This is a genomic window from Iningainema tapete BLCC-T55, assembly GCF_014698965.1.
Lineage (GTDB): Bacteria > Cyanobacteriota > Cyanobacteriia > Cyanobacteriales > Nostocaceae > Iningainema > Iningainema tapete.
On sequence record NZ_JACXAE010000034.1, the window covers coordinates 73,455 to 131,125 of the forward strand.

The 57,671-nt window shown below is 41.1% G+C and carries 46 protein-coding genes and 5 pseudogenes (2 of these 51 cut by a window edge); 16 read left to right on the forward strand and 35 right to left on the reverse strand.

The window, feature by feature from the left end:
• Window positions 1–934, forward strand: partial view of a YpsA SLOG family protein gene (locus tag ICL16_RS45445; protein ID WP_238360665.1) — the end only. It extends 8,993 nt beyond the left edge of the window; 934 of the gene's 9,927 nt are visible here — the last part of the coding sequence; the start codon falls outside the window, past its left edge; its stop codon occupies window positions 932–934.
• A 1-nt stretch (window position 935) separates the two neighbouring features.
• Entirely contained in the window at window positions 936–1,676 is a 741-nt protein-coding gene (locus ICL16_RS08170; RefSeq protein WP_190826351.1) for a C2H2-type zinc finger family protein, read from the forward strand.
• Between the two features lie 12 nt (window positions 1,677–1,688).
• Here ICL16_RS08170 and ICL16_RS08175 read toward each other — a convergent pair whose 3' ends face one another.
• Window positions 1,689–1,952 carry a hypothetical protein gene (locus ICL16_RS08175; RefSeq protein WP_190826352.1) on the reverse strand — a complete coding sequence of 88 codons (264 nt, stop codon included), beginning with the start codon at window positions 1,950–1,952 and terminating at the stop codon, window positions 1,689–1,691.
• Window positions 1,953–2,290: 338 nt separating this feature from the next.
• Here ICL16_RS08175 and ICL16_RS08180 point away from each other — a divergent pair.
• Window positions 2,291–3,361 (forward strand): annotated as a pseudogene (locus ICL16_RS08180) (ISKra4 family transposase).
• A 104-nt stretch (window positions 3,362–3,465) separates the two neighbouring features.
• Window positions 3,466–4,182, forward strand: coding sequence for a response regulator transcription factor (locus ICL16_RS08185; RefSeq protein ID WP_190826353.1), 717 nt, complete (start codon window positions 3,466–3,468; stop codon window positions 4,180–4,182).
• Window positions 4,183–4,339: 157 nt separating this feature from the next.
• Here the strand turns inward: ICL16_RS08185 and ICL16_RS08190 are convergent, their stop codons facing one another.
• The 6 genes from ICL16_RS08190 to ICL16_RS08215 all read right to left on the reverse strand — a co-directional run bounded on the left by ICL16_RS08190 (window position 4,340) and on the right by ICL16_RS08215 (window position 14,022).
• Window positions 4,340–4,945 carry a DUF6753 family protein gene (locus ICL16_RS08190; protein ID WP_190826354.1) on the reverse strand — a complete coding sequence of 202 codons (606 nt, stop codon included), beginning with the start codon at window positions 4,943–4,945 and terminating at the stop codon, window positions 4,340–4,342.
• Window positions 4,946–4,970: 25 nt separating this feature from the next.
• Window positions 4,971–5,726, reverse strand: coding sequence for a hypothetical protein (locus ICL16_RS08195; RefSeq protein WP_202895456.1), 756 nt, complete (start codon window positions 5,724–5,726; stop codon window positions 4,971–4,973).
• 273 nt (window positions 5,727–5,999) lie between these two features.
• Window positions 6,000–6,854, reverse strand: a complete 855-nt coding sequence (locus ICL16_RS08200) for a nucleotide-binding protein (protein WP_190826355.1) — start codon at window positions 6,852–6,854, stop codon at window positions 6,000–6,002.
• Window positions 6,855–6,952: 98 nt separating this feature from the next.
• Entirely contained in the window at window positions 6,953–7,936 is a 984-nt protein-coding gene (locus ICL16_RS08205; protein WP_190826356.1) for a hypothetical protein, read from the reverse strand.
• Window positions 7,937–9,224: 1,288 nt separating this feature from the next.
• On the reverse strand, window positions 9,225–12,842 hold the full coding sequence (locus ICL16_RS08210) for a hypothetical protein (RefSeq protein ID WP_238360666.1): 3,618 nt from the start codon (window positions 12,840–12,842) through the stop codon (window positions 9,225–9,227).
• A 4-nt stretch (window positions 12,843–12,846) separates the two neighbouring features.
• A complete protein-coding gene (locus ICL16_RS08215; protein ID WP_190826357.1) occupies window positions 12,847–14,022 on the reverse strand; it encodes a ParB N-terminal domain-containing protein in 1,176 nt (391 codons plus the stop codon).
• 613 nt (window positions 14,023–14,635) lie between these two features.
• Between ICL16_RS08215 and ICL16_RS08220 the strand changes: the two genes are divergently transcribed.
• Entirely contained in the window at window positions 14,636–15,145 is a 510-nt protein-coding gene (locus ICL16_RS08220) for a helix-turn-helix domain-containing protein (protein WP_190826358.1), read from the forward strand.
• Between the two features lie 136 nt (window positions 15,146–15,281).
• Here the strand turns inward: ICL16_RS08220 and rppB are convergent, their stop codons facing one another.
• From rppB to ICL16_RS08235, 3 genes and pseudogenes are all read right to left on the reverse strand, one after another.
• Window positions 15,282–16,688 carry a two-component system sensor histidine kinase RppB gene (gene rppB, locus ICL16_RS08225; RefSeq protein WP_190826359.1) on the reverse strand — a complete coding sequence of 469 codons (1,407 nt, stop codon included), beginning with the start codon at window positions 16,686–16,688 and terminating at the stop codon, window positions 15,282–15,284.
• Window positions 16,675–17,382 (reverse strand): two-component system response regulator RppA, encoded by a 708-nt coding sequence (rppA, locus tag ICL16_RS08230; protein WP_190826443.1) that lies wholly within the window; start codon window positions 17,380–17,382, stop codon window positions 16,675–16,677. The genes rppB and rppA overlap by 14 nt, the downstream gene beginning before the upstream one ends.
• A gap of 360 nt (window positions 17,383–17,742) precedes the next feature.
• Window positions 17,743–17,930: pseudogene (locus ICL16_RS08235) on the reverse strand (hypothetical protein); the annotation flags it as partial.
• A 164-nt stretch (window positions 17,931–18,094) separates the two neighbouring features.
• Here ICL16_RS08235 and ICL16_RS08240 point away from each other — a divergent pair.
• Entirely contained in the window at window positions 18,095–18,766 is a 672-nt protein-coding gene (locus tag ICL16_RS08240; RefSeq protein WP_190826360.1) for a L,D-transpeptidase, read from the forward strand.
• Window positions 18,767–19,019: 253 nt separating this feature from the next.
• Here ICL16_RS08240 and ICL16_RS08245 read toward each other — a convergent pair whose 3' ends face one another.
• From ICL16_RS08245 to ICL16_RS08330, 19 genes and pseudogenes are all read right to left on the reverse strand, one after another.
• A complete protein-coding gene (locus ICL16_RS08245) occupies window positions 19,020–19,493 on the reverse strand; it encodes a DUF2808 domain-containing protein (protein WP_190826361.1) in 474 nt (157 codons plus the stop codon).
• Between the two features lie 334 nt (window positions 19,494–19,827).
• Window positions 19,828–20,313 carry a DUF2808 domain-containing protein gene (locus tag ICL16_RS08250; protein WP_190826362.1) on the reverse strand — a complete coding sequence of 162 codons (486 nt, stop codon included), beginning with the start codon at window positions 20,311–20,313 and terminating at the stop codon, window positions 19,828–19,830.
• Between the two features lie 142 nt (window positions 20,314–20,455).
• Window positions 20,456–20,935, reverse strand: a complete 480-nt coding sequence (locus ICL16_RS08255; protein WP_190826363.1) for a DUF2808 domain-containing protein — start codon at window positions 20,933–20,935, stop codon at window positions 20,456–20,458.
• A 255-nt stretch (window positions 20,936–21,190) separates the two neighbouring features.
• A complete protein-coding gene (locus tag ICL16_RS08260) occupies window positions 21,191–22,006 on the reverse strand; it encodes a CemA family protein (RefSeq protein ID WP_190826364.1) in 816 nt (271 codons plus the stop codon).
• Between the two features lie 289 nt (window positions 22,007–22,295).
• Window positions 22,296–23,219 (reverse strand): cation diffusion facilitator family transporter, encoded by a 924-nt coding sequence (locus ICL16_RS08265; protein ID WP_190826365.1) that lies wholly within the window; start codon window positions 23,217–23,219, stop codon window positions 22,296–22,298.
• Between the two features lie 32 nt (window positions 23,220–23,251).
• Entirely contained in the window at window positions 23,252–23,815 is a 564-nt protein-coding gene (locus tag ICL16_RS08270; RefSeq protein ID WP_190826366.1) for a hypothetical protein, read from the reverse strand.
• Between the two features lie 191 nt (window positions 23,816–24,006).
• Window positions 24,007–27,126, reverse strand: coding sequence for an efflux RND transporter permease subunit (locus ICL16_RS08275; protein ID WP_190826367.1), 3,120 nt, complete (start codon window positions 27,124–27,126; stop codon window positions 24,007–24,009).
• Window positions 27,127–27,447: 321 nt separating this feature from the next.
• Window positions 27,448–28,380, reverse strand: coding sequence for a vitamin K epoxide reductase family protein (locus ICL16_RS08280; RefSeq protein WP_190826368.1), 933 nt, complete (start codon window positions 28,378–28,380; stop codon window positions 27,448–27,450).
• A 105-nt stretch (window positions 28,381–28,485) separates the two neighbouring features.
• The gene (locus tag ICL16_RS08285; protein WP_190826369.1) at window positions 28,486–30,480 is read right to left on the reverse strand and encodes a heavy metal translocating P-type ATPase; all 1,995 of its coding nucleotides are present in this window, start codon (window positions 30,478–30,480) and stop codon (window positions 28,486–28,488) included.
• A 468-nt stretch (window positions 30,481–30,948) separates the two neighbouring features.
• Window positions 30,949–31,947 carry an RpoD/SigA family RNA polymerase sigma factor gene (locus tag ICL16_RS08290; RefSeq protein ID WP_190826370.1) on the reverse strand — a complete coding sequence of 333 codons (999 nt, stop codon included), beginning with the start codon at window positions 31,945–31,947 and terminating at the stop codon, window positions 30,949–30,951.
• A gap of 181 nt (window positions 31,948–32,128) precedes the next feature.
• Window positions 32,129–35,281: an efflux RND transporter permease subunit gene (locus ICL16_RS08295; protein ID WP_190826371.1), complete on the reverse strand. Its 3,153-nt coding sequence runs from the start codon at window positions 35,279–35,281 to the stop codon at window positions 32,129–32,131.
• 161 nt (window positions 35,282–35,442) lie between these two features.
• Window positions 35,443–37,122: an efflux RND transporter periplasmic adaptor subunit gene (locus ICL16_RS08300; protein WP_190826372.1), complete on the reverse strand. Its 1,680-nt coding sequence runs from the start codon at window positions 37,120–37,122 to the stop codon at window positions 35,443–35,445.
• Window positions 37,123–37,355: 233 nt separating this feature from the next.
• Window positions 37,356–37,526: a hypothetical protein gene (locus ICL16_RS45450; RefSeq protein WP_238360668.1), complete on the reverse strand. Its 171-nt coding sequence runs from the start codon at window positions 37,524–37,526 to the stop codon at window positions 37,356–37,358.
• On the reverse strand, window positions 37,510–38,364 hold the full coding sequence (locus tag ICL16_RS08305; RefSeq protein ID WP_238360669.1) for a SulP family inorganic anion transporter: 855 nt from the start codon (window positions 38,362–38,364) through the stop codon (window positions 37,510–37,512). The genes ICL16_RS45450 and ICL16_RS08305 overlap by 17 nt, the downstream gene beginning before the upstream one ends.
• Before the next feature lie 631 nt (window positions 38,365–38,995).
• Window positions 38,996–40,990: an efflux RND transporter periplasmic adaptor subunit gene (locus ICL16_RS08310; RefSeq protein ID WP_190826373.1), complete on the reverse strand. Its 1,995-nt coding sequence runs from the start codon at window positions 40,988–40,990 to the stop codon at window positions 38,996–38,998.
• Between the two features lie 643 nt (window positions 40,991–41,633).
• On the reverse strand, window positions 41,634–42,377 hold the full coding sequence (locus ICL16_RS08315) for a hypothetical protein (RefSeq protein ID WP_190826374.1): 744 nt from the start codon (window positions 42,375–42,377) through the stop codon (window positions 41,634–41,636).
• Between the two features lie 34 nt (window positions 42,378–42,411).
• Window positions 42,412–42,594 carry a hypothetical protein gene (locus ICL16_RS08320; RefSeq protein WP_190826375.1) on the reverse strand — a complete coding sequence of 61 codons (183 nt, stop codon included), beginning with the start codon at window positions 42,592–42,594 and terminating at the stop codon, window positions 42,412–42,414.
• 59 nt (window positions 42,595–42,653) lie between these two features.
• The gene (locus ICL16_RS08325) at window positions 42,654–44,627 is read right to left on the reverse strand and encodes a DUF4082 domain-containing protein (protein ID WP_190826376.1); all 1,974 of its coding nucleotides are present in this window, start codon (window positions 44,625–44,627) and stop codon (window positions 42,654–42,656) included.
• Between the two features lie 424 nt (window positions 44,628–45,051).
• A pseudogene (locus ICL16_RS08330) lies at window positions 45,052–45,342 on the reverse strand (S-layer homology domain-containing protein); the annotation flags it as partial.
• Window positions 45,343–46,086: 744 nt separating this feature from the next.
• Here ICL16_RS08330 and ICL16_RS47640 point away from each other — a divergent pair.
• The 4 genes and pseudogenes from ICL16_RS47640 (at window position 46,087) to ICL16_RS47170 (ending at window position 48,571) form a co-directional block, all read left to right on the forward strand.
• The gene (locus ICL16_RS47640) at window positions 46,087–46,614 is read left to right on the forward strand and encodes an IS1634 family transposase (RefSeq protein ID WP_420485260.1); all 528 of its coding nucleotides are present in this window, start codon (window positions 46,087–46,089) and stop codon (window positions 46,612–46,614) included.
• A 40-nt stretch (window positions 46,615–46,654) separates the two neighbouring features.
• Complete coding sequence (locus ICL16_RS08340) at window positions 46,655–47,242, forward strand: hypothetical protein (RefSeq protein WP_190826377.1); 588 nt, start codon at window positions 46,655–46,657, stop codon at window positions 47,240–47,242.
• 401 nt (window positions 47,243–47,643) lie between these two features.
• A pseudogene (locus ICL16_RS47165) lies at window positions 47,644–48,030 on the forward strand (EamA family transporter); the annotation flags it as partial.
• 211 nt (window positions 48,031–48,241) lie between these two features.
• Window positions 48,242–48,571, forward strand: coding sequence for an EamA family transporter (locus ICL16_RS47170; RefSeq protein ID WP_337906949.1), 330 nt, complete (start codon window positions 48,242–48,244; stop codon window positions 48,569–48,571).
• Between the two features lie 212 nt (window positions 48,572–48,783).
• Here the strand turns inward: ICL16_RS47170 and ICL16_RS08350 are convergent, their stop codons facing one another.
• From ICL16_RS08350 to ICL16_RS47645, 3 genes are all read right to left on the reverse strand, one after another.
• Window positions 48,784–49,275, reverse strand: a complete 492-nt coding sequence (locus ICL16_RS08350; RefSeq protein ID WP_190826378.1) for a DUF2808 domain-containing protein — start codon at window positions 49,273–49,275, stop codon at window positions 48,784–48,786.
• Between the two features lie 106 nt (window positions 49,276–49,381).
• Window positions 49,382–49,870 (reverse strand): DUF2808 domain-containing protein, encoded by a 489-nt coding sequence (locus ICL16_RS08355; protein ID WP_190826379.1) that lies wholly within the window; start codon window positions 49,868–49,870, stop codon window positions 49,382–49,384.
• Between the two features lie 510 nt (window positions 49,871–50,380).
• Window positions 50,381–50,446, reverse strand: a complete 66-nt coding sequence (locus ICL16_RS47645) for a hypothetical protein (RefSeq protein WP_420485261.1) — start codon at window positions 50,444–50,446, stop codon at window positions 50,381–50,383.
• Between the two features lie 400 nt (window positions 50,447–50,846).
• Here ICL16_RS47645 and ICL16_RS08365 point away from each other — a divergent pair, with 400 nt between their 5' ends.
• From ICL16_RS08365 to ICL16_RS08385, 5 genes are all read left to right on the forward strand, one after another.
• Entirely contained in the window at window positions 50,847–51,080 is a 234-nt protein-coding gene (locus ICL16_RS08365; RefSeq protein ID WP_475579145.1) for a four-helix bundle copper-binding protein, read from the forward strand.
• A 226-nt stretch (window positions 51,081–51,306) separates the two neighbouring features.
• A complete protein-coding gene (locus ICL16_RS08370) occupies window positions 51,307–51,501 on the forward strand; it encodes a heavy-metal-associated domain-containing protein (RefSeq protein WP_190826380.1) in 195 nt (64 codons plus the stop codon).
• Between the two features lie 50 nt (window positions 51,502–51,551).
• The gene (locus ICL16_RS08375; protein WP_190826381.1) at window positions 51,552–53,810 is read left to right on the forward strand and encodes a heavy metal translocating P-type ATPase; all 2,259 of its coding nucleotides are present in this window, start codon (window positions 51,552–51,554) and stop codon (window positions 53,808–53,810) included.
• Between the two features lie 11 nt (window positions 53,811–53,821).
• The gene (locus ICL16_RS08380; protein WP_190826382.1) at window positions 53,822–54,412 is read left to right on the forward strand and encodes a cupredoxin domain-containing protein; all 591 of its coding nucleotides are present in this window, start codon (window positions 53,822–53,824) and stop codon (window positions 54,410–54,412) included.
• Window positions 54,413–54,600: 188 nt separating this feature from the next.
• On the forward strand, window positions 54,601–55,014 hold the full coding sequence (locus ICL16_RS08385) for a heavy metal-responsive transcriptional regulator (RefSeq protein WP_190826383.1): 414 nt from the start codon (window positions 54,601–54,603) through the stop codon (window positions 55,012–55,014).
• 10 nt (window positions 55,015–55,024) lie between these two features.
• Here ICL16_RS08385 and ICL16_RS08390 read toward each other — a convergent pair.
• From ICL16_RS08390 to ICL16_RS08400, 3 genes and pseudogenes are all read right to left on the reverse strand, one after another.
• Window positions 55,025–55,198, reverse strand: a pseudogene (locus ICL16_RS08390) (energy-coupling factor ABC transporter substrate-binding protein); the annotation flags it as partial.
• Window positions 55,199–55,277: 79 nt separating this feature from the next.
• The gene (locus tag ICL16_RS08395; protein WP_190826384.1) at window positions 55,278–56,042 is read right to left on the reverse strand and encodes an energy-coupling factor ABC transporter permease; all 765 of its coding nucleotides are present in this window, start codon (window positions 56,040–56,042) and stop codon (window positions 55,278–55,280) included.
• 201 nt (window positions 56,043–56,243) lie between these two features.
• Window positions 56,244–57,005, reverse strand: a complete 762-nt coding sequence (locus tag ICL16_RS08400) for a TIGR03943 family putative permease subunit (protein WP_190826385.1) — start codon at window positions 57,003–57,005, stop codon at window positions 56,244–56,246.
• A 468-nt stretch (window positions 57,006–57,473) separates the two neighbouring features.
• Between ICL16_RS08400 and ICL16_RS08405 the strand changes: the two genes are divergently transcribed.
• Window positions 57,474–57,671 carry the 5' end (the start) of a peroxiredoxin gene (locus tag ICL16_RS08405; RefSeq protein WP_190826386.1) on the forward strand. It continues 441 nt past the right edge of the window, so only the first 198 of its 639 coding nucleotides appear in the window; it begins with the start codon at window positions 57,474–57,476; its stop codon lies off the right edge, out of view.

The following is a 57,671-nucleotide window of genomic DNA, read 5'->3' on the forward strand; positions in this document are numbered from 1 at the left end:
AATGCCCGCCGGAACATACGGTTCGGAAACCTACACACAACCTAAAGCACAAGGAGAACCTTTCCTCTCCGCCGAACAAGTTTTCTACGCCTACAAAGAAACTGTCCCTTTAGGAGAACCCAGGATACAGCTAATGGCAGAAATTCAACAAGCAAAGCTTGAACAACACCCCAAACTTGTTGAAGCAATCAACGAACGAGGAGGTACTCAATGGCTAGACCAATGCAGCTACTACGTCTCTAATGGTAACAACTACTGGGAAGGCAAAGGTCAAGAATCACCCTTTATTAGAGCGCTAACTCAAGCATACATTAACGTTCAAGAAAAAATAGAAACCAAGGAACAATTACCAACTACCGCAGCTACCAGGCAAGAGGTTCCCCAAAAAACGGATATCGAACAAGCATTTACTTCCAAAATGCCAAAGTCACAAGTTGGAGTTATGGATGCAACACTTGAACGCATCAAACAAAATACCGTCCAAAATCTTAATGACTGGTATGAAGCTGCTCAAAAGCTTGGTAAATCACAAAAATATCTTAACAGAATTCAGTCAGTAAAAAGCGAGTATATAAATGAGGGAGTTAGCCTTGAAAACGCCTTTAAGGCAATGTCAAGAGATATTAAAGAATTAGAAAAAATAAATGAGATAACTAGTCTTGCCCAACGTATAGTTAAAACTGTTGGTACTGAAGATATTAATGGCATCATGAGTGTAAAGACGGAAAATTATAAAAATTATCAGATAGCTACTAAGGTTCAGGAGCAGACTTATTTAATTAAAGACAAAGATGATAATGTAGTACTATACGTAAAAGGGGGAAAAACTCAGACAAATAATATCATTGATGAAATATTACTGGACTTTAGATTCATGAATTATCGCATTGAAAATAGTCTAAATAACGTCAAAAAAGAACTTGTGGAGAAATAATATGAACGCCTTGATAGAAGCAGCTAGAGAAGAAAAAGTTTCGTTGGCAATGATTGCATACATAGCACGCGAAGCCATCAAAGAGTTAAACATCTCCAAAGAGAAATTTGAGGAAGCAAGACGCAACCCTCCTACAGCCGAAGAACAAAGAGATGCTGCAAAAAACTTTACTATATTTAGCAAGGAAATTAGCGAACAAGTTCAAGAATTAGATAAATTAGCATTAGGAGACTTGAAGGATGATCAACTACAGACCCAACAGCCAGAGAAGCTGCTAGAGCAAAATAGTACAAATTTTGATAATGATAAAAAAGACGATGATAGCAACAATAATGGCGAAAAATTAAAAGAAGAAAGCAATAAAATTGCTGTTATAAAAGCAGTAAATGTGCAACAATTTGTTATCCCTGTAATAGTACAACGCCTTGCGCAGTTAGGTAGATCTGATAAAGAAAATATAGTATACGAAGGGCAGGATTACACTGCATCTCTACGTCTGGAAAAAGATTATCAAACTCTCAGCCTTGACCGTAACTCTCCTACGAACGAAGAAGCTAGGGAAGCGCTTTTAGCCTCTAAAAACTCTAATGAGCAGGAGTATAGTATTGTCATCAACAACCTAACCCAAGAGGAATTCGAGCGCTTTAAAGCATTATTTAAAGAGGAACAAGTACGCAAGGAGGAAAAACAGCAGGCTGAGTTTCCCGTGCAAATAAAATCCAACTCCGTGATAGAAAGTTAAAAAATAACCCTACTAAAGTAGCCCTGTCCAAATACCAAACAAAAAAGCTACAAATACAAATAATAGCTTTTGATATTCGGGCAGTGGCGTTTTTGGACAAATAATAGCAGCAAGTAAAAAATAATAAAACTGTGGACTATAATTAGCTAAACCTGTAGAACTAGAAGCCGCAACAGGTAAAGTACCAACTCCTAAAAAAAACAATAACCCTGTGATAAACCAAGCAACCACAGTATCAGCTATATCCAGTACTTTTTTAGTATTATTAGGTTTCATAAGACTAAGGGGTAAAAGTCAGGAAAACTCCCAGTAGCATGGCGCCTGTGGTTTTCCCTTAAATCAAATTTTACCAAAAAGACAGAACCCACGCCCAAACTTCAAGCTTGAAAATTGCAAAACTCTTACCCAACTGCGTCATAAATTAGCCTTACAGCAGAGGTAATTATTTCTCTCACCTCTTACGACTTTATTCTTGAAGCTTTATTTACTGCGCTTCATAAAGAATTGGTATAAAAAGTGCAAAGCTTATGTATAAATTATGCAAAGAGAGCATGTCACCTTTGCACAAAGGGTAATAATGGAAAAAGACAGAGATCAATAGAATCAAAACTGTGATGACACCAGAACAAGCATCAGCCATCAAAGCCCATGCCGAAGCCATAGCGGCAATACTGTACTCACAAACAGAACCAGAACAGTTAAGCACCTTGGCAGGAATAGAAAAGACAGTACGTGACCAAATACTACAACACGTCTCACCAGAAATTGGAATTTTTTTATCCGCATGGCAACAGGAACGGAGTCAGGAAGAACCAGACACATCAAAAGTATCTTGGGAGAACTGCCAGTAAGTAGTCAACAAGCGCAGAAACTAGAAGTCAAACCCTATACACAGTTAAGTCCTTATCTAGAGATGTGCTGTATCCGCTGCAGTGCCAATGTATCCTATGAAAATGCGGCTTTATATGTGGAGTTTTTCACGGGAATCAGAGTGCCAAGTAAAACACAACAACGATTGGTTCATCGGCAAGACTTGGCGCACCTGAGCAAAAGACACCTGTAGAAGAGTTAAGTGTAGATGGCGTCCAAGTACGTTTACGAACACCCTGATGAGAACCCAGTATTTGGCGAGATTATAAAGCAGTGCAATTGCACAACATTGCGACATAGGCTTGGTTTCAAGACAATACTGCTTTGATTGAATGGGTAGTAGCTCAACCGTTAGGCATCACCGCGATCGCTGTATTGGTGATGGTCATGATGAAATTTGGAATATCATCAAAGAACTAGCACCTCTACAGCAGCGATGGGAAATTCAAGGGTTGGCTATCATCAATGCGGAAAACATGACACAAAGTCGGTAGTTCGCTCAAACTCCTACAGCAGGCTGAAACTTTATTGTGACGCGGACAAGTTGATCCTGTTTTAGAGATGTTCCGTGATTCCCCCCGTAATAAAGGTGCATAATTTCTGCCAATACAATCGCAAGCATCGCCATCGAATTGTTAACTATGAGTATTTTCAAGCTGAGGATATTTGTGCCATTGGTTCCGGTGCTGTCGAGTCTGCCTTTGCAAATAGACCGCCGACTACAAATTTCTGGTGCGTGGCACCGAATCAAGAAAATGTTCCTCAAGTACTTGCTCCGAAGTTGTGCTTATCTTAATGGACTGCTCACTATTTGATATCAAGAGCGCAAAGCGAAAATGCTCCCTTATGCAAATCAAACCTATTCAGCAAAAAGCAATGATATAAGGGATCTTACATAAAATAGAAAGGATCAGAGCAAATGAGTATGATAAGAGTAGCTATTATCGATAGTGAAGATATATTTAGAATTGGTACAGCAAGAGTACTATCCGAAACCCATAAAATTCAGATATGTGGTGAAGCAAAATACGGAAAAGAAGGATTAAGCCTTATCAATGACGAGCAGTCAGACATAGTAATTGTTGATATCAACTTACCCGACATTAGCGGTATAGAAGTAATCGGTAGTATCAAACGCAGGTACGAAAACCGCATTAAAGTCGTTGTAGTAACAAGAAATAGCAACAAAGAAACCGTAAGCGCTGCTCTCAATAATGGCGCAGACTGCTACTACTGCAAAACTAGCAAAAAAGACAAACTAATAGAAGCAGTATTTACTGCATATAACGGCGAGTCTTGGATAGATCCAGTGATAACCAGGATGCTAATAGATAAAGCCACAAGTAAGGAAATTTTGACAGAAAAAAACCAGTGCGAATTCAGCGTCCGGGAAATTAGCGTCCTTAAGCTAGTAGCCGCAGGCATGAAAAACGAGCAAATTGCCAACAAGCTTTGTTTATCAGAAGGCACAATACGCTCTCATATGCACAACGTATTTACCAAGCTAGGGGTAAACGACAGGCTCAATGCCGTCCGCGAAGCCATAAGGCACAAGGTTATCAGCTACGAAGACCTGAAAGCCGATCGCACAACAGAAAATGTGTTAAATAACCAGATTAACGTTGTTGCTGCATGAAACTAGTTTTAAGAAAAAGGCATTCGTTAAGGGTCACAGTAGTGATGCGATCGCCTCCTCAAAATCAACACTAGACAAGTAAAAACGGCAGGTGACACATCACTTGCCGTAGCAAAAATACCGGAATGTACTGGCGATCGCTTTACTAACAGCACATTTACTGAACATCAATTATACAAGCACCAGTATATTTTTTGGAAGAACGACAAGTTTTGATAATTGCCGCATTCTTAATATATATATCCCGCGCTGATTTGCCCTCAGGAGATTTTAACCATTGAAGCAGCTTCCTATCCTGCTCAGTTATCGGGGGTATAGGGGGAACCTTATTAGCATTACTAGTAACATAGGTCCTGGCAACTGTTATATAAGTAAACACACCTAAAAAAGTTCCTAATGCTAACACACCCCCTAGTAGTGCACCTAATTGCGCTAGCTTCCAATTACCAATGGGAGAAGAACTAACCGTGGCAGAACGCTTGCTAATCAACTCTTGAGCAGCTTTAGCGATCGCAGTCTTTTGTTGCTGCAACGCCACATCAGCAGCATTATCCAACTTATTATCTATCATGTTAGTCCAGCCTACTACTACCGACTTTAGCTTGTCAGGCAAAGCCTGTAGAAGAGCTTGTGTTTGCCCTATTTCTGCGTACAAGTTAAATAAAGGATCTTCTTGGTTTATACCCGATTGAGTTATCCAGTCAGCAATTTGTTTTCTTTCTTCTTCAGTACGCTGTTGGAGTGCCGCTCGTACATCTACCATAATTTAATACCTATACTTTAGTAGTTTAAAAAACTTTTTGTTCGGGTGATAGCTCCACGCGACTCATAGTCAACCCTAAATAACTAGCAGCCGTTTCATTAGTAGAAACAAGGGAGTGAAAATTATTCATCCAGTTAAATATAATTGAACGGTAAATAACATTAATATAAGAAATTGGTTTAATAGCTTCACTATAAGGTAATTTACTATCTTCTAATGCTTGATAAATATTATCGCTTAGTTTACCTAAAACTAACTCTATTCCCTTAAGAGCATTAATTTCCTTCTGTACTTCCCAGCCGTCATAATACTTAAAATTTTTACCGAAATAGTAATTTTTTAAAACAACGTAATCCGCTTGATTGCCAAAATACTGATACAAATCTCGTAAATATTCAACACAATCCTTTCGATTTGACAAGGGATGTAAAAAAGTAACACGATACCCCAAAGTATTTAAATTTTCTAAGAAAAACACACTTTTTTCAAAGACCTTGAATTCGGGAAAATTTTGCCCAGGCATATCAGTTAAAAGAACATCTGTTGTGTTACAGAATATTTCCAAGTCTACCAACAATTGATCTGAATCTCCTTGGGAAAAACCTAAATAACAAATCTTCAAGTTTTTTTGTGCATAAATATCCAATTTGTTACGATGACCATGATAATAAACTCGCATATTTAAATTGTACTTGAGATACAATTCAACCAATAATCTAGAAGTTGTAGATTTACCAACACGAGCATCACCAATTGTAATTACAACTCGCTTTCTAAGCATAATTTATTTAATTACAGCAGTCCTATTTAGCTGAGAACATATCGTTTGTTCCGTTAACAGTTAATAGTTAACAGTCAACAAGAGCCAGCGCGAATGAGGGTGTTCCCACTCTCACGGTGTATGGAGCAGCGTTGCAGGTGGGAAACCCGCGCTCTTGAGCAAAGTCTGCCGGGGGGATACTCCAGGTGGCTCGCTTTGCGACTGCACCAAGGCGAACGCGGAGTTCCGCGCTTGAGAAGGGCGTTCAGCAGTCAGCGGTCAAAACAGTTATGTTTACGAATTATTTAGAATCTCTATAGTAGATTTTTCTAGTTCTTGTACTTCTTGTACTTCATTTGCATCTAGTGGTGGTTTATCAAGGGCTAAAAGGTTAGCTGCTGGTTTTATACGTTTTTCAAAATCTTCGCTCCAAGATTTAACTCTTCCCCTAAAAACAATATTTGTTTTAGGATGGGTATACACATCACTAAAAGCCAAACTATAGCGATCCATAAAATCATATGGCTTGTAAAATAGATCGGGCATAGTAATTTCAACCAATCCTTCAGAAAGCATTTTTTTACGTAAAGACCAATCATCATAACGTTCAAAGCTTTTTTCATCGCCATGAAATAGATTTTTGACTACCACATAATCAACTTGCTTTTTACACAATTTGTACAGTTTTTCTAAAACATTAACAGAGTCAAGTACACGACTAATGACAGATACCATTGTCGCCCGATAATTCAAATCAGCCAGCACTTCAAAAAATGCTATTTCTTTGAAAAAATTCTCCATGAACTCACCTGATTGAGCTGGCAAGTCTAAAAGGACAATTGGAAAAGGATTAGACTCTAAATCAGTTAAGAGTAGATCGGTTCCGCCGCGTGTAAAAATATCTAAAAACCGAACTCTACCCTCATATGAGGTCTTAAAGTAACGATTTAATTGAGGATTCCTCTTATCGGCATCATAAGCAATGCAGGGAAGATTTTTATTAAGGTATAGCTGTAACAATCCCCTAGAAAATGTACTTTTACCTACCCCACCCTTATCACCAGTAATAATTACCAATCGATTCTGAAAAGTGCTATCATGATTATTTTGATTGTCTGGATTATTATTTGTATTATTTGCCTCAGACATTTTTTTATTCCTTTTATCAGTTTTGTTTCTACTAACAGACATAACTATCCTCAAAAAAGCCAGATAAGAACTTTGGTTTTATGTTAGTTGTTTATAAGTTAAACTAACACAAGTATTTTATTTGCCAATTTCATTAACCAAGTAAGATAAGCTAATTTCAAATTAAGAACTGCTTGAAGATCAAAAATTTGATGTACACCACACAACTCTAAAGCTTGTAAAAAAATCCCTCCTTTTAGGACATTACAAATAGAAAATGGTAAAGCTTTGGCTGAATAATGAAAAACTATCGTTACATCGAGTTCCTGAGCTAAAAGCAAATCATTAGCATTACTTACGAAGGATTGATACAAATCGTAATATGAGATATTTTCATTTTCCATAATTAGTTGACAACAGCTTAAATAACATTTACGCGATAATTGATTGAGCAAATTAACTTCAACAGTTGCCGTCAATTGCGGTATGTCAACTTTTTTATACAAAAAATTCAAATAAGTAGTTTGTGTAATCGACTTATCAGAGTTACTGCTTAAATTTGTATTATCAGAATACATCTTAATAGCTGGTAATAACATAGGCGGTGCGCTAAAAAATGAAAACTCAGACTGCAAATACATTGTAGAAAGCGCATCAAGCTGAGTATTATTAACTGAATTAAACCAGTGTAAAGAATTAAGCTTAGTTACTACTAATTCTAAGCCCGATGAATGTGTAGCAGACTTTGATTTAACTATATTACACTTTTGTCTATCACCAAACTTCTTAGCAATATCCTTACGCAACCAGCGAACAAATTCACGTTGACGCTGATAAGCAAATATATTAAAAACATACTTAAGAGCCAACCAGCATAAAGTATCAACTTCCCGTATTTCATTATTTTCAGATTGTACATATCGCCTTCGCTGAAGTTTTGGGGGCAACTCTGCAATATAGGTAGCTATATCTGAAACACTTGCCACAGGACAAACAAGCACGAATATGTCTTCTGCAAAAAACTCAACTCCAGTATCAATGTTCAGCAGCCTAATTGAGTTTTGCTCAAATTTAACTACCTGCAACGACCATAAATTATCCATCTTTTAATCATTAGTGCATTTGGTTTTATTAGAATCAATCTCCAGTATGCACAACTAGACAAGATATGAAAACTAACAAAATTCTGATTAAATTAATAACTCAAGTTATATTTCTAAAGCAAGATAGTTCTTCAAGTTATTTACCACCTCTTGAAAACTATCTGAAGTTGAGACTAAAAGGATCGGAGCATTAACAAAGTATACGGGAGCTTGACATTTCAAAATCATGCGAACATTCATAAATAGAAATTGGTGTACGCCAGTGTTCGCGCACTGGCTTTTATTTTAAGTAATCAACAACAAAAGACATAACTACAAATATTGCCCCAAAGAAAATGACAGCCATCTAGAAAAAATACACGTATGCCAGTTGCTATTTCGTGTTGCCATTTCACAAATAACAAATAAGTTTATAATCTCTTGTTTTTTTTGCTGTAAACGCTTTATGTATTAATTTAGTTAAAAAATATATAAATACAAAACTAATAATTTTAAGCCATAAATGGTTGTGTTTTAAAATGTCAATTTGTACAGAGCTTGTAAATTTTAGATAATGAGATATTAAGTGAAAAAGGATGAAGTTCTTAGTTGGCTGTCACACATTTAATAACGCTACATCTTGTCAACTAGTATAAAAATTAGTCTTCCCCCATCTCCGCTTTTCCCAACTGTCAGTTGTATGGCAGAAGCCTTCCTAAAGGGAACTCGACAAGTTCATCTCAACAGACAGTTGCACACCAGTTGCAAGAGTTGAGGGCATTGCCTAAAACCAGTCAACGTGAGAGCGAGCTAACTCTCCCACATGGTTAGCACTCCGCAACGCAGTGGTTCCACTTAACAGGTGCGCCGCCCTACAAGTGCATCTACAAATTGAGCCACAATTCGTGCGGAAGTTCCCAACAATTTGTGGGAAGTGGCTAGGGAAAACTGCCCAGAGCAACGTCTTCCCCCAATACAGTTCGGAACGCTTTAGGAAGATGAGGATGATGGGGAAGATGAGGAAGGTGGGGAGGATGGGGAAGTTATTTTATGCAACTCCGACATCTCCCTCATCTCCCATTACTCCCTCATCTCCCATTACTCCCTTATCTCTCATAAGGGAGGCAGAAACAGAGAATTTAACTTTATAAAGTTTGGTAGGAAATTTTCAGTTCTCATCCTAACTGCTGGGTTAAAAATACCGTACTATAGCTAAATTTTGAGTTAATATGCAATCCGTATTGCCAGATTCTACCAATAGGTTGCATCTGAAAAAATAAGCTCAGACTGAGTACGATTAGCGATTGATTTAAGAACTATCTAATAAAGAAGTAAACTGCTCAATTATCCACGCCATACCCGTAATAATATGCGCGATGATACTAAAGGCGTGTTGTAACAATTGCGATTGCCTCTGGGGCAGCAGCAGAGCCGATCGCACATTAAATGCAACGTGCTGGAGTATCACAAAGAAGCAATTACTAACGGTAGAGGCTGTCTGGACTAAGTTAACAACAGGTAAAAGCGGTGTTCCTTGAGCTACCAAGGGTAAGTACACTAGGGCAACCCAAGCTTGATCGTCATCAACGTCTGGAATAGAATTTGACTCCAGCAATGAAGCGAGTATGGATGCTACCGCTCCAAGCAGTTTAGCCCATCCTCCGATAATTATCCCAGCAGCAATCTGGCTTACCCGAGGCTGTTTGATTACCTTCTCTTTCGGTAACACCGCCGCAATTTCATCAACGACATCCTGCTGCGTCGGTTTTTCATTCCCCGATAATATATGTTTGCCAATCGCCTTGATTAAAGCAAATTTGGTTTGTTCACAACAGGGGGCAGCCCGCCAATCTATATCAATTGCCCGCACCCTTTGAAACTTGCACCCTGGTAATTCCTCTTGCAGGAACCCCACATCAAAATCCCCAACAAAGTAATATATTAATTTCTCTTTGGGACGTAGGTGCGATCGTAAACGACCGACTTCTTGGAGAATTTCAGCACTAACTAAACCATCAACAAATTCTTGGAAGTCGATGTCAGGGAACTTTGCCGCCGCCAGGTTTTCTTCTCTTAAGGGGGATTCCTCAACTGATATATCCGGCACGACACCAGTCAATACTTGGTACTCGGCTGCCAACGAACCAATATTTGGGTATGGTATGCCAAACGAAGCAACAGCAGTCGCACCCGCAAAACGGTTAACTCCCCTACCATCCCGAAAGTGATATCCATCACCCGGTTGAGCGTAGCTCTTGCGTTCGATAAATGCTACGGACGGTGATAACTTTTCGATTTGGGATCGCAGTGCAGCCAAACGTTGGTGCATCGACTCGCGGCGATCGCGTCCCAAAACACCCATGTCGGTGATTTGCACCACCGTTAAATTTTCATATTGAGGAGTAACCTGCTCAATTACAAGAACATCCTCAACTTCCACACCCAACTTGAGAGCAAGATACCGCACATCTAAGGTACCGTCTAAATAAATATTGTACCGTGCGGCTTTCGCCACATCCCGATGACGTGTATCCTCCTGGTGAATTACCAGTACACCTTTATCAAAATGCATTGTCCCACGAAAATACCTTCCCCAAACTTCTAACAGTGGGACTAACCAATTAAGAGGTACTACCTCAAGAGCTTGTTTAATCTCAAGATTCGCAGTAGAGCGCAATAGTTTATTTATTCGCCTACTCGTAGCACGTTCTGCTTTGGTACCAACACTCGCATCTACACTATCCGCACCTTGGGCTAAAAACTCCAAGTTGGGGGAAAGTTTGACTACCAATTGATTGATAATATCAGTTAAATTATCTGGTGGCTTACCCAGTAGTTGGCGAATAGTAGTATCGTTATAGCCATAACGAGTAGGCTCTGGTAGGGGAGTATCACTCTTAGATACAGAACCTTGACCGTAAGTATCACCCCACAACAAAAAGCGCAACAGCTCAAAAATTGTTTTCAATTTCTCATACAAGGATGGCGCTACTAGGGATAATTCCCCCACCGTTTGATTAAAATCGCTTATGGTAACTTCGATTTTGTCTTTGCATCGCATTATCTGTGAAGCCTCATCCCAAAAAATTCCACAATCAGAAAATTGATAATCAACTGGATCGGGAAGGCTATCTGGATGGGCCCTAACTTGGGGGTATTGAAGGACAGAATGTCGTTGAAAGCGATAACCAAATCCAGATCCAGTACTGTGACAACAGGCATTATGAAGATGGCAGCTAAGACAAATCGGGTTGGATGATTCTTCAATGTGGTTAATATTTTTCGCGGCGAGCGCACGGAACGTACCCGCACGGTGACAGTTACCAGGAGTGGTAGCAAAATCTTCTTTGCTATTTGGATGAACCAAAAAAGGTTGTCCAAGGGGTGTCAGTCGAGTAGTATCACGAGCAAACCCACTATGCCGAGGGTGTAAATCAACAAAGTTAGTTTCAACTGTTAAAGTAGTCGGATTGCGATGATCGCAGGCAAGATACCACAACTGGCGACTCCCAAATTCTTCTGGCGTCATGCTCCCGGCGGTGTGAGATTTCCCTAACCCCGGTGCTGATTTATCCAAGATATGCTGCCAGCCCAATTCGACAGCTTCTTTCCAAATACTTACTCTTTCGTCACCCAAATAAATAATCTTAGGACAGCCCAATTTTTTATACTGTTCGGGGGTAGGTAAATCTGTTGGGGTATATACCAATATCGCCTGTGGAGCAGAACCTTGGACTCTTCGTCTCACCCGTCGCGCAAACCCGCGCCCTGGACGCAACAGACGCTTAATTTTATTTAACTGATGACGAAGATCATCCCAAAGACGAAGGGGATTGCGCGATAAACTTTCAAACTGCGCCCAAGTGAGCAACTCGTACTCACCAGTATACTCATCGGGGTCAGCACAAGATTTATCAAGCTGTCCGTACCAGGCAACTTGTAAAGTGTAACCCCACCGGGTAACTAACTCATAAGTACGGCGGTACTGACGCATGACATTTTTATTGGCGATCGCACCCGCATCTGCCCATAAAACCACATCTTGAGTACCACCCAACCTCTCCTTTGCAGCAGTAAGATACGAATTAAGAGTTTCAGGACTACCCGCAAAGTTACCACCTGCCGCACCAATAGTGATTTGGTTTCGCAATTGGGCGATAATCCAAGGCTTAAGAATACCCTCGGCAAGTCCGATATATTGAGCTAGGGGATGTACATCGTTAGCAGGAGTACAAAACGTAAGGGGCAATTCGCCGTTCTTCAAGTGAACAGTTGCACCCTGAGGGCGTTTACGTGTGCGCGAAGTCGCCCATAAGTACTTGGGAACATCTTTAAGTGAATCGTTATCAACTCGCAACTGCCAACCAACAATTTGTCCTTCAGGATTCCACACCGGGCATAGATATCCTGACTGGGGAGTAATTAGAGATCGCCCCCCAAGTGCAACACCCGCCAATTGGTAGGAAACTTCTTGGTCGAGTTTTTGCCATTGCTCAACTGATTTAAATAAACCGGCGGCTATCAACTCATCATTTAATCCTCGGCGTTTCAAATCCTCTCGGTGAGAAGAGCATAACTGTAGTTGGACAAGAATATCTCGAATTTGGAGATCGCGATCGCCTTCAGAAAGGCTGGCAGCATGGTGAGCTTTTTCTTGTTGCAGACGTTCAATACGCATACTCCGCCAACGTTCTGCCCACTCGCGCCTCGAAGCTTCATCTATATCTCCTAAGTCGCGCCGTACTATTCCCCACAAACCATCACGGGTAAGTTTGAGAAACTGCCAACCAGGAGGTGCTGAATATGCATCCGTCGCGGTCATGCACAACACGGTGTCAGGACTATCGCTTAAGTGACGGCAGCGCCTGCTAGTATCGCCACAAACAGGACAAGGATTATCACGAGAGGTGGGGATGTATTTTGTCATGATCTTATGCAGCAAGAAAATCCCCAGTGTTTTCATTTCTAGCTTGAATTCCAAATTCAATTTTGCGTTGGTCAATCATCTCTTCAAGCTTGCCAGTTTCCAGAAGTGTCAGATACCGCTCCTCTTCCAACGTCAAATGAGGAAAATTCAGCATTTGGGTTAGCGAGACTCGCACGGGGTAAATTGACCCAAGTTTTTCTAATAACCGAAGTATTCGTTCTCTCTCTTGCATCGAAGGTTCCTCCTGTAATGTGGCATCAACGTTCTGAGGTCTAATACTCATAGTCTCCAAATAGTTATTTTTAAAATTCCGAAAACCAAACTCAATAAACTCGTTAGTAATTTTAATCACTCGACCAGACCTTCCTAAACCCGATCGCTGTTCCTTTTTAAATTGGTAAACCTGCCCAACTTCAAACCCTCTAAAAGGATTGCGAAATCCTTGACGGACTAAACCCAACCCGTCTCGAATCGTCGAAACCTCACCACTTTCAATTACATCTAACACCTCACCCCGACGCTCGTAGCAAATAAACTTATACGCTGCATCGATGCTACGGTTGAGTTCCCTTTGCAACGCATTAGCGGCTTGCAATTTGCCTTCTGATGCTAATTGAGAAATAAACTCAAAAACTTTTTTACCTTTAGAATAACTACCTGTACTTATTTGCAAATTATCAGCAACAACAGCACGTACATTTATCCGCTCTGATTCTTGAGAATTACTTGCATCTTCTGCTTTTGTCAAATTTGACAAAAGCAGAGCTTGACGAGCATAACTTGCACCTTCAATTTGACGAGCTTTTGCTTGGGGACGCAGTATGGACTCAAAATATTTACCTTCAACAAACTTCTGGAAATAAGTTTTTTCATCCCGGTGAAGATTAAGCGCGAACAACATATCAATCTCTTCTTCAGAGTCAGCATAGTCGCCAATCATTACTGGGACTTTTGGCAAATCAAGCTTTCTGGCTATCTGCAACCGACACTTACCAGAAAGTACAACGTTTGCTCCGGTGCGTGTCGAAACCTCAAGAGGGGTAATGATTCCCTCTCGCTTAATACTTTCTTCTAATTTATGGCGATTTTCATTCTCACCATAGATCTCTATTAGCTTATGGTGAATAACCAACTCGCCTGGGGGGAGATGTAAAATCTGCCGATTATCTAAACAAAGCATATTTTTGCACAGGCATAATCAAAGAAATGTTTTGAACACAAATAACTCTTGCGCTGAACGAAGACTTAATCTCTCAAATGCTCAAACCCATCCATGAGAAGCATTTGAATAATTAAAGCCAAACCAAGAGCTACGAAGTCTTAAGAAAGTATTAAGTTTTTAAAATAACTCTGCCTGTTAGATAAGTACTGCAAAAATTAACAAAGTTTTGTAAAGATGCGTATATATCAATACCGATCAGGCTAAATCTATTTAAACAATTTGCTTTGTACCAATCGGGGGGTAAAAAACATCCATTAAAGGGGGAGCGTACACAAGCAGGTAAGTTCATGATATGATTGATTTAAGTTGATGTTGATTTAAATGCAAAAGCATCTGTCCAGCCTACAGCTAAGAGGTTGGCTTGCTTATTCACTTAGATAAATCCCGCTGTAACGGGTAAATTTTTCAAAGACTCCTGCTCGAACAGGAGTTTTTGAGCTTTTTATGGTAATATGAAACTCAGTATATCAGGTTTAGGACAATTTGACAAAAATAATCGAAAAATAAAAAATTAATAAATTAACGGAAAAAGTTCCCTGTTAAATAAACCTTATTTATAGATTAAGAACAAATGGCTGGTCGCAAAGTGCTTACCATTAATCTTTTGCCTAGAGAAAAAGAACTACTAGAAAAAATCATAGAAAGCAAAAGCAGCAATGAGAAAGTCATCCAGCGAGCTAGCGTAATATTGGCAGCGGGACAAGGGTATGGAAATACACAAATCAGCAAAATTTTGAATATAAGTTGTAGTCAGGTAGGAATATGGCGCAATCGTTGGATAGAAGAAATTGCACCATCACTGAAACTAGCTGAACAACAAGGGGTAGAAGAGAAACTGGAAATATTAACAAAAGGACTAAGTGATAAGCCAGGACGTGGAAGAAACAAGATTACTGACGCTACCCAAGAAAACGAAATCATAATGCTAGCACAAAAAGTGCGAGAGCGTTGGGGTGGAGAATCAAGACGCGGAGAAAAACAGGAAATAGCTCGCACAGCAATCAATATGGGAATCGTGCGAGAAATTTCCCCCCGTAGTATAGGAAGACTTTTAGAGAAAGAAAAAACAGCAGCAAGATAAGGCTGATTGTGTTAAAAAAATTTCTTAAAGACAAAAGATCCGCTTAGGGACATCCCACTGTGTTGTTACTTAAAGGAAAAAATGACCGCTTTTAAAGGATAATAATGTCGCTCGTTACCAACATTTAACCCATATTTCACTTCAGTAAAAGGCGAAACAGCCCTTTGAATGGGTAGATAGAGCGAACACCTTCAAGCCTTGTGACATCAAGAGGTAATTGAATGGTAAAAGTGCTACCTTTTCCTAATTCACTTTGCACATTCAAGCTACCATGATGTGCCTGAACAATTGCTTGAGCGATCGCCAACCCTAATCCAGAACCGCCACTGCTACGAGAGCGATCGCTATTCACCCGGTAGAAGCGATCAAAAATCCTCGCAAGCTCCTTCTGTGGAATGCCAATGCCACTATCTTGAACCTGAATCACAGCATGATGATCACTGCGGTCTAAGACAACCATCACCTTTCCGAATTTTGGCGTGTAGTGAATCGCATTGATAATTAAGTTAGAAATCAGACGATAAAGCTGCTCAGAATTGCCTACAATATTCAGAGGTTGATGCACCTGTATTGAGGATGTCAGCTTTACATCAGCGGCGTTTGCCATCGCGGCAAATTCTTCTACTAAATCGCTGATAATATCATTTAGGCAACAAAGTTCGCGCACGGGCATCGGTTGTCGGTCTAGGCGAGCTAACAGCAATAAATCAACAACTAGAGTCGTGAGTCGCTGATTCTGACGGTGTAAAGTTCGTAAAATATCTCGTGTCTCTTCTTCATGCAGTTGAGGCATCGACAGTGCTGATTCCACTGTCGCGCCTGTCGCTGTTAAAGGTGTCCGCAACTCGTGTGCTGCATCCGCTGTAAACTGTTGGATTTGTCTATAGGATTGGTAAATCGGTTGCATGGCTAATCCAGCCAACCACCAACTCGCAACAGCAACCATACTCATTGTCACTGGCAATCCCAGAGCTAAAACTAATTTAACCGAGTTCAAGTATTGATTGAACTCGAACAAGCTTCGCCCTACTTGAATATAACCCCAATCCCCATTTGGGGTATGTAATGTAAGAGTAATTTGGTGGTATTCTCTACCTTTGCCGTCTTTAATAAATTGCCATTTTTGGTTACTAAAAGCTGTGGAAAGTCCTTCTGGATAACTACCTGCCGTGGCAATCATGCGACCAGATAAATTAAAAAAACGTATGTAATAATTACCTTGGCTATTAATACCGAGAAAATGTTGGTTGGCATTACGCGGGTATTGGATACATTTAGCTCCACTAATTCCACACAAAGATAAATTTGGAAACAAGCTTTTGACAATCAGTTCCAATTTTTCCGATTCCTGGAGTTTTGGTTCAATAGTGTCATGCAACGTTCCCGCAACCGACTCAATTTCATTGTCTAAAGCTACCACATGGGAATGAAAAACTGCTCGGTAGAAGCCGAAAGCACTTATGGACAAAATCAAACCCATCACAACGGCATAGTAAAACGCCAAACGGATACGAGTGAGCCGAAAAAGTTTATTCTGGTTCATTATTCAGCAAATTAAAACGATATCCCGTGGCGTGTAAAGTTTCAATTGGGTTAACGCAGCCACTATTAGTTAATTTACGTCGCAATAAACGCATTTGTGCTGCGACAACATTACTACCTGGTTCTGCACTCACCTCCCACAGTTGATTGCGAATTTGTTCGGTAGTGACAATTTGGTTAGGGTGCTTCATAAAATATTCCAATAATTGGAATTCTTTATTTGTCAGGGGAATAGCTTGTTTTTCTCCCGCAGCATTTTGACTCACAACTGTACTGTTGGCATAATCGAGAGTCAGATTAGCAACAGTGAGTTGTTGGGGTTGAAAATTTGGAGAACGCCGTTGTAATGCCCGTAATCGTGCTAGTAATTCCGCCATTCCAAAGGGTTTAACTAGGTAGTCATCAGCACCCGCATCCAAGCCCGCAACTTTATCTTCCATCCTGTCTCTAGCTGTTAGCATCAACACAGGCAAAGAATTGCCCTTGGCACGTAGTCGTTGGCACAATTCCAAGCCGGAAAAGCCAGGTAGCATCCAGTCAAAAATCGCTACTGTGTATTGAGTCCAGTTATTTTCGAGATACGACCATGCCTCGGTGCCATCAGTCACCCAATCGACTAAATACTTGTGTTGTTTCAGCGATCGCTTAATTGCCGCACCTAAATCTGGTTCATCTTCCACTAGCAGCACGCGCATACAAAATTCAGTTGTTAAAAGTTCATGAGAGTTTTGTGTAAGAAGCATAATTTTTTGCCCTAAAAAATAGATTGACAGAGCCTGATGAAATCAAGACGGAATTTACAGATGATAAAAATATTTATGATTTGGTTACATAAAACCATAAAGATCTACTTGACAAATGACAGTAAATATAGAATAAAAGACTCATTAGACCCACTTGCGGTAGGTAGGGTGTAGTTAGTTAGAGGAGTTATACGCACTAACTGTTTACAAGGAGTCTACTGAGCTATTACTTATCTTGACAGGTCGAAATGAAATTAGGATGAAATATTATTTGTTTTGTTTCAACGAGTAAAAAAATACTTGAGAAACAACAATCTGCATTCCAACTTCCAGAAACACAACATCCCCAGGCATTAGTTCCAATGCTTCCACCTCAAAAATTCTACGTCGCGAATAACTCGCACTTTCGGAGAACTCAGGCATTTGAGGGCTGCTTTGGCTTTTTCAGCGCGGCTTTCTTGCATGAAGCCAAGCAGACCGTTGAGAATGACAATTCTCAGTTTGCAGGTATTATAAAAGTGCTAGGATTTCAAACATAGGCTTTTGTGGTGGTTCGACTTGTCGTTTTGGTAAACAACTCTACTACAAAAGCCCTCTTCATTTTTGGTGAAGGTGTTGCTGAATGCAATCGGGTATCGGCTAGGTATACTGGAGAGAATAGACAATGGTGATGGTAAGAAATGAATTTCTAGCGCGTACAATAATGTTGTTTTGTTTTGGTACAGCAATTCTATCTCTTGCTGTCCATTGGCGCATCACTGCTTCTATGACACCTAATAGTAGGTCGGGGACAGATGGAAATGTTATAGCTACGGGAGCTTTAGCAGCAGAAAAGCCAACGAGCTTTGTGCAGGGTGAAAAACAAAATTCAACTGTAAATAACTCGCTAAAATCGTTATTGTTTCAGGGTTGGGATCAACAAAAATCATCTAATAGGCTTGCTGCGGACGAGACGCAAGTAGTCGTTGATTTAAACGATTACCGCGTCTATGTTTACAGCTTAGATCAGGTCATAGCTAGCTACCCAATTGGTGTAGGTAAGAAGGGTTGGGAAACTCCCACAGGTTCTTTCCAGGTAATGCACAAGCAACTCAATCCTGTCTGGCGTCACCCAATAACCGGCAAAGTATTTCCAGCAGGTCCTGATAGTCCTTTAGGAGACCGATGGGTTGGTTTTTGGTCAGATGGACGCAATCAAATTGGCTTTCACGGCACACCGGTTAATGGGCAGGTAGGCACTGCTATATCCCACGGTTGCTTAAGAATGCGTAATCCCGATATCCGATTGTTGTACAAGCAGGTAAAAGTAGGGACACCAGTGGAGGTGCGCCCTTAAGAACTTAGTCAGGTGTCAGAAGAAAATAATTAACCCCAACGCTGAATTCTAGCTTCCCACTAACACAGGACTTTTGGTTAATAGCAAGCGAATTTATTCACGGAGAAATCAAGAAACTCTGTTACAGAATAAAATACCTTCCAAAAAACCTGAGCCAATTTTACTGGCTCAGATTTTCACTAAGATCACCTGCTTGGGTGGCATTCACCCAGCGAAACCCTATGTCCACCCTTTGTAATTGGCGAAGGTATTGTTAATAGTAAGTCTGAACCCGCGCTAAACCAAGTGGAAGCTCTCCGTTCATACCAACCTTTTTGACAGATACTGGGTAATGCCAAGTTTGTTCGTAGCCTGGAGTGTTAACTCCTTTCATTAGAATTGATATAGTTGTACCAGGAGCTACTGGTTCTGAGAAAGCAACCGTGGCTTTTCTGCCATTAATAGAAACAGTTGCAGAAATTTTTTGACCTAATTTATTTTTCACTTCAATTCCTTGGTTAATGTTCGCATCCTCTGGCAAATCAATTATCAATTCTGAAATTGCTTTACCTTGGGTATGAACATCAAACTTATGAGTCGCAGCTGGGGCAGCCGCATAGTTAGGAATCGCTGCACTGTTTCCAAGATGTGAAATTTTAGCGTCATTTGGATTTTTTGCCAAAGCAGCAGGAACTGAAGATACAATAGCTAAGGTAAATAATGTAGCTGCGTACATAAACTTTTTCATTCCATTTCTCCTCGTTTTAGTTATTAGGTGATTACCTCTATATTTATTAGTTTGATGCTTGCCGATGAAATCATCATGAAATTTAGCTTGATTTGAATAAGGAATATTTATGAATACTATTATTTTTTGTTAGTAATGATTTATATATAAAACAATACGGTTAAGTTAAGAAAATTTGGACGCAAAGAACCCCGGTTTCTTTGAGAAACTGGGGTGATGAATGCGGCTTAACTGTACGGTATTGATATATAAAAAATGAAATAAAAAATTTCTATCCTCTCTTTTCTGAAAAAGAAAGAAATAGGGAAATAAACTTGAAGCGGAAAGTATTGACTTAATTGATACGAAATCTAGCTACACCTACGGGCATTTCTACACTACTACCAGCAAATTTAGCAAATAAGCGGTAAACGGGACCATTACCACGAAAAGGTTGTTGGACATTCTTAAGGTCTATTTCTAGTTGAGTATTAGGAGCAATAGATTCTGCGAAAACTAATGAGATTGTTCTATCATTGACAGACAAATTTGTCTTAACTTTCCGATCATTCTCTTTTGTTACAACGACATCATTAACATTATTGCTCCACCTTACAGTCTTTGGAACTTCAATGCTTAGTTGAGTAACACCTTGGCTATTTTTGGGGATGTGTACTCGGAAAGTGTGTCTAACATTCTGCCATCGAGTTTGAGGAAATTGGGAATTACCATCAACATGGGGAAAATTACCATCATTATCGTTAGCACTTGCATAGTTAGCAGGAAGCAAGGCTGCGGTAGCTAGAATCAATGCAGTAGCGTATATCAGTGTTTTCTTCATATCTACTCCTCACGTAGTTAACAATGTTTGCCAAAAAATAGGTATGTGATAAAGGAATATTACCTTTATTCATCTATTTATCAGTTCGACAGGTCTTGATGAAATCAGGATGAAATTTTTAGCCACTAACAAAATTTAGAAGTTAAAAAGTGGGAAATTGAGCTACACCAACAGGAATCTCTATATCACTTCCAACAACCTTAACCGATAAGTGATAGACAGAAGCAGGACCAGTAATTGGTTGTTTAACTTTATTAAGGTTGATTAAAAGTTTAGTGTTGGAAATGACTTTTTCAGGAAAATCTATGATAATTTGTTTGCCATTCACAGAAACATTGATGTTCACTTTCTGACCATTTCTATACAGCACCTCAATATCATTGCTTACGGCTACAGTCGATGGAGTTTCGATAATTAACTGAGAAAGAGGCTTGTCATTCTGGGGAATGTTTAATCGGAAACTATGTTTGACAAGGCGCCAGCTAGTAGTTGTAAATTGCAATTTATTCTCAACATTAGGAGCCAAGCTATCATTTGTCTTAGCATTTGCATAACTGCTATAAATTAAAGCTATGCTGGCAATAGCGACCATTGGCCCCGCGTAAATCAGCGTTCTCTTCATTGGATTTTAAGGAAAAATTGTTTCAACAACAAGCCAGTTTCATTCAATGAACCTTTACTTAAGCAGTATCACAGGTCACTATGAAATCAAGATGAAATTAATAGTTCAGTTACATAAGTTAAAGATTGTGAAGTATAAAGCGTCAGAAGTTTCCTCTTCTTGAAAGAAGAACAAGCTTCTGGAAATGCTTGCTTTAATAAATAAGTGTAAAAGGTCACTATGAAATCAGGATGAAATTTTGACTGGTTGGGAAAATTATTCGTTCATATTACGGTAAGTGGCTACGGCTGAAGGGGAACTACGGTTAAGGTAACGAAAAACCCAATATTTGAAAACTGTGTCCATAGTAACAGGAACTGTCGCTATAAATAGCGAAATCAGGCTTTTATTGTCTGGAAGACCAAAATGTTTTAAGATATTCTCTAAAATAATTTCCCAAGCGTAGGGAGAATGATAGCCGACAAATATATCAGTAGAGAGAATAATTAAAAAAGCTTTGGCGGAGTCGCTTAAACCGTAGAATATTTCATCAGTAAAAAGCTTTATAACTCTCATCTGTTGTTTTCCGAAGATACATAATGTAATAAATGAGAATAATGAGAGTATGTCTGCAAAAATATTACCGATAGCATCAGTACTTTCCCATTTATACTTTTGGGCTAATGCAATAGCTTCATCCTTTACCTTCTCTTCTATAGCTTTGGGAGAAAGTTCTGGAGCCTTTCCCAGCAGTGTTTGAAACTGAATTTCTCGCTCAAATCTTTTCAATTCAGCTAAAGCTCTTTCTTCTTGAAAAGAGTTCAGGAAAATTCTCGATGCTTCTGGGTTCCAGAATTTATCAATTAAAGGATAAATAACAAATATTTTTGAAAAATGATTGACTAATAAGGGAACAATCATCAGAATTAGCAAGTAACGAATAGAGCTAATTGTGATCTGGCGAAAAGCGCGAAATTCTTCAATTACCTTTTGCTCTGCATTTGGACTTAGCGTCTGTTTTATCTTTTCTATATTTTGCAGTATGGAGCGAGGTATAAAGCTAGTTTTTTTAGATTTTGAGCTATATTTCATTCTCAATCCTGATAGTAAGTCAGGCTTTTAGTCATTCCGCAATTTTGTTACTAAAAAGCCTGATAAATTTGTCAAAGCTAAGAGATAGCCTTCTAATGATTACTATAGGAAATTAACATGAAATATAGATGAAATTTTAGCGCATCTTGTACAGATTTATTTAGAAATGAATAATATACTTTAGCACCAAAATACAAACTCTACGTTGAGAAGATAAAATCAGATTAGCGTTTGCGCCTTGCTGCTGTTCCTGAACGCAATTATGCTGTGAAAATAAAATTAATTTGAATTAAACTTGACGTTCTTCAACAAAAGAACACGGGTAACTTGAATCGCCAGTTTCCACTTGGATAGTTGGATGTTCAATGCTGAAATTGTCGTGAAGTTCCTGGACAACCCGTGCTAAAAAAGCATCACCAGGATATCCAGCAGGTATAACAAGATGGACGGAGAGGGCTGTTTCTGTGGTACTCATTGCCCAGATGTGCAAGTCATGAACGCCACTTACACCTGGAAGTTCTGCTAAATAGGTACGGACAGCCAATGGTTCAATACCTGCTGGTACAGCGTCTGTAATTAAATTTAAAGATTCTTGTAACAATTGCCAAGTTCCAGCGACAATTACCACAGTCACAATTAGACTCACTGCCGGGTCAAACCACAGCCAACCAGTAGTAATAATTGCAATACCCGCCAGTACAACTCCAGCAGAAACCGCAGCATCTGCAACTAGATGCAGAAATGCACCTCGAATATTTAAGTCACCTTTTCGACCTGATAGAAACATCAAAGCGCTACCTGCATTGATAGCGATACCAATAAAAGCCACTATTATCATCGTTCCCCCCGCGACGGGAGCAGGTGAGCGAAACCGTTGAATAGCCTCCCAGCCAATGCCACCTGACACAACTAAGAGAAACACGGCGTTCAAAAGCGCAGCTAAAATTGAGGAGCGACGCAGCCCGTAAGTGCGGCGCGGTGTCGGACGACGACGGGCAAGAATGCTGGCTCCCCAAGCTAGTAATAGTCCCAAAACATCGCTCAGATTGTGACCTGCATCGGCAACCAGGGCAAGGGAGTTAGCAAGAATGCCATAAACTGCTTCGATGATGACAAACCCTGTATTGAGAGACACGCTAACGACAAAGGCACGATTGTAATTGCTGCTGCCGTGATCGTGTCCGTGACCTCCGTGACTGTGATTATGAGACATGACTCCCCTGCTAGCTATCTAAAATCCTCTAATTACTGATTAAAGCTAAACCGACCATTTACTTTTTCCCCACCAACCTCAGCAGTAATTCTTGCCTGATACTGTCCAGTTGCTTTTTCTGATATCTCCGCTTCGTAGTGCTTACCTTGAGCATCATAGGTAAAAGGAATCCTTGTTTGTTTTCCATCCGGTGACTGAATATCAGCCGTTACTTTAGCATTAGGTACTGCAACGTGTTTATCTCCCGTTTCTAAATAAAAATCTATATGAATTCCTTTATCTTCTTTTTCTGCAACAAACTCTAAATGATATTTACCTGATTCAACAACTTGACCACCATGTGAATGTTCTTTACCTTCTTGGGATTTATCATGTTTATGAGAGTGGTCTTTGTCGTTATGTTCTTGTGCGGATGGGCTTTGAGTTTTTGTTGCGTCGGTACTGGTACTAGTGGTATTTGTGGTGTTTGTAGTTTCAGTTTTAGCGGTTTCGGTTTTACTTGTTGCGGCATTTTCTTGAGTTCCGCCACTGCAAGCACCTAAAAATAAGAGTCCAATTGTTCCCAAAGCAATCAAATTAGACTTATGGAATTTCATTTGTTCACTCCTTATAAAATGTTGGTGTACTCAACAATAATCTCATTTTTGTGGTTAGAAGGCACAAAATTTTCGATTAAACAAGATTATATCTGCTTCCGCTCTTTTTTTGTACTATTTCATTTTATTCGATTTTATCCATGAAAAATATTCAATAATGATACACTTTTTAAGTAATAATTCCAAATACTTCATACAACAGAGCCTTGGGTAACGTCAATATCTTGTATTTGTGTAGTCTTTTTGGGAACCAAAAACTTACTAAATTGTATATAGCAAGCAGGAAGCACTAACAAAGTTAGAGCAGTGGAAGTAAACAAGCCACCTAAGACCACAACAGCTAATGGTTGAAGGATTTCTTTACCAGCACCGCTTCCAATTACCAATGGAACCATACCTAAAGCCGATGCTAAAGCCGTCATCAAAATAGCAACCAGTCTTTCCATCGAACCTGACATTAAAACTTCTCGCAAAGGTTGCCCTTCTGCTAACCGAGCATTATAGTTTTCAACTAATAATAATCCGTTACGTGCGGCAACACCAAATAAAGTGATAAATCCCACCATTGAAGCTACAGAGACAATACCACTTGTCAAAGCAATCGAAATAACACCACCAATTAATGCTAAAGGCAAATTAATTAAAATCATAATTGTGGCAGGGATAGAGTGGACAGCAAAGTAAAGTAAAACTGCTATGGTGATAAACGCTAATACCCCAGCCGAAAGTAAAGTTTTTGTTGCTCCTTCTTGTGCCTCAAATTGACCACCATATTCAATAAAATATCCGGGAGGTAATTGCACTTGCTGCCCAACCTTGTCCCTAATATCTTTAATTACCGAACCTAAATCTCGTCCAGCAACGTTGGTAGATACAACAATATACCGAGAGACATTTTCACGGTTGATGGTATTGGGACCTTTACCATAGTCAATTTTGGCAACTTGAGCCAATGGAATTTTCTGTCCGTTAGGTGCGTCAACAAGCAAATTACTGATAACTTCGATATTATTACGATATTTTTCTTGCAGCCAAACTACCATATCAAAAGTTTGTTGCTGCTCTAATACTTGAGATACAACTCGCCCATTGAGAGCAGTTTCTACTTCTGACGACAATTCGCCAATTGTTAAACCGTAACGTGCTGCGGCATCGCGGTCAAATTGAATTTGTACCTGTTTCATAGGTACTTGGGGTTCGAGTTGTAAATCAGCTAAACCTTGAACATTGCTCATTACTGATTGCACTTGTTGACCGAGGGTGCGGAGTTGTTCTAAATCGGGACCGAAGATTTTGACGGCGATCGCACTCCTTACCCCTGACAACACCTCATCCATCCTGTGCGAAATAAAACCACCAATATTAGGTACGACTCCGGGGATTTTTTCAAATTCTTTGCGTATCATTTCAATGGTTTTATCACGATCCTTCGCCCCCTCTTCACTCAATTGCACATCCAATTCCGCAGCATTGACACCAGCTACCTCCGTATCTCCCTGAGCGCGTCCAGAGCGTAACTGAGCAGTTTCAACTCCTGGATTCTTTTTCAGAGCTTCTTCTACCGCCAACCCCACTTGGTTAGTTGCATCCAAAGATTCACCGGGCATGAGAACTGCGGCGATTACAAGGGCACGGTCTTGAAACTCAGGTAAAAATACTTGCCCTAACCCCTGCATAATTACTAATGAAGCCACAATTCCAGCGAGTGCGGTTGCTAAAACTATTTTGGGACGACGTAATGAGAATTTTAAAGCTGGACGGTAGATTTTATGGGTTTGTTTTTCTAACCAAGTTTCCGTACTGGGTAATCTGGTATTCACCAACAGCAAAGCACACATTGCCGGAGTTAATGTCAGTGCTACCAAGGTAGAAGCAGCAATTGACAGCAGATACGCTAAACCCATCGGTGTAAAAATTTTCCCTTCCACACCAGAGAGGACGAAAATTGGTGCAAAGACGACGGCGATAATAATTGTGGCAAACAAAACGCTCACCCGCACTTCTACCGAACCATTGAAAACAACTTGCAAAGGTGGAACTGGATTTCCTGCAAGTTGATTTTCCCGCAGACGACGGTAGACGTTTTCCATATCCACAATCGCATCATCTACTACAGAACCAATGGCTACCACCAGTCCTCCCAAAGTCATGGTGTTGATACCCTGTCCCGTCCATTTGAGAATTACCATCCCCAGTAGCAACGATACGGGGAGCGCGCTTAAACTAATAATTACTGTGCGCCAATTCATTAAAAACAGAATTAGCACAATAGAGACAATAATAGTACCGTCACGCAAGGCTTCTTCAACGTTCTTAATCGAAGCTTCGATAAAATCTTCCTGGCGGAAAGTTATTTTAATTTTGACATCTTTGGGCAAACCAGCTTTAATTTCCTCCATTGCTTTCTCAACAGCCTTAGTTACCGACGGTGTATCAGCTGTTGGCTGTTTGTTGACTGTTAAAATTACTGCCTTTTTACCTGCAAAACTACCGTCGCCGCGTTTAAGTGCGGCACCAATTTGCACGTCCGCTACCTGTTCTAGCAGTACGGGTGTACCATTTTTGGCTTTAATTACTGATTTTTTTAATTGTTCAATAGATTCAATTCTTCCCACCCCGCGCACCAAAGTTTCTTGGTCGGGAGTAATCAAAAATCCTCCCGGTGCATTGGCGTTAGCTGCTTGTGCGGCTTTGGTGACATCTGCGAGGCTGACATTAAATGCTTTTAGTTGATCTGGGTTAACCAAAACTTGGTACTGACGTTCATCTCCACCAAATATAACTATATTACTGACACCAGGCACAGCTAAGAGGCGGTTTTTGACTTGCCAGTTAACAATCCGCCACACCTCCATTATTGGGGTAGTGTCAGAGGTAAAGGCATATTTAACAGTCCATCCCAAGGGAGAACTGACGGGAAGAATTTCTGGGTCTTTTACACCTTGCGGTAACTGGCTGCGTGCTTGTTGTAACCGCTCTGTTACCAGTTGACGTGCGCGGTAAATGTCCGTATTCGGACCGAAGGTTACTCGCACAGCTGAAAGACCGACAGCAGAGGAAGAACGTAATGCTTCGAGTCCTGGGGTTCCGTTAATTACACTTTCGATCGGACGAGTCACCAAAGATTCAACTTCTTCCGGTGCTAGTCCTTCGGCTTCGGTCATAATTTCAACTTGCGGTGGGGCAAAGTTGGGAAATACATCCAACGGCATTTGAGTGAGGACGTTAAAGCCCCATAAGCTGATAATTACAGAAGCGCCGACGACTAACCAACGTTGAGCGATCGACCATTTAACAATAGAATTGAGCATTTTTATACCCTTTAGGGGATATATATTTACTGATGCAACTGTTAATTTAAATATTAGGTGCTATTCCTACTCTCTCAAATCAAGATGAAATTAGGATGAAATTTTTAAAAGATAGAGCGCCGCGAATTGGATAAGTTGCCGTAAAGCTACTACAACCCTAATGCGACTAGCAACTCTGGCGCTTTTGGATAAGTTCAGCCTCAAAGAAGTGCGCCCCGACTATTAAAAACAGGAAACCCCGCAGTTCGAGAACGAACCGGAGAGTATTTACCTGCAGGATACTTGGTGTAGCTTCTAAAGTTTTCAAGTTGGTGTTTGCAATCAAGGAGTAGGTAGAGAATTCTTGAAGTTACGCGATCCCTTGTAGCCAGAAATCTGGGCTAGTTTCTCTAGTGATTGCGTACCAGAAACAGTCTGAGCCTTGACTTGCCAGGTGGGATAGCCTTTAACGTTGGCAGCTTTACAGAGGTCTGGCTGAGGATTTTTGCCTTTAGGATCGCACTCAATGTAGTTGATTTGACTGAAGGCTTCTTTACCAAAAAGCTGCTTTTGATCGTGGCAGTGGGGACACCAGAAAGCACCATACATCTTCGCCCCGACCTGTTTGAGATGGGCAGCTAGAGCTTTTTCTGCTTCTGTTGACGTGGTAGTGATTCGGAGTCCTGCTTCTCCAGGAACTGCTCGGTTAGCGATCTCAGGATTTTTCACCCCAGCATAAACGCCTAATGTACCGACTAGCACAATCATTCCCACTACAATTGCGGTGAAAAAGAGTTGTCCCACGTCTTGCCAATCTCGACTCAGGATAACCAGGATAAACAGGCTAGCTGAAAATAGAGCCGAGGCAACACAATATATACAGACCGCTTTAATTTCAAATACTAGCAGATATATCAGGTAGCTGCTGAAAACCAACATGGCAGTTGCGCCTGCAAATAGCAGCAGCCCAGTCCAGTTTTCTAGGTTAGAGCGCAGTTGCTTTTGCGCTTTTGAATTGACCAATAGAGGAGCGATCGCAAAAACCACCATGCTGGCGTAAGCGATCAAGCCAAACAGGGCAAGCGGTAAACCAAACACAGTGGCGTAAGGACTGGCAAGAACAATATCGCAGCCCTTTGTTGGGCAAACAGTGGTTCCCTGCGTAAACTTGACGAAAGTGAGATAAGCCGTGACCACTGCCCCAAGGGAGGCAATCCCCGCGATCAAGGGGCGTGACCAGCGATGAATCCAAGGAATAGAACTTTTGCGTTTCATGAAGACCCTACCATAGAACCAGAACCCTTTTGTTTTCCCATCATGTCCTAGTATTTCAGTAAATACTTTTTCTGGTTTTACACTAACTTTAGCTACCTATGCAGATTAATTTACTTTCAGAACCCTAGTAGAGTTGTAGATGGCAAGCAGAGCCACGCCTACATCAGCAAAAATGGCTTCCCATAGCGTTGCCAGCCCTAGAGCACCCAAAGCGATAAATACTCCTTTAACTGACATGGCAAGAATGATATTTTGCCAGACAATTTTATGAGTCTTTCTGCCAACTTGTATCGCTTCAGCTACCTTTGAGGGTGCATCTGTCATGATCACAATGTCAGCAGTTTCAATCGCAGCATCAGAGCCAAGCCCACCCATTGCCATACCTACATCGGCTCTGGCAATAACTGGCGCGTCGTTAATCCCGTCACCTACAAATACAACTTTCTTATTGTCTTTTCCTGATTTGCTGAGCATTTTTTCTATTGCACTCACCTTGTCTTCGGGTAATAATCCAGCAAGGTAGGAATCTAAACCTAGTTTTTGAGCTACCCTTTGAGCTACAGCTTGATTGTCTCCTGTCAACATCACCGTTTGCTCAACGCCCAGTTTTTTCAAATTAGAAATAGCCTTTACAGCATCTTCCTTTATTTCATCAGCAATCAAAATGAACCCAGCATAGCGATTATCTACTGCTAAATGAACAATTGTTTCCTCGGCATCACAAACATCATGCTCAATGTTTTCTCGATGTAACAGACGGTCATTTCCTGCCAGCACTACCCTGTCTTGCACTTTAGCTCGGATGCCATGACCCGCTATTTCTTCGTAATCTTTAACCTCAGATGCATCGATTTTTTTACCATAAGCGTCCCGGATAGATTGAGCTACGGGATGATTGGATTGCAATTCTACCTTGGCGGCTAGAGCTATCAATTCCGCCTCAGTGAATCCATTCTTAGGCACAACTTGTGTGACTTTGAAAACACCTTTTGTCAAGGTTCCTGTTTTGTCAAAAACAACTGTTTTAACGGCTGTCAGAGCATCTAAATATGTAGAGCCTTTAACTAAAATTCCACGTTTGGCAGCGCCACCAACTCCCCCAAAGTAGCCCAGTGGAATGCTAATAACCAGTCCACAGGGACAGGAAATAACCAACAGGATGAGGGCGCGGTAAACCCAGAGGAATCGATCTGCGTTGGGAATGAATAGAGGGGGAATTAGAGCTACTCCTAGTGAGAGGAAAACGACAATCGGTGTGTAGTATCTGGCAAACCTAGTAATAAATTTTTCTGTTTCGGCTTTTTTATTGCTAGCATTCTGCACCAAATCCAAAATCTTGGCTATGGAAGACTCACCAAACAATTTAGTTACTTTGATGGCGAGAAAGCCGGTTTTGTTGATCATCCCAGCTAAAACGGGTTCCCCGACTTTGACAATTCGCGGCACTGACTCTCCGGTTAATGCCGAAGTATCGACTTGAGAATCACCCTCTATAATATCACCGTCCAATGGAATCTTTTCCCCTGGCTTGACAACGATGATATCCCCTACGGCTACGGTGTCTGGTGACACTTTTTTGACATCGCCATTTGTCTGCAAGTTAGCATAGTCAGGGCGAACTTCTAAAAGAGATTTGATAGATTTCTTAGAACGACCAACAGCATATTCTTGGAATAATTCGCCAACTCTGAAAAACAACATCACCGCTACTGCTTCTGGTAGTTGATGGATGGCGATCGCGCCCAGAGTTGCCACAGTCATCAAAAAATTTTCATCAAACACTCTGCCTCGGAGTATATTACGCCCAGCGCTAGTCAAGACATTCCAGCCACTTAAGAGATAGGCAGGGATTAAAACAAGATATTCTCCAATAGAGTATGGCGTATTATGTAGCTGTTTTTCAAAAATTGAACCGAGTGCAAACAGAATAACGACCACAACAACAGGAGCCAATTCCGACTTGAGGTTAAAATCTCCGTCGCCGTGACGATGACCATGATCGTGGTCATCGTGGTTGTGTGCTTGGTGAGCATGGCTGTGCTCGTCTTCATGACTACAGCAAGCGGAACCGCCCGATTGCTTTGATGGTGGCTTTTTCATGATTGTGTTTCTCTAATGGCAAAGAACAGGGTTTGAAATCATTCCATCACCAGGCTGGTGACTATAGAAACGGCTTCCTTTGTTTTCTCTCTAGTTTATCTAGGAGATTAGCTGACTATTGATGTATTTTATCTAAAACTTATCTATTTTGATATCTTAATTATGTTAATAATTTAGCTTTAAGTCAAGCCAAATTAGTAGCTATAAATTCTGTTATAAAATGATAATTGTTATCATTTAAATCTAAAATAAGAACAATTATCGTTGTTATTTAAAATGAAAATTATTCGAGAAATACTAAAATAAGAATAAAATCAGACATACGCATTAACATCTATGCCTGTAAGATTTTTGCAGAAGCCAGTTTAATCGTATAAACCAAGACACAGATGCGTTACTTATGGCTTCAATTCCAGAAACAAGTTGAAAATTTTCGTAACATATTTGTGCAGTTAACTCTATAATAAGTTAGCTAAATAAATAGCTTTTTACTTTATCTATGTGCTGTTTAAGAAGGCTGAGAGCTTGTTTTTCTATTTGTCGCACTCGTTCTCTAGAAATACCCATACGCCGACTAATTTGCACTAATGAAAGTTCGTATTCCTCTACTAAACCAAAACGTAAAGTTAGCACTTCCTTCTGTTGGGGAGTGAGGTTTGTTAATAAGTTATGAACATTTTGGTAAAGTAGTTCCCGCTCGGTGTAGTGTTCGGGAGATAATTGATCATCTTCCAGCATATCCTGCAATGGGGTATCTTGTTCGGGTCCAATTCGCATATCTAGGGAAACAGGTTGACGAGCAAACTGTAAACACTCTCGTACTTGACTAGGCTCTAAATTTAGTGCTTGGGCAATTTCTGTCACGCTAGGCATGTGACCTAGCTTTTGAGATAATTCTCGTTGAATGCGCTTGATTTTATTTAGCTTCTCAGAAACGTGAATGGGTAAACGAATGGTGCGGGATTGTTGTGCGATCGCGCGTGTGATTCCTTGACGAATCCACCAATAAGCATAAGTTGAAAACTTATACCCCAGAGTTGGGTCAAATTTCTCAACTCCGCGTTCTAGTCCTAATGTACCTTCCTGAATTAAGTCCATAAATTCTAGGTTGCGTTTCTGATATTTTTTAGCAATTGATACTACCAAACGCAAATTAGCCGTTATCATTTTTTGCTTGGCGATTTGTCCATCGCTAAATTGTTTAAGCAGCGTCTCTTCACTTAAATTCGCTTTTTCAGCCCATTCTTGTACTCTAGGTTCGCGCTGTAATTTCTTAGATAGTTCTTCCTTTGCAGCAAGCAACACCATCATCTGTTGGACTTGTGTGGCGAAATAAACTTCTTGCTCATGACTTAACAGAGGTATATCTCCTATTTTACGGAGATAAGTACGGACTAAATCAGTTGTAGGTATGGATTCTTTTCTTTGACTGTAAATTAGAGTTGATTCGAGTGTTGAACTAGACATACATTTTAAATGATGAAGTCAGACTATTAAAATTACTAAAAAACAGTTACTGAGGTGATTAGTTCTAATCTCGACTTTTGAAAAAAGCAGGAACAAAGAATAATTTTATTTTTTGTCTGAAGAATATCATTTTTAGTACTTGCTAAGTAAATGAATTTTTCAACACTCCTCAGCCAATATCCTACATATGCATAAAAAACTTATCATCTCTGGGTTCAACTTCGTCTGTTTTCTTCGGAAACAAATACTTACCAAATTTCGTATACAAAGCAGGTAAAACCAGCAAAGTTATAGCTGTCGAAGTAAACAACCCGCCAAAAACAACAACTGACAATGGTTGCAAAAGTTCTTGTCCAGGTCCACCTTGAAATACCATTGGCGCCAAGCCCAAAGCGGAAGTTAAAGCCGTCATCAAAATAGCATTGAGTCGTTCCATTGACCCTTTGTAAATAATATCATTCAACGGCATTCCCTCGGCGAATTTACTATTATAATTATCAACCAATAATAAACCGTTACGAGTCGCTACCCCAAACAGGGAAACAAACCCCACTAAAGATGCAACCGAAATAACTCCTCCAGTTAATGCTACTGCAATTACACCTCCTACCAAACTAATCGGTAAGTTAATCATAATCATGATAGTAGGAGGGATAGATTTCACCGAAAGATACATTAGTACCGTAATTGCAACAAATGCGATCGCGCTAAAAACAAGAATATTTTGGGTAGCTCGTTCCTCTGCTTCAAATTGACCTGCATATTGAATAAAATAGCCCGCAGGTACTTGAATATTTTGTTTAACTTTAGCTTCAATTTCGTTAACAATTGAGCGCATATCTCGACCTTTAGCGTTTGCAGAAACAATTATCAAACGGGAAACTTTCTCACGATTTATTGTATTTGGACCAGTCCCATTATCGATTATAGCAATGCTACCTAAAGGAATTTTTTGCCCATTAGGAGTATCAATTAATAAATTACTGATCGTTTGCAGATTTTGCCGTGCGTCTGGTTTTAACCACACTATCAGGTCAAAAGATTGTTGATTTTCTAAAACTTGAGAAACGACTTGTCCATTGAGCGCAGTTTCTATAATGTTAGCTATTTGTCCCACCGAATGCCCGTAACGACTTGAAGCTTCTCTGTCAAATTTAATTTGAACTTGAGGTACAGGAACTTGTGGTTCAAGGTACAAATCTACAACACCATTAACTGTTTTCATTTGCTCCTCAATTTGCTGCCCAATTTTTCGCAGTTCAGATAAGTCGGAACCAAAAATTTTTACAGCGATCGCACTGCGAACCCCAGATAATACTTCATCCATCCGGTGAGAGATAAAACCGCCAACATTTGGTGCCGCACCTGGTATTTTCTCAAATTCTTTGCGTAAGTCATTCAGAGTTTTTTCGCGGTTTTTCATTCCCAGAGCAGTTAATTCAATATCAACGTGTGCCACGTTAACACCTGCTGCTTCGGCATCTCCAGAAGCGCGTCCCGAACGTGTTTGAATAAATTTGTATCTGCTGTCATTTTTAAGTGCTTCTTCCAACGCATAGCCAGCTTTGGTAGAAGCTTCTAATGAGACACCAGGCATTAAGCTCACAGTGTTTACCAAAGTTTGTTCTTGAAACTCTGGTAAAAAAGCTCTACCAAAAGAAGGAATAATTGCGATTGCAGCTACTGTTAGAGCTAAAGAAGCACCAATAATTAATATTGAATATCGAGTTGCAAAGTTTAAACAAGAAGCGTAAATACTTTTACATAATCTCGCTAACCAAGGTTCCCGTTTTGTCCCCCTAACATTAGGTAATAAAATTGCACATAAAGCTGGAGACACTAATATTGATTCTAAACTTGAAACTACAACTACCACCAAATAAGAAATACCCATTGGTGTAAAAATGCGACCTTCGATACCTGGTAAGGTAAAAATTGGTGAGAAAACAATAATACCAATAATTGTGGCATTAATTAGTGAATCACGAACTTCTTCCGAACCTTCAAAAATAATTTCTAATGGAGGTAGTGGGTTATAAGAAGTTTTATTCTCACGCAATCTTCTATAAATATTTTCACTATAAACAATTGCGTCATCAATCGCCGTACCAATAGCTACTGCTAAACCTCCTAAAGTCATAGTATTGAGTCCAATACCCAACCAAGAAAGCGTCAGCAATCCAAATAGCAATGTTAGGAAAAAATTAAGTAAACATACAGCAAGCGTGCGCCAATTCATTAAAAAGGGAATCAGAATTACTGCTGCAATAATGCTACCTTGAACTAGTGATGAACGAACGTTTTCAACCGAAGATTCAATATAACTATCTTGGCGGAATGTCGTGGTAACTTTGACTCCTTTAGGCAAACCAGCTTTAATTTCTTCCATTGCCCCTTCGATCGCACGGCTGACAGTAGGAGTATCAGCAATGGGCTGTTTATTTACCATTAGAATAATTGCTTCTTTGCCGTTAAAACTACCATCACCACGTTTAACAGCACCACCAATTTGCACGTCGGCAACATCTTGGAGTCTAACGGGTACTCCATTACGCGAAGTAATAGTTGACTTTTTTAAATCTTCAATTGATTCAATCCGTCCGATACCTCGAATTAATTTTTCTGTATCTGGCGTAATTAAATAACCACCGGGTGCATTGACATTTGCGGCTTTAGTAGCATTTGTAACTTGCTCTAAAGTAACATTAAAAGCGGCTAATTTGACTGGGTCTACTAATACTTGAAATTGGCGTGTTTCCCCGCCATAACTCAATACTTGACTTACACCCGGAACAGCTAAAAGGCGGTTTGTTACTTGCCAATCAACTATTCGGCGTACTTCCATTAGGTCGATTTTGGATTGGGAATTTTCGCGTTGAGATTCGCCTTCTTCGATAGTAAAAGCGTATTGAACAACTAAACCAATGGGCGAACTAGTAGGGGCGATTTGTGGTGTTTCTACTCCCGGTGGCAGCTTACTAGTAGCTTGTTGCAGGCGTTCGGTGACTAGTTGACGTGCTTGGTAAATATCTGTTCCCAAATTAAATATTACCTTGACCGCAGAAATACCTGCTGCGCTTGAAGAACGAACTGCGGTGACTCCCGGTGTTCCATTAATAGCACTTTCTATCGGTAAAGTTACTAAAGATTCTAATTCTTCTGGCGCCAGTCCGGGAGCTTCGGTTTGAATTTCAACTTGTGGTGGTGCAAAGGCTGGGAGTACATCCAACGGCATCTGGGGAATAACGTAAAATGTCCAGAGCGAAATAATAACTGTAGCCAAGACGACGAGCCAACGTCGGTCAATTACCCACCTTACAATGTTTCCAAGCATTATTTTATATTTTAAATTTTGAATTATTTCTGGTCTTAGGGCAAACGCATATAAATTCTGGATGCCTTACATAGCAGGGGTTTCATCAAACTATAAGCATAAATACTGTTATAGCTGAAGCCCTTACGCAGTGGGTATTTCAAAAATTAGATGCGTTTGCCCTATTTCTGGTCTTCTTTATCTGTTAATGAGGCCAAATGCGACGCAGCTGGATGTTTGGAGTTGTTGATATGAACTTCTGGTTCTGTCTCATATCTAACTAGGTCGAATTGGGAATTTCCCTCCATCGCCAAACGAGGTTGAGTACGACGACCTGCGATAAAGCCAAATGCCAGTAAAATTCCAGCACCAGGTATTAACCAAAACCACGGCAAAGGCAACTCACTTTTGTTTTCTGCCTTAACTGCGTCTTCACTATTTCCCTCTTCGCCGTGGTCGTGTCCCTCTTCTTTCTTACTTCCACCACGTAAAGACTGAGCGTAAAGTTGTGGCGCACGCTGGGTAACAATCATATCACCTTCAAACAAACCAGTCTTCACCTCAACCGTGTCACCATTCGTTTGCCCTAAAGTAACTTCTGCTGCTTGGTATGCATTGCCATTTTGTACGTAGACAATTTTTTTACCATTGGCATCAACCACAGCCGTTGCAGGTATTGCTAAGGTAGGTACGGATTGTTCACCTGTCAATACTTGCAGTTCGGCGAACATTCCGGGTTTGAGTTGTCCTTTTGGGTTATCCACTGCGGCTTGTACTGGTACAATCCGTGTTTCTCCTTGTACTACTGTACCAATTCGGGTAATTCGTCCAGAAAAGCTGCGGTCAGGTAAACTAGACACTTTCAAATTCACCCTTTGACCAATTTTTACTTTATCTAAATCTTTTTCATAAATATTCGCCGTGGCAAATACCCGACTATCGTTAACAATAGTCATCAATCTACCACCTGCATCGTTAAAAGTTTGACCAATAGTAACTTCACGGTCGGCAATTTTACCGGAAATTGGAGCCGTCACTGTCACTAATCCTTTGGAGTTGGGACGGTTTCCTAATTGTTGCAGCCGAGTGTTATACGTAGATTGACTGAGCCTGAAACGTTCCTGTGCTACTTGAACGGCTGACTGGGCACGTTTCAGTTGTGCCTCAGCTTCAATCACATCCCGTTGGCTGTTAGCGGATGTGAGTTTAGCTCTAGCTTCCGCCAGTTGAGTTTGAGATTCTAGAGCATTGCGACGCGGGAGAGCGCCAGCATCGGCTAACTGTGTATCTTTATTGTATTTTTCTTGAGAAAATGCTACTAGGCTTTGGGCTTGCGCTATCTCAGCTTGGGCTATCTGCAAATATCGCTCTCTATTTTGTTGAGCCAATCTTAAATCTGCTTGGGCTTGTTGTATTGAAGCGATCGCATCCGCACGTTTTTCTTGGGAGGTGACGCGCAACTCTACCAAGCTAGGACTTGTGACGACGGCAACAGGTTGACCTTTTGTGACTATTGCACCAGGTTCTACCAACAACTCTACTACTTTTGCCTCAGTAATTGGAGTCGTTACTTCTACTTTTTGACTGGGTAAAGTTTCAATTTGTCCGGTACTTTTTATACCAAGGGCGAGAGGTTGGCGCTTTACGGGTTCGACTTTAATTCCTAATCGTTGGGCAGTTTCTGCATCAACATTAACTGGACTATTTGCGTCGCCTCCAGCTTGAAACGAACTTGCACCACTGTGATCGTGTCCAGCACCAGCCAACACAACGCTGGGACTCGCTAACACTAGCAAGCTCAGAAGCGTGCAAGAAATGTAACTAATCGCTGTAGGTTGTTGAAGACGGTTAGAGATTCTCATCACTAAAAATATCCTTGACTTACTAGATTGTCGCTTGGACATTGGCGTTCCAAGCGGAATTTAGGAGAGCGGTTTTGGTAGATAGGGGTTTGACTCGGGGAAGTTATTCCTGGAGTAAACTCAACCACTTACTTTACAGTTTTTCACATAGAGATGAAATTGGCATGAAATTAAGAAGCATCCCACTAAAAATTTGACTTCTTTAAGCGCTACCGCGTTTCAAGTTTATCATTTTAATCTTGAAAAGGTCTGCGGAAGCGATTCTCCAGTCGATCCCAGTGCATAATTACCTTATTTCCTCTCTGTTGTTGTTGCTCTGCCCACATTGATAACCAATCAAGGCAAGAATGGTCAATATAAGCTAATTTCTCAAGGTGAACATACAACTCAGTATTTGCTGGCATTTGTTCTAAAATAGAAGCCAGCTTTGGCAACCGCTGCTGCCGAAAGTAGACTTTCTGCACTGGCAATAAAGGCGATTGCGATCGCGGATATGAGAATCTGTGGATTTAGCAAATGAATCAAGTTTACAGGCGTTGGCACTTGAATTGCTTCGGTTATAGAAGATACGTTAACATAGGGAATTGACAGATGGAGCAAGTTGGCTATAGTGCTGGCAACCACTACAGAAATTAATGCTCCGGGTAGTAATTTCAATCTTCGCGGCTTGAATTTATCCCACAGTAGAAGCATGAGCAAGGTAGTAACACCGATAAAAGCCGCCATCAAATGGCTAACGTTGTCATAGTCAAAAAAAGTATGATAAACAGATATGGGAATCGAAATTAGATTCTCAATTCCAGTAGCACGCGGCTTTTCTTTAAGCATTACATGGAATTGGGAAGCGAAAATTAGTACGCCAATACCTGCAAGCATCCCATAAATAACTGCTGGAGATATGGCGCGGAATATCTTACCAAACTTGAATACTCCCGCTAGCAACTGTATCAGACCTGCTAAGAGTATAACCGAACCAAGCATTTCGATACCGTTGTTCCGAACTAGTTCCGCAACAATAACCGCTAGCCCAGCGGCTGGACCACTGACTTGCAATGGGGAACCGGAAATAGCCCCGACAACTATTCCACCAATTATTCCTGTCACCAAACCACGAGCCGGAGGAACTCCCGAAGCGATCGCAATTCCCATTGACAGCGGAAGAGCAACGAGAAATACAACAATAGACGCTAGTATATCTTTGCTCAAAGAGCCTTTATGTTTAATACTTTCAAGCTTTCTCATGATTAAATTTCAGATCAACTAATTTGTCTACTTCCGTCTTTGCATTAAAGCAAGTAGTGCTGTGTACGCTTTCTTTAATGACTTAAATAAGCAAGTTAATTACCCATTCCCAAACCTATATTTTTGATTTAGTGCAGGTAAGAAATATCTTTTATAATTAAAACTTGCCGGTTTTAATCAGTATTAAAATCACTCAAACCAGAAAAATTTATCCAAATAATTGGGTTTTTTAACTGACTAAAATTACTTACTCTATACAGTTTTACAAGTATTGATGAAATTAGGATGAAATTTCAGCAGATCTGAAAATATTAATTTAGAGGATAAGTTTTTTGAACATAAAAGTGTTGATTGTTTATAAATTTATATAGAGCAATCCCATATGATTTGTGAAAATTCACGGTGTTCAGATTCCCGACTTTTTTAAGAAGTCGGGAATCTAACTTTTCACGAATGATTTAGGACTGCTATAGCATTTCTAAATAAAAAAATACTCAGCAGTGCTGAGTATACTCGCTTTTTACCTGAAATTTGAGACATCGTAACTGTGGGCAACGAAAACTTGGGCTTGTTGAGAACGTTGACGCGCAAGTCCTAAAGCATTGACAACACTTATTGTAGTGATTCCTAATTAATGTGGTCGCTGAAGATTGTCTTGATTTTCAATCTGTACAGGTGCAGTAGATATTGGCTGCTTATGGTTATCGAGATGAATCTCGGTTTCGGTTTCATAAGTTACAGCCTCTTGAGGAACACCTGCTGTTGCCAGCAAACCCTTACGACGACCTGACAATAAATTACTAGCCCAAAAAGCGATCGCAGTAACGAAAGAACCTCCTCCTCCTGCAATCAACCACAGAGGTATGGGAAAATTATTAGCTTTAACCTCAGTCTCTTCTTCATGTGCATGTTCTTCTTCACCGTGATTATCCCCCTCTTTTTTCTTACTTCCACCCCGTAAAGACTGTGCATATAATTGTGGCGATCGTTGAGTAACTATCATATCACCTTCAAACAAACCAGTTTTCACCTCCACCATATCCCCAGAGGTTTGCCCTAAAGTAACTTCAGTTGGTTGAAAGGCGTTACCATTTTGCACGTAGATTAATTTTTTACCATTGGCATCAACTATAGCCGAAGTGGGAATTGCTAATAAAGACGAAGCAGTTTTGTCGGTGATTACCTCTAATTGAGCAAACATTCCCGGTTTGAGCGAACCGCTAGAATTATTTAGTTCGGCTTGTACGGGTACAACTCTTGTTTCCCCTTGTACAGCTGTACCAATCTGTGCAATTCTGCCTTCAAAAGTTTGGTTAGGTAAGGAAGCAACTTTTACTCTTACCCTTTGACCATTTTTCACTTTGTCTAAATCTTTTTCATAAATATTTGCTACGGCAAATACACGACCGTCGTTTACAATCATCATTAGTTTGCCCCCTGCATCTTGCAGCGATTGACCTTGGCTAACATTGCGATCAGCAACTGTACCAGAAATGGGAGCAGTGATTGTCACCAATCCTTTGGCATTCGCGGTAGTTCCCAGTTGTTGCAAGCGTGTTTCATACGTATTTTTACTGAGGCTAAGTCGAGATTGTGCTACCTCAACATCCGATTGGGCGCGTTTTAGTTGTGCTTGTGCTTCCAAAACATCCCGTCGGGTTTCTACTCTTTTCAGTTGCGCTTGTACTTCTGCTACGCGAGATTGAGAATTTCGTAATTCCCGCAAGGGTAAGTCTACTTCAGCACGTTTGACTTCACTTTCAGCTTGAACTACTTGGGGGAGACTTTTTGCTCTGGCGAGTTCCGCTTTTGCCCTTTCCAGTTTGGCTTGTGACTCTAGCATCTGCCGTCTTGGTAGTGCTCCTTTCTCAACCAGTTCTTGATCTCGGTCATATTGCTCTTGGGCAACAGCAACTTCCGTAGTGGCTTGGGCGATTTCGGCATTAGCGATTTGCTGTTGACGTTTGAGGTTTTCTTGAGCGACTTTTAAGACTCCGCGCTGATTTACCAAAGCCAAGTCCCGATTATACTGTGCTTGTGCTGCATTAAGTTGCGCGAGCGCTTGTGCTATTTCGGCATCAGATATTTGTTGCTGACGCTCTAGATTTTCTTTGGCTAATTTTAAATCCGCTTGTGCCTTTTGCATAGCAGCTTGGGCATCCGCCTGTTTTTCAAGGGAACCCACGCGCAATTCTACCAACTCAGGTGAGGCGACAACAGCAACGGGCTGACCTTTTTTGACTTTACTACCTGGTTTTACTAATAACTCAACTACTTTACTTGTTAGGGGTGCAGTCACCTCAACTTTTTGGTCTGGTAAAGTTTCAATCTGTCCTGTAGTTTTAATACCAACATCTAGCTGCTGCTTTTTCACTGGATAGAGTTTAATTCCTAACCGTTGGGCAGTTTCCGCATCAACCTCAACAGGACCACCTGTTTCTCCTCCTCCCTGAAATGAACTTGCACCACTATGGTCGTGTCCTGCACCTGCTAATACAGTCGTGGGAGTGACCAGCAGCAAACTAATTATTGTCGCTGCGGGAGTTGATAGTAACAGCAAGCTTAAAATTACACCAGATATATAACATGTTGTAGTAGGTAATTGGGGACGCACAGAGTAAGGCATAGGGATAATAGTTTTTAAATAGGTGGAAAGTAATAGCGAACAAGTGCTTACGTATAAATCATTACATTAGTTTTGCTTACTAATTGGTGTTTTTTGCACTCAACTACCAGTTTCACACCTAAAGATGAAATTAGCATGAAATTTAGGGCAGGCGCACTCACTTTATTTAATCTATCTTGCCAACGCTGTTTAATTAGTTTTGAATAAGCAACTCGCTAAATTGATACTGCCCGACTCAACTTCTAATGAAGGAAGTTGAGGGGCAGTATTGTTTAGATCAACGAAACACTCTCCTAAAGCTTAATACACCAAATTTCCTGTACCGCGTAACTAACGTAAAGAGTTTATCCCTCTTCTGTCACTCTCCGAGTTCAAGAAATAATAAATCAGCAGAATTAACCAGAAGAGTAAAGGCTCTCCCGTACTTAGGGTGATAAATTTTATTAATCTCTTAGTAGGTTGGTTGAGCAGAGCGAAACCCAACGATTTCAAACTAACTGGTTGGGTTTCGTTCCTCAACCCAACCTACAAGCATTACTAAAATTAAATTAATGCGATCGCTTAGATCACAAATGATAAGCTTTCCAAAACGTCTAACTCTAAAACTAATTACACGCTTTGGAAAGCTTATGCTCAATTTACTTTATAAAAAAGTAAACGTAATTTGGTCAGCGTCGAATTGTCTGACTAAAGTCAACTCTCCGCTTCTAGGATTGATGATGAACAGAGAATTAATGTCCTCATAGTTGGGATTGGCAAGCGCATAAAGTTCACCTGATGGAGAGATAGTTAAGCTCAACAAGCCATTTCCTAAAGGTTTGTTATTAAAGGTCAATGGCACGATTGTGTTAATTCCGCTGCCGACGTTTACCTGCGCTAAAGTTGCTGTACCTTCTCTGCCAACTGTAACAATGTAAATTGTTCCATCTGGGGATTGAGCCAGAGTACCGTAGCCTCGCGTTGGATCTAGTCTGGGTAGACCAGAATTAGCACCTGAAATTACATTGCCTGTGGTACGCTCAATAGTTGCCAATTCAAAAGGCAAAGTGCTTCCATTTGTACTAATTAAACCGATAAAGTTGTTTCCGGTGATTGGCACTAAACTTTCAACCGTACTGTTATTATTTGGAAATCCAAATAGTTTCACACTATCTGGAGGTTGAGAAGGGTTAGGACTTTTGAAAATCAACCTCGTGGCGGTGCCTTCGTCTGTAGTTGATACAACAGTACTAACCAAGATGCCATTGGGTTGGGTAGTGAGATTAGTTAACCGCTCTTGGATCGACTCGACATCTGTTAGTGCTGGTGTAAGATTAATAGGTAAATCTTGGTTGCTGACAGTAGTAGTCGGAATTTGAAGGGTAGCGATTGTGCTACCAGTAGCCACGTTGGAAGAGAACAGGGTTAATCCTGGCGTAGTGTTAGCTATATTGGTAAATGGTTAAGATATTTTCGGCGGCGCTATCACTGCTAAAGCGTACCCCAAAAAGGATACCCGATGACTGCTGGGCAACTGCTTTAGTTCCCAGGTTGGCGATCGCTGCTGTAGCGGCACTGGCTAGAGCTAACTGTCCAAATCGTCTACGTCTGATTCTCAGATTCACAACTACTTACATTCCTATTACTTAAAGAGGGAAATTTGCTTTATGGCTCCACAATCTTTTTAAGGCACAATGATGTTAGCGCTGGGAGTTAGGGGTCTGGCTCCCATGCTGGCAAAGACATTGACAGCTATTTGCTTGGCACGATTATCTTCGCGAGGTCCATCGACACCATCACTGTCCAATCCCCACATCCACTGAATTGAGCCAGTTGAAAACACCTTAGCACCACTAGGTGCAGTGTAGCGAACTGCGTGTGAAACCCGGGGATCGGTTCCACTGGGAAAACCTTCAATATCGGTATTATCTATATCCTGCCTTGCTCCTGGGAATTGCGATTCACCCAGAATCACTAGTCCGTTTGGAGACGCATTTGCATTAATTCGATCCCATTCAAAACCCACCAATCGACCAAGAGTATCGTTGTCTTTTAGTCCTGTGTTGGCGTAGTAGGGATCGCTGCTATTTTTGACCACAAAATCGAACCCGCCGTAGACAACATCTTCGTCAGCAACATACATCACTCCGAGTAAGGCGCTCTCCGGACGATTATTCAGTTGGCTGCGAAACTTGTCTGTGGGTTCGCTTGCTGTAGCTGCTTGTTTGTAACATACCATCACCCGGTTGGCTTGCCCAGTAATGGTGCTGTTCTCAAAGCGTACACGCCAGTAGGCACTATTCGCGCAGAAAAACGCCAAGTTGACTCCAGCATCGCGAGCTCGCTCGACATGATCGCGCTGTTCTTTTGACCAGTACTCATCATGACCTACCGACAAGAAGACTTTGTACTTAAGTAGCAACTGCGAGTTCGAGTGCACATCTACGTTTGTAACGTAGGATAGGTCATAGCCTTGAGACTCCAGCCACCGCACCATGTTGTACTCCCAACGCAGTAAGTTGTTGAACTCGCCAGTTTCCGTCGTCGTTTGTGAGAATGGTCGGTCGTAGGAAACTTTGACCGCTCTTTGTAGATTCGTACTATTAAATGGGTACAAGCTGTAACGACTGCCCACCGGACCATAGTTGCTATAAGCCAGATGGTTGTTAAAGCTACTTTGGAATAATATGTCAGAAGTTCTGCTATCATCGCGGACGACAAACCACACATATGACTGCTTACCAGTTCTACTGTCAGTGAGTTTGGCAATGTACAGACCACTAGTCCAGTCCGAGCCGACGGCTAAAGTGTAGGAGGTTGACCAGTTACTACACTCCAAAAGTCTGGTAGCACGGGTAAATTTACAAGCAGGTTGCGTAATTCCATTGCGAGAACCACTACTCAACACCAGCCTACCGCCGCTGCCTGCATAGTAACCCAAGCGGTAGACATCTATTGTGTACTGTCCTGGTTGTGCTAGGGAAACTTTGATCCCTAAAGAACCCCCCTTATTGACACTTGTTGCCACAGCATAGCCGGCAATTTCATTAGAAGCTTGGTTGGTAATCCTCCAGTTTGTCGTGCCTGGTTTTTGGTTTTCCAAAGTAATGGCATTAGATCTCGGCGGCGTAGTATTACTGGCAACGAATACTATGTCGCGGAAATAGTTGGCGTTTTGGTAAGAATTGGTTGGCAAAGTACCTGGATTACCATACACCCCATTGTTATTGTCCGCGACTGTTCTCAAATCCCCGTTGACAACTGAGTTTGTCAACGCACCGTTGTATGTGACAGCGAAAAAGCCATTGGTATTAACGGTAACTACATAGGTGGTGTTGGCTTGAATGTTTAGTGGAGTGGTAAGAGCCTGCTGCTGCCAACCAGAGGCTGTCTCTGAAGTGAAATTAATACTTGCTAGGATAGTACCTGTTGATGACCAAATTCTCCCGACATGAGAGCCAGTTTCGCTCACCGCTTTCCAGTAGCGAATTGCCGTAATTTGACCTGCCCTTGTGCTCTGAAACTTCAAACCTAATTCATAAGGGACGCCATCGGTATCATTGGGGACACTTGGTGTCTGAGTTGTAAATATGGTTTGATTTGCTGGCGGTTGAGCTTGAGCTATAAGTATTTCTTGCGGATTCATTTCCCTAGTCATTCCAAAACTCCTAATTTGTCAAAATTTTTAACTAGAAAACTGCCTGATAGTCACTTAATAAGGAAAAAATAGAAAGAAAAATTTTCTTTTCACTTTATATATAACTATTAAATTGTCCGTTGGTAACTTAATAAAGCGAAACTTAAAAGATTAAGTAGAAACAAAGGCGTAAATTAGAAGTATGCAACGAAAAGTGAAGTTAGCTTGTTCGTTTTGCGATCGCCTACATCACAACTGGTAAGTTTTCCAAAGCGTCTAAATTTTGGGTCTTCGGATTAATTAGTGATAAGTTTATCTAATGAATAAAAGAGATTTTTCCGTGAATTTAAGCTCTCTTGCTTATGCAGCAACGCTTAAAGTCAATACCCGTGAATAGGGCAAACGCATTTAAGTTTTGTTAACATGTATTGACATAAAAAAGGATATGTGCAGTCATTGCACGGTTACCGCGATAGGTGCCATTGGGATAACCAGCAATACAACCGTAGCGTTCCACTAGGGATTGCAAAGCCTGGAATGCCCAGTCTGTAGGCTGCACGTCAGAAAACTGAGAAACGGATGTTACTTGACCTAAGCTGTCATTCTGTTCGGTCAACTGAGCAACTGAAGTGACTTGTTCGTTGACTTCAGCAGCTAAGGCGCTGTTAGCAGTGAAAAATATGGCGGTAAAAACAACTGGACTTAGCTTTAAAACGTTCCAAAATGGTTTTTTCATGATTTCTCTCTCACACCGAAGTATATATTTGCAAGGTTCACCCCTATAAATAGTTTCTCAGAGCAAGATGAAATTAGGATGAAATTACAAACTTTTGAGTCAGATAAATTCAGTAAGTAAGAGAAGCACTTTATAAACTATTTGTCAACTTAAATTTAACAAAAGCAGCAATTCTCCTTATGATATTGATTATCATTAGCAACCAGAACTAGGCAAAAATTTAAGCAGGAGGTATGGTATTTGTATTTCTTTAGTGGATAAGCATAAAGGTAAGGTTGAATCAGCCAAGTCGCTTTGATGAAATGGTGCTTTACTTGCGGTTCATCCTGGAAGATTTTCAAGGGTAAGCGAACAGGTAAGAACAAGCGCTATCAAATGAGTGATGCAGCAATGGCACGCATTTTCAATATTTTTCACTCAAATACCCTCGTTTCTTGCCTATCAACGCGAGGCGGGCAGAGAATAAAGGACGTAATAATGTTCAAAGCCTATTTGGCGTACATTAGATACAAGCGTGATAACCAGATCCGAAAGTTGTTGGATGAGGTGGAACCTGCCCAGATCTTTCCGGTATTCTACGAGATTTTCAGACTCTTAGATCCCACATTCCGCACCTAGTACTGTCACACAGGCAAGGATGTCAAAAATAAAATAAGTAGCGAGAAATTGCGCCTACTACAGTAGGATGGGCGATCAGGTGTTGAAGAACAAACAGTAGATATTGTTGCTTCACAACCAGTAAATATCACATACAGGTATTCACGCGACCACCGACCTGATTTAAAACAATTTATCTTAGATCTAATTTGTAGTGGAGATGGCGATGTCCCATTATTCCTTAAGGTAGCATCGGGAAACGAGTCTGACCAAAAAGTATTCGCTCAAATTGCTATAGACTACAAAAAACAAATTGACTTCGACACACTGATGATAGCGGATAGCGCATTATATAGTGCAGCAAATCTTGCATTAATGAAAAAACTCAAGTGGTTGTGTCGAGTCCCGTTGATAGTGCTTGCGGCGAAACAACTCCTATCGAGTCTAAAAGACCTTGAATTTGTTAGAAGTGAAACTGATGGTTACTCATATGCCGTCAAAACAAGCAATTATGCTGGAGTCGAACCAGAAAGGTTAATCGTTGAAAGCCAAGTCTGCAAGCAGGCAGACTTACGACAATTGTCCAAACGAGTATCAAAATCTTTGACAACCGCCAAGAAGAAGTTACAGAAATTATTGTTCGTAAGAATTTGCGTGTCATCAAGATGCAATTAAAGCCGCAGAAAAATTATCAAACTAGCTAAAATATCACGCGTTGAAAAACATTCAGGTTATTAAGCAAGCTCAACAAGCGCCAAAAAAGAGTTTGCCGTCGTCAGAGCGGTGCAAACAAGATTGTTATTGCCTCAAAGCTTATTTAGAAATCATTGAAAGTGTGGTAGAAGTGGAAATGCGAGGTGCTGGAAGATTTGTATTGGCAACAAATGTTTTAGATGAAGCGTTCCTCAGTAATGACGAAATGTATCTATCGTACAAAGCGCAACAATCATGTGAGAGAGGATTTGGTTTTTTAAAAGACCCATTATTCTTTACCGATAGTGTTTTTCTTAAATCACTCCTATTGAATCGAAGCATTGGCAATGGTGATGGGGTTATGTTTATTAGTTTACACGCTGGCGCAAAGACAGTACTTTCGGCTTTATCTGGCTCAAATTCAGGAATCAAAAACAGGCGCGGTAAATGGACAGACCGTCCTACATTAAGGTTGATATTCCAAGGTTTTCAGTCAATTCATCTATTAGTTGTTAATCATGTTAAACAGATATCTAATCTTACAGATGAACGATTATGGATATTAAGATTATTTCCAGCAACTTGTCGCAAATACTATCTATTTGATTAAGAAAATGTCCTTCTTAATTGTGCTTGATTGTGTTATCTCCTTTCTCACGATATATCTTCTTTTTGGGTTGATATCTATTATTATTGCATTATTTTTGCTCTCATTTATTGACTAAAATATTTAGAAATATTCAAACAAATTTACTTACCTTTACTTCGCTCCCAATTCTTCACATCTGTTTTCTTTAAAAAGGTAATTTCAGTCATTGAAATTCTTGATGTGACTTTTCTTGGTGCGGAATGTAGGTAATAAGTAAAATCCCCAAAATCAGGGAGCGCATCTACCCTCTAATAGCTCATCATAATTGAACTTTACCTTTTTATGACTAGTTATCTTCTGCATCTTTTGTTTACTCGCCTCATAAACTTGCATGGCGATGCTTCATGGAGGTTAGATGTTTTATGCTGGCAAATTTTTCTGATTTCTGGATTTTGAATTTTAAGAGGGAACTGGCAGCTCTTTGTGTGGCGTTTTTGTGGGCGCTGACTTCAGTTATCTACAGTCACTTAGGAAAGAAAATCTTCCCACAGGTGATGAACTTAAATAAAGGCGCGATCACAATTGCGATGGCTTTCTTCACCATCTTCCTAAGTGGTAAGCAACTACTGCCAGCAATTGACTCAGTTCCCTTCGTACTCCTGCTTCTCAGTGGTGCTGTCGGAATTGGCATTGGTGATACTGCTTATTTTGCAGCATTGAACAGCTTGGGGGCAAGACGGACACTGCTATTGAAGACACTGGATCCACCGATGGCTGCAATTGTATCAGCTATCTTTTTGCAAGAACAACTGGCATCTGTTGTTTGGGTTGGTATTTTGTTAACTATTTTGGGTGTGGCTTGGGTAATTAGCGAGCGGGTTAAGAATGTCACTAGCAATGACAAGCTGATTGTTGGTGTCAGCTTTGCTCTGTTGTCAGCATTTACATACAGATGCAATGGGTGCAGTTTTATCCCGTGCGGCGTTTGCTCAGACAAGTATCGACTCTCTATGGAGTACTATGGTGCGGCTAGTGGGTGGGGTATTGATACTGCTGCTATGGCTGCCAGTGAAGCGAGAACCAGTCCGCACGTCATTAAAGGAATTGCAGTCTGGGAAGGTATTGGGCATTGTTGTCTTATCAGCCTTTTTAAGTACTTACTTGGGCTTCTGGCTACAACAAATCTCCCTTAAATTTACTGCTGCTGGGATTGCCAAGTCCCTCGGTGCTACTAGTCCTCTATTTGTCCTGCCATTGGCTTTCTTTATGGGGGAAAAAATCAGTTTGCGGACAATTCTAGGTGTGTTGGTGGCGATCGCTGGGGTGGGGCTGTTGTTTATTTACCGCTGATGAATGAAAAGTTGAACCTGAAAGCCCTCACTAATTATTAGAATTGCGGGCATAGCAGCTGATATAGGCGCAGTTTCAGTTGTAGGCTAAATTAATAAAGTGGGCAATAATGCCCACCTTAAAACTGTTGTCGTTAAACAATTCACTGAACTAATTAACTGCTCTTTTGTTAACTTGGCAGCCATGGCTCAATTTATGAGCAATCGCTCTGCCTAGGTACCGTATGTCTGAATCTGAGCTAGACCGAGTGAAATTTCTCCATTTAATCCAACTTTCTTAGCGTAGACTCGGTACGCCCAAGTTAGGTTAGCTCCTGGTTCGTTATATCCTGGAGTATTAACCCCTCTCATTAAAACTGATAGCTTTGTCTCAGGATCTACTGGTTGCGAGAAAGCTACCGTAGCTTTTCTGTTATTAATAGAAATTGTCGCTGGGATTTTTTGACCAGATTGATTTCTCACCTCAATTCCGTTATCAATACTCACTCCCTTTGGTAAATCAATTGCCAGTTCTGCAAGGGGTTTTCCCTGTACATGAACTTCAAATTTATGAGTAGCATTTACGGCAGCAGTATCATTAGGATAAGCAGCGGTTTTGACCAGATGGGAACCATTAGCATCGCCTGGTTTTCCACTTGCCCATACAGCAGGAACTGAAGATGTAATTGCCAGGGTAAATACTGCTACGTAAATTAACTTTTTCATCTCTCTTTTCCTCAATAATTAACTCAAATAACTCTCTATTTATCAGCATGACATTCAGGGATGAAATCCCAATAAAGTGTCTTGATTTATAGCCAAAAACTGTGGATTAGTAGATACGAAACTGAGCTACACCTATGGGAATTTCAGCATCACTGCCAGACTCTTTAGCCCAGAAGCGGTAGACAGAACCATTACCAAGAATTGACCGTTTTACATTGTTTAGGTCAATATTAAACTTAGTGTTAGGAGCAACAGGTTCAGGAAAAGCTAGTAGTATGGTTCTACTATTGATAGAAACGTTAGTATTAATTTTCTGCTCATTCTCATCTGCAACATCAATATCCTTGATGTCGTTACTTACAGTTAAATTGTTTGGAACGTTAATAAGTAGCTGGGTAACAGCCTTGCTATTCTGAGGAACGTGTAACCGAACAGTATGTCTAACAATTCTTGAGCGATTAGGAGGAAATTGCATGTTTCCATCAATATGTGGAACCCTACCATCATTACTCCTAGCACTTGCATAGCTACTAGGAATTAAGACTGCGGTAGCTAGAGCCAATGCTGCACCCGCGTATATTAGTGTTTTCTTCATATTTAATTACCCATGAATCAACTATGTCAGCTAAATGTAAGGTTCATCCTTGATAATGAACCTGTTATTAACGGATGCATCACAATTTGGTAAAGCAAATCTTAACTGCCCCCTTGATTCAACCATTAATCAAGGAGAAGTTAGACAGTTCGTCCTTAGCAGGTTCAACCTACTGGTGATGTTTCTGCCTTCAAAGGTATGCTTCCTCTATTTACTAGAATGACAGGTCATGATGAAATTAAGATGAAATTCTAGCAGTTGTCGTCAGAATATATAGATTAATTAAAATGTAGGAAATTGAGCTACACCTACGGGAATCTCTACGTCTCTGCCAATGGCTTTGGCTGAAATGTGATAGACAGAAGCAGGACTTGAATTGGTTGTTTTACTTTGTTGAGTTCAATTAGGATCATGGTGTTAGCAATTCATCCCTGATGCATAAACCTTTACTCCAACTAGCTTGACAGGTCACTATGAAATCTAAATGAAATTTTGGTCGCTTAATAAAAATTATTCATTCATGTTGCGGTAGGTAGCGACAGTTGAAGGGTAACTGCGGTTAAGGTAACGAAAAATTCAATATTTAAAATAGGCTTTTAGCTCTAATTCACTAGTAGAGCTAATAAGCCTAAGACTAGTATCTCTGAAAATCGAAGTATAGGTTTACAATTTTTAATATACAGGAGCAAGATGAAATCAAGATAAAATACCTTATTAAATTGAGTTTTTAGCTTAAATTCATGCTTATATAGTAGTAAAAAACAGGCTTTTAGTCCTACCTTTTTGGAGAAATTAAAAGCCCGATAGGGGTGTGTTAGCTGAGGAACCAGCTTATTAATCCTTCTCTTATCACTATAAAGGTTAAGATGAAATCAAAATGAAACTTCAGTTTGGCTACTGCACGTTGACCCAGAAATCAGCAGTGACAATTTTGCCATTGCGATTAAACTGACCCCAGAGCTTATTGGTATATATGATGGCAGAGTGTATTAAGCTGTGCCGGGACTGCGCTAATACTTGCGATTTCTGCGCCCGTTTCATGTCTCGCAATTCAGCTCTCCATGCTCAAATGTGTAGCATTTGTGCCGAAGCTTGCGATCGCTGTGCTGCTGAGTGTGAGAAGCACGACCACGACCACTGTAAACGCTGTGCTGCATCTTGCCGTCGTTGCGCCGAGTCTTGCCGTCAAATGGCTGGAGCAATGGCATAATAAGTTGCGCTTAAAGGCTTCAACTGTGATGAAGTAAGGATATAAGACTGAAAGCGTAAGGGGCACGGTAATGACGTGTCCTTTGTCGTGCAAGATTGTGATAGTGAAGCACGCTACCTTATCCTCCCTTTGATAGATATTCAAAATTTGCTTTTGTTCCCCCTTGACTCTCCATCGGGCTGGAGACTTCAAAATGAAAGTAGTTCATAGCAAGAGGATTAGAATCATGACCTTACAACTCAAAGTTTCCAACATGGCGTGTTCGGCTTGTGGCGAAACGATTGCGAAAGCAGTCAAAGCGGTTGACCCAGCTGCAACCGTTCAGGCTAATCCAAAAACTAAGCTGGTCAGCATTGAGACTCAAGCATCTGAGGCGATTGTGAAACAAGCTATTACTGACGCAGGTTACTCAGTTGCTTAGTTGCCAAATTCCTTAAGACCGAAGACCCACGCCTGTCAAGGAGTCATTTAATGGAAAAAACTACACTTAAATTGCGAGGCATGAGTTGTGCCTCTTGTGCCAGTAACATTGAAGATGCAATCCGCTCAGTTCCGGGAGTTGAGACCTGCAGCGTTAATTTCGGTGCGGAACAAGCCACCGTTACCTATAACAAGAGCAAAACTGATGTAGCAGAGATTCAAGATGCAGTTGATGCGGTTGGATATTCTGCTCAACCTATGCAAGACGATGTACTTGCCCCAGAAGATGATGCGGAACGGCTTGCACGGCAAGCTGAAAATTGGAACTTAACCCGTAAGGTTTGGGTCAGCGCCATCGTCAGTGCAGTTCTGGTCATTGGCTCACTGCCTGCCATGACGGGATTACAGATTCCCTTTATTCCCATGTGGCTGCATAATCCCTGGCTCCAGCTTGTACTGACGGCTCCGGTACAGTTCTGGGCTGGTAGTACTTTCTACCTCAATGCTTGGAAAGCTCTGAAGCGCCATACGGCTACAATGGATACGCTGGTGGCGATCGGGACAGGTGCAGCTTACTTCTATTCCCTATTTCCTACCTTCAGTACGCAGTGGTTTATCACTCAAGGTCTTAAACCGGATGTGTACTTTGAAGCCGCATCTGTCATTATTGCGTTGATCTTATTAGGACGACTGCTTGAAAATCGTGCCAAAGGACAAACTTCTGAAGCAATTCGTAAGTTGATGGGCTTGCAAGCAAATACTGCTCGTGTAATTCGCTATGGTAAAGAAGTTGACATTCCAATTGCCCAAGTGGTTGAAGGTGAGATCATTTTGGTGCGTCCGGGTGAAAAGATTCCAGTAGATGGCGAGATTATTGATGGCTCCTCAACTATCGATGAGGCAATGGTGACAGGTGAAAGTGTGCCTGTGAAGAAGCAGCCGGGTGATCAAGTGATTGGAGCCACGATCAACAAAACTGGCAGCTTCAAATTTCGAGCGACCCGAGTAGGTAAAGATACATTCTTGGCGCAGATTGTCAAGCTAGTGCAGCAAGCGCAAGGTTCAAAAGCACCGATTCAGCGATTAGCTGACCAAGTTACCGGATGGTTTGTACCTGCCGTAATTGCCATTGCGATCGCCACTTTCATCATCTGGTACAATGTTATGGGCAACATCACAATGGCATTAATTACCACTGTGGGTGTGTTAATTATTGCTTGCCCGTGTGCCCTTGGCTTGGCAACGCCAACTTCTATTATGGTGGGAACAGGCAAGGGGGCAGAAAATGGCATTCTCATCAAAGGGGCAGAAAGTCTGGAACTCGCGCACAAGCTCAAGACTGTCGTTCTCGACAAAACGGGTACAATTACGCAAGGTAAGCCCACCGTCACCGACTTTGTAACCGTCAACGGTACAGCCAATGGCAACGAGTTAAATCTTCTGCGCCTTGCAGCATCCGTCGAACGCAATTCGGAACATCCGCTAGCGGAGGCAGTTGTGAATTATGCTCAATCTCAAGACGTGGAATTGAGGGAAGTTCAGGAGTTTGAAGTGATCGCTGGTAGCGGTGTGCAAGGGTATGTGTCAGATCAATGGGTACAAATTGGCACTCACCGTTGGATGAGAGAGTTAGGCATTGATACAAGTGCATTGCAGCAACATTGGGATCGCTTGGAGTATCTTGGTAAGACGGTCATCTGGATTGCGGTAAATAGCAAGATCCAAGGGATTATGGGCATTGCCGATGCGGTGAAACCATCTTCTGTAAACGCAATTCGCACATTGCAGAAAATGGGATTGGAAGTGGTGATGTTGACGGGAGACAATCGCCGCACTGCCGAAGTGATTGCTCGTGAAGTGGGCATCAAGCGAGTTTTTGCTGAAGTTCGCCCGGATCAGAAAGCCGAGACTGTCGAGAAACTTCAGTCGGAAGGCAAAATTGTCGCCATGGTTGGGGATGGCATCAATGATGCACCAGCGTTGGCTCAAGCTGATGTCGGGATGGCAATTGGAACAGGAACGGATGTGGCGATCGCAGCTAGTGACATCACCCTCATTTCCGGGGATTTACAGGGGATTGTCACCGCCATTCAACTCTCTCGTGCCACAATTTGCAACATCCGTCAGAATCTTTTCTTTGCCTTCATCTACAACGTAGCTGGAATTCCCATTGCCGCAGGGATTCTCTTCCCTATCTTCGGTTGGCTACTCAGCCCCATTATTGCAGGTGCAGCAATGGCATTTAGCTCAGTTTCAGTGGTAACAAATGCTTTGCGTCTGCGTAACTTTAAAGCTAAAGCAATCGCATAAGGAGATACCAAATGTTGAGTAGAAAGTTGATTATCGGTAGTATAACGAGTCTGGGATTGGTACTGGGTGTTGCTTCTCCTAAAACAGTTGCACAAATGACCCATGAAATGCCAGCCTCTGGTCAATCACAAATGACTCCGTTTCGTCGTATTGAGCAACCACTAGGGCTAAAAGCCGCAGTCACAGCTGGAGGCTTGGCGTTAATTGGACTGGAGTTATGGTGGTTTCTCCTGAGCAAACCCAAGTCCCAAAAAGCACAAGCTCGTCAGGGCATTCAAGAGGTCACTATTATCGTGGATGGGGGCTACGAACCAAGTCGCGTTGTGGTCAATGCTCTTCAAAGAGTACGCCTCAACTTTCTGCGGCGTGACAAGAGCAGTTGCCTTGAGGAAGTACGTCTACCTGACTTCCATATTGTCAAAGACCTGCCACTTAACCAAGTCACACCTATCGAGTTTACTCCAGATAAACCAAGTACTTACACCTTTACCTGTGGTATGAATATGTTCCGAGGAGTTATAGAAGTACAACCAGCAGACTCTACTTCACAAGCAACCCCGATAACTGCTCCTCAAACCACTCACTCCCAAACATCCAGGTGAATACGAGTTCACCTGTGGTATGAAAATGTATAGTGGTGTTGTAGAAGTGAAAACGGCTGGTTCATCAGGTAGCAAATCGTGAACGAGATGATACGACGTACACGCTATTTCTCCTTGACTCTCCATTTAACCGGAGAGTTTAGAATAAGGTAGGCAATTATGTCTTATATCTAGCGGAGCAGCTAAGTATGTTAGTCAAAGAAGCACCAAAGCAAATTGGTTCAGTTGCTAAGGAGAGCGGCGTACCAATTAAAACCATTCGCTATTATGAAGAGTTAGGTCTACTCAAGGCGTCAGGTAGAACCGAGGGTGGATTTAGATTATTTAACTCTGATGTTTTGACTCGCTTGAACTTCATTAAACGTGCCCAAAGTCTTGGATTGAGTTTGTCAGAAATTAAGGAATTTTTGGATGTTCACGACGAGGGAGATTTACCCTGTGAACACGTAAAAGTTAAGCTGCAAGATAAGCTGACAATCATTGATGAACAAATTAAGCAACTACTCATTCTGAAACTAGAGTTAGAAGGACTTCTTTCTGGTTGGGAAACAATACCTGAAAATTCCGAATCAACAATTTGTCCTATTATTGAACAAACTTAAACAATTAAGTTTCAATTAGTGAATTAAACCAAGGTTTATATTGGGGCTGTATCTCTTTGATAGCCTCTTCAGCTTGACCATCTGCACTGCCAAATTCTGTACCTTTAATTAGCACTAGCGGTGTGACTGTCAATACCACCACTGCTAACAGCAACAGCCAGTTATTCCATTTTTGATTTGTCATATGTTAGTTGTTAATTGTTAGTTGTCAACAAGTACTACTAACCACTAACTATTCTTCCACTGCCTCACTCGCTCATCTACTAGCTTTCTGGTTTAATGAGGTTTAACATTTTTAGTTCTTGGCGACCATAGCTGGAGAGCCAATTCCACACCAGCACTGTCAAAAATCCTTCACTAATTGCTAAGGGTACTTGAGTCACGGCAAAGATTCCTGCAAATTTAATAAACGAAGCCATGAATCCACCTGTAGCAGTGGGAAATGCCAGAGCCAGTTGCACAGAAGTGACCAAATAAGTTGTCAAATCTGCTACAGCAGATGCTAGAAATATCGCTAACCTTTGCTTACCACTTGGCATCACTAAGCGATATATCCAGAAGGCAACAAAAGGTCCGACAATCGCCATCGAAAATGCATTAGCTCCTAGTGTGGTTAAACCGCCGTGAGCTAGTAACAATGCTTGAAACAGCAGTACCAAACTACCCAGCACCGACATGGCTAAAGGTCCAAATAACACTGCGCCTAATCCTGTGCCTGTAGGATGGGAGGAACTACCTGTAACCGAAGGCAATTTCAGCGCTGATAGCACAAAGGTAAAGGCTCCTGCTAATGCCAGAAGTAATTTTAGTTCAGGAGTGGCTTGAGTGACGCGAGTGAGCGATCGCAATCCTAAAACAAAAAATGGTAACGCTACTACCCACCAAAAAATCGCCCAGCCTGGTGGTAAAAAGCCTTCCATAATGTGCATGGCATAGGCTGGAGCAGTGTAGCTTACGATTGAGTAAAAACTGAGAACCGCTATCAGGATGAGTGATGTGCGTTTTGATTTGAGAAAAAATATCGACATGATTCTAGGGTTAATTTTTAAGAATTAACAGTAGACAATTTTCTGTTCATCGGCTTCCTTGAACAACTTTCTTGAACGCTTAGAGTAGCAGATTAATTTTTACAGGTCAAGTGAGTTATATCAGGAATAGCTACTGTTGAACCTGCTGGATAAAAAGTTATGTTTGTTGATGTTTCTGCGTCAAACATAGATATAAGTATTTTAATACTCATAGGGATTCTTAGGTTCTGGAATTGGTTTGATAGATTTAGCTTGAATAGTCAGTTGGCGCTTACCCTCCAGCTCTGCTGTAATCATTTTACCTTCAATTTCCAGCCAAGTATCGAGTGGGTAGGCTTGGCGACTTTGAGTTAATTTAACAGGCAACCCCGCTGGGGAGGCATCTAAGGCACAGTGGGTAATCACAAAACGTGTAATTACCAAAAAATCATCTGGCAGTGTTTTTAGGTGAACCACAAATCCCTGGACTTTGGCTTTCTGACCTATATAGACATCTGGTTCAGGATAGACAGCTAGCGTTTTCACCCAATCAACCAGTGAACGGTCCTCTGGTCGAGTTGAAGCTCGGAATGCTTGAATTTTATTGCGGTTTAAAGTCGAAAAATTAGCAACTTCTTGTTGCATGGCTGCTTGGCTTGTCAAAGGATGAGGAACTATCAGTAGACCCAAGAGGGCGGTTAACAGAAGTAGCCCACTCCCCCAGCCTGGTGGAAATTGCGACAAATGCTGAACCTTCGGTGTCAAATGCTTTCGCCAAATTACCCAGGTTCTAAAAACGGCAACAAATAAGAGCGCAAAGCCGGTGGCAATAACTAACCAGAAGTGTTTAGGGTGAACTAGCAAGACAAGTTTCTCAGTAAGCCAATATTTCAGCAGTAATATTCCCCAAGCAGTAATTGCCAGCACATCCAACCAGTCTAGAAGGCGGGAAAACTTAAAAAAGTGAGGTGATTTTTTGGTCATTTAATGTACAAAGTAAAAACTTGTTTACTGAAACTAGCCGTTGCAGTCCATACCGCTAACTTGCGCTTGTAGGGTTTTGATAGAGGGTGTCGAATTCATTTGGGAGATGTGTTCCTTATGGCTTCAATTCCAGAAACAACCTGGACTATCGTCCACAAAGCAATAGTCGGGTAGAATTACACGGCTCAATATTTATTTTTGGCGGTTGACATATCAGCAGTGAGTAATATGTTAAGATAATAGCGTAGAAATCAACATCAATAATTGAATTGCTACCTCCTCAGGTCAAAATTTTTCGGGGATTCTGTGTTCCGTGTTTTATCAGTTAAGCAACACATGGGTTGCCACGTTTCTAAACCTAGCGGATGAACTGAAGCGCGGATGTGGCGAAGGGGGTTTACGAATGCACCTTCTACGACCATCCAACAACAGGCTAAACGTTTGTCCTTACACCACAGGAGTTTTGTTATGCCTCTGCGATTAGGCGATATTGTCCCTAATTTCACTCAAACTTCCACCACAGGCGAGATCAATTTCTATGAGTGGGCAGGGGAAAGCTGGGTTATATTATTTTCCCATCCCAAAGACTTTACGCCCGTTTGCACCACCGAATTAGGGGAAGTCGCTCGTCTCAAGCCCGAGTTTGACAAGCGCAATGTCAAGGCA

Excerpts from the sequence above, each read along its gene's own strand:
- ICL16_RS08170 (WP_190826351.1), top strand. The coding sequence starts at position 936 with ATGAACGCCTTGATAGAAGCAGCTAGAGAAGAAAAAGTTTCGTTGGCA.
- ICL16_RS08175 (WP_190826352.1), bottom strand. The coding sequence starts at position 1,952 with ATGAAACCTAATAATACTAAAAAAGTACTGGATATAGCTGATACTGTG.
- ICL16_RS08185 (WP_190826353.1), top strand. The coding sequence starts at position 3,466 with ATGAGTATGATAAGAGTAGCTATTATCGATAGTGAAGATATATTTAGA.
- ICL16_RS08190 (WP_190826354.1), bottom strand. The coding sequence starts at position 4,945 with ATGGTAGATGTACGAGCGGCACTCCAACAGCGTACTGAAGAAGAAAGA.
- ICL16_RS08195 (WP_202895456.1), bottom strand. The coding sequence starts at position 5,726 with ATGCTTAGAAAGCGAGTTGTAATTACAATTGGTGATGCTCGTGTTGGT.
- ICL16_RS08200 (WP_190826355.1), bottom strand. The coding sequence starts at position 6,854 with ATGTCTGAGGCAAATAATACAAATAATAATCCAGACAATCAAAATAAT.
- ICL16_RS08205 (WP_190826356.1), bottom strand. The coding sequence starts at position 7,936 with ATGGATAATTTATGGTCGTTGCAGGTAGTTAAATTTGAGCAAAACTCA.
- ICL16_RS08210 (WP_238360666.1), bottom strand. The coding sequence starts at position 12,842 with ATGACAAAATACATCCCCACCTCTCGTGATAATCCTTGTCCTGTTTGT.
- ICL16_RS08215 (WP_190826357.1), bottom strand. The coding sequence starts at position 14,022 with ATGCTTTGTTTAGATAATCGGCAGATTTTACATCTCCCCCCAGGCGAG.
- ICL16_RS08220 (WP_190826358.1), top strand. The coding sequence starts at position 14,636 with ATGGCTGGTCGCAAAGTGCTTACCATTAATCTTTTGCCTAGAGAAAAA.
- rppB (WP_190826359.1), bottom strand. The coding sequence starts at position 16,688 with ATGAACCAGAATAAACTTTTTCGGCTCACTCGTATCCGTTTGGCGTTT.
- rppA (WP_190826443.1), bottom strand. The coding sequence starts at position 17,382 with ATGCGCGTGCTGCTAGTGGAAGATGAACCAGATTTAGGTGCGGCAATT.
- ICL16_RS08240 (WP_190826360.1), top strand. The coding sequence starts at position 18,095 with ATGGTGATGGTAAGAAATGAATTTCTAGCGCGTACAATAATGTTGTTT.
- ICL16_RS08245 (WP_190826361.1), bottom strand. The coding sequence starts at position 19,493 with ATGAAAAAGTTTATGTACGCAGCTACATTATTTACCTTAGCTATTGTA.
- ICL16_RS08250 (WP_190826362.1), bottom strand. The coding sequence starts at position 20,313 with ATGAAGAAAACACTGATATACGCTACTGCATTGATTCTAGCTACCGCA.
- ICL16_RS08255 (WP_190826363.1), bottom strand. The coding sequence starts at position 20,935 with ATGAAGAGAACGCTGATTTACGCGGGGCCAATGGTCGCTATTGCCAGC.
- ICL16_RS08260 (WP_190826364.1), bottom strand. The coding sequence starts at position 22,006 with ATGAAATATAGCTCAAAATCTAAAAAAACTAGCTTTATACCTCGCTCC.
- ICL16_RS08265 (WP_190826365.1), bottom strand. The coding sequence starts at position 23,219 with ATGTCTCATAATCACAGTCACGGAGGTCACGGACACGATCACGGCAGC.
- ICL16_RS08270 (WP_190826366.1), bottom strand. The coding sequence starts at position 23,815 with ATGAAATTCCATAAGTCTAATTTGATTGCTTTGGGAACAATTGGACTC.
- ICL16_RS08275 (WP_190826367.1), bottom strand. The coding sequence starts at position 27,126 with ATGCTCAATTCTATTGTTAAATGGTCGATCGCTCAACGTTGGTTAGTC.
- ICL16_RS08280 (WP_190826368.1), bottom strand. The coding sequence starts at position 28,380 with ATGAAACGCAAAAGTTCTATTCCTTGGATTCATCGCTGGTCACGCCCC.
- ICL16_RS08285 (WP_190826369.1), bottom strand. The coding sequence starts at position 30,480 with ATGAAAAAGCCACCATCAAAGCAATCGGGCGGTTCCGCTTGCTGTAGT.
- ICL16_RS08290 (WP_190826370.1), bottom strand. The coding sequence starts at position 31,947 with ATGTCTAGTTCAACACTCGAATCAACTCTAATTTACAGTCAAAGAAAA.
- ICL16_RS08295 (WP_190826371.1), bottom strand. The coding sequence starts at position 35,281 with ATGCTTGGAAACATTGTAAGGTGGGTAATTGACCGACGTTGGCTCGTC.
- ICL16_RS08300 (WP_190826372.1), bottom strand. The coding sequence starts at position 37,122 with ATGAGAATCTCTAACCGTCTTCAACAACCTACAGCGATTAGTTACATT.
- ICL16_RS45450 (WP_238360668.1), bottom strand. The coding sequence starts at position 37,526 with ATGCCAGCAAATACTGAGTTGTATGTTCACCTTGAGAAATTAGCTTAT.
- ICL16_RS08305 (WP_238360669.1), bottom strand. The coding sequence starts at position 38,364 with ATGAGAAAGCTTGAAAGTATTAAACATAAAGGCTCTTTGAGCAAAGAT.
- ICL16_RS08310 (WP_190826373.1), bottom strand. The coding sequence starts at position 40,990 with ATGCCTTACTCTGTGCGTCCCCAATTACCTACTACAACATGTTATATA.
- ICL16_RS08325 (WP_190826376.1), bottom strand. The coding sequence starts at position 44,627 with ATGACTAGGGAAATGAATCCGCAAGAAATACTTATAGCTCAAGCTCAA.
- ICL16_RS47170 (WP_337906949.1), top strand. The coding sequence starts at position 48,242 with ATGGTGCGGCTAGTGGGTGGGGTATTGATACTGCTGCTATGGCTGCCA.
- ICL16_RS08350 (WP_190826378.1), bottom strand. The coding sequence starts at position 49,275 with ATGAAAAAGTTAATTTACGTAGCAGTATTTACCCTGGCAATTACATCT.
- ICL16_RS08355 (WP_190826379.1), bottom strand. The coding sequence starts at position 49,870 with ATGAAGAAAACACTAATATACGCGGGTGCAGCATTGGCTCTAGCTACC.
- ICL16_RS08365 (WP_475579145.1), top strand. The coding sequence starts at position 50,847 with ATGGCAGAGTGTATTAAGCTGTGCCGGGACTGCGCTAATACTTGCGAT.
- ICL16_RS08370 (WP_190826380.1), top strand. The coding sequence starts at position 51,307 with ATGACCTTACAACTCAAAGTTTCCAACATGGCGTGTTCGGCTTGTGGC.
- ICL16_RS08375 (WP_190826381.1), top strand. The coding sequence starts at position 51,552 with ATGGAAAAAACTACACTTAAATTGCGAGGCATGAGTTGTGCCTCTTGT.
- ICL16_RS08380 (WP_190826382.1), top strand. The coding sequence starts at position 53,822 with ATGTTGAGTAGAAAGTTGATTATCGGTAGTATAACGAGTCTGGGATTG.
- ICL16_RS08385 (WP_190826383.1), top strand. The coding sequence starts at position 54,601 with ATGTTAGTCAAAGAAGCACCAAAGCAAATTGGTTCAGTTGCTAAGGAG.
- ICL16_RS08395 (WP_190826384.1), bottom strand. The coding sequence starts at position 56,042 with ATGTCGATATTTTTTCTCAAATCAAAACGCACATCACTCATCCTGATA.
- ICL16_RS08400 (WP_190826385.1), bottom strand. The coding sequence starts at position 57,005 with ATGACCAAAAAATCACCTCACTTTTTTAAGTTTTCCCGCCTTCTAGAC.